Origin of the sequence: Candidatus Williamhamiltonella endosymbiont of Tuberolachnus salignus (assembly GCF_964019775.1) — a bacterium.
In the GTDB taxonomy this organism is placed as follows: domain Bacteria; phylum Pseudomonadota; class Gammaproteobacteria; order Enterobacterales; family Enterobacteriaceae; genus Hamiltonella; species Hamiltonella defendens.
In genome coordinates, this window is sequence record NZ_OZ026471.1 from 634,386 (window position 1) to 692,056 (window position 57,671).

Genomic DNA, 57,671 nt, shown 5'->3' on the forward strand with positions numbered 1-57,671 from the left:
GTATTGTCGATGCCACGATAATTCAGCACCCAGTTCAACTCAAAATCAGAAAAATAGCCGGGAGCCTGACATAAAAAAGCCACTCGTAAAGGCAATCAGTGTTATGTTGGTATGAAAGCGCCTATGGGTGGGGATGCCGAGAGTGGTCTCGTGCACATTCCCTGCTCGGGCTCGACCTCGGCTTATGTGTCGGATGTCACGCAGACTCATCGTATTTATTCTTCACGGCGAGGAAGAGTTTGTCCATGGGGATGCCGGTGATAAAGGGGTAGTGCACCGCAGTGAACACCAACACCGTCGGGTCACCTGGCATATCACTCGCCGCAGGGTACTGGCCCTCCCCCGGCTACAGCAGCAGGTAGATGAAAAACACCAGCACCATCAAAATATTATCGCGAAAATCCGGGCTAAGGTTGAACATCCTTTTCGGGTATTAAAATGGCTATAATTGGCCCTTGATACTAAAAAAGGAGGCGGGTTGATGCTATCGTAAAAAACGAATTGACCTCCTTTTTTATCAGATTATTTTTAGAAGTTACGCTGTTCGGGCCCAATATCAAATTTATTTCTCAGCTCTTCAGTGTTTCCATATGACACTGTTAACAAAGTCGTTTAATTCATTAAAATAAATAATTTGCAAAAAATTAATGAAAAAATTATAAAAATATTCGAATAGAGTAAGGAGTTATCAAAAATGCACAATATCGACCATCTTTTGAATACATTAACTGATTATGGCATTCATAATACCGGTAAGATTTTTTATAACCCCAGCTATTCCATATTATTTCAAGAGGAAACACGAGACACTTTGGTGGGTTTCGAACGTGGAACAGTGACTAAATTAGGCGCCGTGGCTGTGGATACGGGCATCTTCACCGGGCGTTCTCCTAAAGATAAATATATCGTCCGTGACGATATCACTCGAGATACTTTTTGGTGGGCAGATCAAGGCAAAAATAAAAGCGATAATCACCCCATCACTCAAGCCATTTGGAATGAACTCAAGACCTGTGTCACTCAGCAACTTTCAAACAAACCTTTATTTGTGGTAGATGCCTTTTGTGGCGCTCATTCAAACAGTCGTTTGCAAATACGATTTATTACTGAAGTCGCTTGGCAGGCGCATTTTGTTAAAAATATGTTTATTCGCCCTTCAGAAGAAGAACTCACTCGTTTTCATCCTGATTTTGTGGTCATGAATGGCGCCAAATGTACTAACCCAAATTGGAAAGAACAAGGTTTACACTCCAAAAATTTTGTGGCCTTTAATTTGACTGAACGGATTCAACTGATTGGGGGCACTTGGTACGGAGGTGAAATGAAAAAAGGATTGTTTTCAATGATGAATTATTTTTTGCCATTAAAAAGAATTGCTGCCATGCACTGCTCTGCAAATGTCGGAGTTAAAGGAGATGTTGCTGTTTTCTTTGGTTTATCCGGCACCGGAAAAACCACTTTATCTGCCGATCCTAAAAGACAACTTATCGGTGATGACGAACATGGTTGGGATGACGAAGGTGTTTTTAATTTTGAAGGAGGTTGTTATGCAAAAACAATTGAATTGTCCGAGTCAGATGAACCCGATATTTATCACGCAATCAAAAGAGATGCTTTACTGGAAAACGTGGTGGTTTTGCCAGATGCCACCGTCGATTTTAACGATAGTTCAAAAACCCAAAATACTAGGGTGTCTTATCCTATTTATCACATCCAAAATATTGTGAAACCGGTATCAAAAGCAGGCCATGCAAAAAAAATTATTTTTTTAACAGCGGATGCTTTTGGCGTTTTACCTCCTGTTGTTCATTTAACTCTAGAACAAACCCAGTATCATTTTTTATCGGGTTTCACATCAAAACTGGCAGGAACAGAGCTCGGGATCACCAGCCCAGTTCCCACTTTTTCAGCTTGCTTTGGAGAGGCGTTTCTTTCACTTCATCCTACTCAATATGCTGAAGTGCTTTTACAAAGGATGCAAGCAGCGCAGGCAAAAGCGTATTTGGTCAATACAGGCTGGAATGGTATGGGTCATCGTATTTCTATTAAAAATACTCGAGCGATTATTGAGGCAATTCTACATGAAAAGATTGATCACGTGCCCACCTTTAATTTGCCGATTTTTAACCTCAGTGTTCCTACTGAAATCGAAGGGGTAAACTCAGAAATTTTAGATCCTCGCGCCAGTTATTCTGAGGTAAACGAATGGCAACACAAAGCAGAAAACTTGGCACGGCAGTTTATCAAAAATTTTGAACAATACAGCGATACCGCTGTAGGGGCGTTGTTACTGAAATCAGGCCCAGAGTTATAGAAAATTTTCTGGCGCTGAAAAAATTTTTATTTCAATTTTTTATTTGTTTTTATGACTCTGACACATTTAAGAAAAATTGATGATATGTGGCTACGTCTTCTAGTACATATTGCAGCTCTGCAAGTAATGATGAGCTTTTTGCAGAGGTATTTATCTGCTCACTTAACAATGTAAAAAAGAGAAAAAATTTGAGAAGCAGCTGCGGGGTTCTAGCAAAAAATAGTTTGAAAGAGGCGATAAAATTAGATCAACTGATTTCGCAGGATCAAAAATTAGTATTGAATCACTCTGCCTTTGACGATTCCAGGAAAGAAAAACGTTTTTTGAATCGATCAACACGCCCACCTGTTGCCGCTTCACGCTTTTTGTTTGTATAGGCAGGGTGACAGTTAGAACAAACATCAAGATTTATATTACAACCCAAGGTTGAATTTACTTCAATCACGTTTCCACAAGAACAGGATGCTACTACTAACTTATAGTCTGGATGGATATTTTTTTTCATGAAACACCTCTTGTTTTTTCAAAATAGCATTACTGTCTCACCTCGTTACAAAGTACTGGTGATTTTATTTTTTAAATTGTTCGGCATCATACAGAAGCTATCTTATCAAGGCAATAGACGATTTTTTTTTACAAAACCCTTTAAAAACAAACAACGAGTTAAATTTGAATTTATAACGACAGCATCAAGATAATTCGCCTTTTATTCAATGAAATCGAAGCTTATCAGGAGGCTCCGCAGTGGAGTGAGAGATAAAGGTTTTGCAGAAAAATAACTGGGCCAAAAGATTGATTCATATGACAGAAAATATCGAAAAAATAGGGTAAAATAAATCAAAAATTATTTAATATTCACCAATCAAATGGTGACTGAATTTTGACTTGTTATGGCTACTATGTTTTAATTATTTGATTTTTATGAAAAATAAAACATTCATATTCTCATCTTATACTAAAAAATAAAAATCTATTTATCTTGTTTTTTCTGACAATGGAATATTCATGAGAACCATCTCTAATTTTAAATTTAATACAGCCACTTTAAGCGAAGGCGTGTTTAAAATCACCAGAAAAATTCGTCAAGATTTTTCTATCGCAAGAGTTCGCAAAAAATTAACAAATCTGGTGGACGATGCTCGAGTCGCCATTCCAGAACATCTCAATCAAGATCAAAAGTTAGAACTTCTCATAGATCTTTTTTATCATAAATGGAAATTTGAGGCTGCAGATGGGATTTACCGCACCTCTGATGTCATATGGCTGGATAATGTTTTAAAAATACGTCAAGGAACGGCGACTTCATTAGGAGTAATTTTTTTGCATATCGCACATCAGCTGGATATCCCTTTAATGCCGGTGTTATTCCCAATTCAACTCATTTTTCGGGCGGATTGGTTAGACGAAGAAATGTGGCTGATTAATCCGATCAATGGTGACACCTTGAACAAACATATCCTCGAATTATGGGTTAAAGCGCATTTTAATCAGAATATCACGCTGGAAGACAGCGATCTTTGTGAATCAGACAATACTTCATTGATTCGGCAAATGCTCGATGAATTAAAATCTGCGTTGATAGAAGAAAAACAGATGGAGCTGGCTCTACGTACAAGCGATATGTCGCTGTTTTTTGATCCTAAAGATCCTTATGAGATACGTGATAGAGGTCTGATTTATGCAGAACTCGGTTGTACTCAAGTGGCGATTTCTGATTTAAATTATTTTATTGAACAGTGCCCTGAAGACCCTATCTCTGAAGTAATAAAAATACAATTAAATGCCATCGAAAAACAGCCATTTATTCTGCATTGAGATAAAAAATGAACAATAAAGTGATTCATTTTCAACATATTAACATTGCCAATCATCTTCCATTTGTATTATTTGGTGGTATGAATGTGCTTGAATCACGTGATCTGGCAATGAGAATTTGTGAACATTATGTTCGAATCACCAATCAATTAAATATCCCTTACGTTTTTAAAGCGTCTTTTGATAAAGCAAATCGTTCTGCTGTTCATTCTTATCGTGGGCCCGGTTTAGAAGAAGGCATGAAAATATTTGAAGAATTAAAACACTCTTTTGGCGTAGCCATCATCACAGATGTACACGAAGTGAGCCAAGCCAAAATAGTTTCTGAAGTAGTTGATGTTATTCAATTACCCGCGTTTTTAGCGCGTCAAACCGATCTCGTGGTGGCCATGGCTGAAACAAAAGCGGTGATTAATGTCAAAAAACCTCAATTTATGAGCCCCATGCAAGTAGGCCACATTGTCGAAAAATTTAAACAGGCTGGAAACGAAAAAATTATTCTTTGTGAGCGAGGAAATATTTTTGGTTACGATAACTTAGTGGTGGATATGTTAGGGATCACACTCATGGCAAAATCTACAGGAGGGCATCCTGTCATACTCGATGTCACCCATGCCCTGCAATGCAGAGACCCTTTTGGATCTGTTTCTGGCGGGCGCAGGGCTCAGGTTTCAGAACTGGCAAGAGCAGGCATGGCCGTGGGATTAGCGGGCTTATTTTTAGAAGCACATCCCGACCCTCAGAATGCAAAATGCGATGGCCCTTGCGCTTTACCACTACATAAGCTGCTGCCTTTTTTAACACAGATGAAAGCGATTGATGATTTGATTAAAAATTTTTAAGTCCAAATTTTAAACAAAAAATGTCGCTAGAACACCTTCAAATGATTGATACTAAAAAGCCTCAGTGTGAGTCAATTTTTACTGTAGATTTGTAGAATTCATATCTCATTTTGCTTTCATGTAATTTGCTGGATGATATTTGCTCCGAACACTATGATCCCGGCGTTTTAAAGACGGTTGACTTGGACGTCTAGACGCCTTAATATTTTGATTATTGAATTTCCTGAACGCCTGATTTTTTAAATCTCTCTCCTGGTTTACTCTACAACAAGAATAATATGATTAGATTTTCTCACGTCAGCAAAATATTTGAACAAAAAAAACAAAAGGTCAGCGCACTTTTAGACATCAATTTAGATGTGCCGGCCGGCCAGATTTATGGGGTCATAGGGGCTTCAGGTGCGGGTAAAAGTACCCTAATTCGCTGTGCGAATTTATTAGAGCGCCCTACTGAGGGGCATATTTTTATAGATGGAGAAGAACTCACTCAATTACCAGAAAATAAACTCAGTCTTGCTCGCCGTCAGATAGGTATGATTTTTCAACATTTTAATTTACTTTCTTCTCGTACTGTTTTTGATAACGTCGCGCTTCCACTCGAATTGGCTTGCCTGCCCAAAACTGAAATAAAAAAAACAGTCCTTGAACTCCTTGAATTAGTGGGTTTAACAGATAAAAAAAAAGTGTATCCGGTACATTTATCCGGTGGACAAAAACAGCGTGTCGCCATAGCGCGTGCACTGGCAAATGGCCCTAAAGTTTTGCTGTGTGATGAGGCCACCAGCGCATTAGATCCTGGAACCACCCGCTCTATTTTAAAACTCCTTAAAGATATTAATCGACGATTGGGATTGACGATTTTATTGATTACGCATGAAATGGATGTCGTCAAGTATATTTGTGATCAGGTAGGGGTGATAAGCCATGGTCAATTGATCGAAAAAGACAGTGTGAGCGAAATGTTTTCACATCCCAAAACGCTTTTGGCACAGCAATTTATTCACTCTACTTTACATATCGATATTCCTGAAGATTACGCGCATAGGCTAAGCCAAAATCCGACAGATCTCGCCGTTTCCCCTTTGTTAAAACTCCAATTTACAGGGCAATCTGCCGATGCTCCTTTAATATCTCAGGCGATTCGCCGCTTTAATATCGATATTGGAATTCTCAGCGCTCAAATGGATTATGCCGGAGGAGTTAAATTTGGCACGATGCTCGCTGAATTAGAGGGTGAAAAACAGGATATCACTGCCGCCATGCAGTTTTTAAAAGATCATCATGTTAAAACGGAGGTACTAGGCTATGTCTGAAGCAATGATGGTTTTAATCCTCAACGGCGTTTGGGAAACTGTCATGATGACCTTTGTCTCTGGTTTTTTTGGTCTGATTTTTGGCTTACCGATAGGAATATTATTGTATCTGCATCGTCCAGGGCACATGTTTTCTTATCCTGTTCTATATCAATCACTTTCTGCCTTGGTGAATATTTTTCGGGCAATTCCTTTTATTATTTTATTAGTCTGGATTATCCCCTTTACCCGTTTTATCGTAGGAAGCTCTATTGGCTTAGAAGCGGCCATAGTGCCCTTAACCGTTTGTGCTATTCCCTTTATTGCTCGAATGATTGAAAATGCTTTACTCGAAATTCCTTTTGGTTTAATTGAGGCGGCTCGTGCTATGGGAGCAACTCCCTTGCAAATTATTTATAAAGTTTTACTGCCAGAGGCATTGCCTGCTTTAGTGAATTCAGTGACCATCACATTGATTACTTTAGTCGGATATTCTGCGATGGGAGGCGCAGTAGGAGCAGGAGGTTTAGGACAAATTGGTTATCAATATGGCTATATTGGCTATAACGCAACTGTGATGAATTTTGTGTTAGTTTTGTTGGTTTTTTTGGTGTGTTTTATCCAAATTCTGGGGAATTACGTGATGAAAATGGTGACCCATAAGTGATCATCTATTTTCATGAATCACCATGAGACTTTTCGAGTTTTTACTGATTATCAGTTAAGGATAAAAAATATGCTTTTAAAATTAAAGTCGATCAAAATAGCGGCCATATTGGCTGTGTTGGCAAGTTGCTTCATTGTGGCGGGCTGTGACAAAAAAGATGAAAAAGATTCAAATCACATTAAAGTGGGGGTCATCAGTGGGCCAGAGCAGACGCTTGCACAGGTGGCTCAAAAAGTAGCAAAAGACCAATATGGTTTAGATGTGGAGCTCATAACCTTTAATGATTATGTATTACCGAATGAGGCTTTAAATAAAGGAGATATCGATGTGAACGTATTTCAGCATCAACCTTATCTCGACCAACAAATACAGGATCGCGGCTACGAACTGGTGGCAATTGGAAATGCCTTCATTTATCCGATGGCAGGTTATTCAAAAGAAATCACCTCTCTTAATGAATTGACGCTGGGCTACCAAATAACAATGCCCAATGATCCCGCTAATTTAGGCCGTGCCTTGTTGTTACTACAAAAACAGGGGCTCATCAAATTGAAACCTGATGTTGGGTTAATGCCTACTGTCTTAGATGTGATTGAAAATCCAAAAGATTTAACACTTGTTCAATTAGACGCTCCTCAGTTACCGACGTCATTGGATGATAAAGAAAATGTAGCTATCATTAATACAACTTATGCAAGCCAAATCGGCTTAAGTCCCACAAAAGACGGATTATTTGTTGAAGATAAAAGTTCACCTTATGTGAATTTGATTGTGACCCGTAAAGATAGTAAAGATGACGAGAAAGTGAAAAATTTTGTGAAGGCATATCAATCTCCGCTGGTAGAAAAAGAAGCAGAAAAAATATTTCAGGGAGGCGCTGTGAAAGGCTGGTAATTTTTTCAGTCTGCATGGATGCTGTAAAACACAAAATGTATTAAATCGGTTTCAATAATAAAAAATGAAAGTGCTCCTGGCAAAATACCCACGAGCATTTTTTTATATCAGGAATAAAACGGAAAAAGCAAAAATTATATGCGTACCACTCAATATCTTCTGAGTACTTTAAAAGAACTGCCAGCGGATGCTGAAATCATCAGCCATCAACTGATGCTGAGAGCCGGTATGATCCGTAAACTGGCGTCTGGGCTTTATACCTGGCTCCCTACGGGGACCCGTGTTTTAAAAAAAATCGAAAATATTGTACGTGAAGAAATGAATAAGGCGGGCGCCATTGAAGTGGTGATGCCTATAGTGCAACCTGCCGATCTATGGCAGGAAAGCGAGCGATGGGAGCATTATGGTCCCGAATTGTTGCGTTTTGCCGATCGCAGTGAACGCCCTTTTGTGCTCGGCCCGACTCACGAAGAAGTGATCACCGATTTGGTTCGTAATGAAATTAGTTCATACAAGCAGTTACCGCTCAATTTTTTTCAGATTCAAACCAAATTTCGTGATGAAATTCGTCCTCGTTTTGGCATTATGCGCGCCCGTGAATTTTTAATGAAGGACGCCTATTCCTTTCATAATACATTGGAATCACTGCAAGAAACCTATCAAACGATGTATCAAGCCTACACAAAAATATTCGAGCGGATGCAGCTGAATTTTCGCGCTGTGCAGGCAGATACGGGATCAATAGGGGGAAGTCGCTCTCATGAATTTCAGGTATTGGCAGACAGTGGGGAGGATGAGATTGTTTTTTCAACAGTATCCGATTTTGCGGCGAACATTGAGTTGGCAGAAGCGCTAGCCCCTCACGAAAAACGCGCATCGCCTTGTGAAACGCTTCGTATTATTGATACCCCTAATGCAAAAACCATCGATCAACTGGTAGAGCAATTCTCAATCCCGATTGAAAAAACTCTCAAAACTCTGATCGTTTACGCTCATAAAGACAGCGGCCATAAGTTGCTGGCACTGTTGGTTCGGGGTGATCACCTTATCAATAAGGTGAAAGCAGAAAAATTACCTCAGGTGGCGAAACCCCTCACCTTTGCTTCTGAAGAAGATATTCGTGCTCATATAGGCGCAGGCCCGGGCTCTTTAGGCCCGCTTCACCTAAAGATGCCGATCATTGCCGATCGTGCGGTGGCGGTGATGAGTGATTTTAGCGCCGGCTCAAATAAAGAAGATCAACACTATTTTGGCATCAATTGGGAACGTGATTTACCTCTGCCCATCATAGAGGATCTGCGTAATGTAGTTGAAGGGGATCCCAGCCCTGATGGAAAGGGCACTTTGTTGATAAAGCGGGGTATTGAAGTCGGCCACATTTTTCAATTGGGGACAAAATATTCTCAAGCGATGGGGGCAAAAGTACAGGGCGAAAACGGGCGCCAACAGATGATGATAATGGGTTGCTATGGTATTGGGGTGTCTCGTTTGGTCGCTGCCGCGATTGAACAACACCATGATCAACATGGGATCCTCTGGCCTGAGGCGATTGCGCCTTTTCAAGTTGCTATTTTACCTATTCACCTCAAAAAATCTGACGCTGTTCGGCAAGAAGCGGAGAGACTCTACGCTGAATTATCCTCTTTGGGAATGGACGTCATTTTTGATGATCGCCAAGAGCGGCCGGGCGTCATGTTTGCTGATATGGAGCTGATTGGCATACCACATACGCTGATCATCGGTGATCGGGATTTAGAAAATAACGAATTAGAGTATCGATATCGTGGAATAGATGATCACAAAAAACAGCAGCTTAAAATAAGCGACGTGGTCTCTTTTCTTTTAGAAAAGATAAATTCACATTTTAATCCAAAATAAAAATCGATATGAATTCCATTGATTTGAGCGTGATTATTCCCGTTTTTAATGCTGAAAATGATTTAATGGAACTGTTTGAATCATTAAAAAATCAAAAAAATCTTTTTTATGAAGTCATTGCAATTAATGATGGCTCAACAGATCAAAGCCAAATCATATTAGAAAAAATCGCACAGATCGATAAAAGATGGGTGTTGATATCTCAGCCCCACCGGGGTGTTTCGGTTGCACGTAACCAAGGAATCGCCAGGGCTAGAGGCCGTTGGATTGCTTTTACGGATTCGGATGATTGGTTAGCGCCTCAAGCCTTCGAAACTTGGGTACAACAGGCCGAAAAAGGTGATCTAGATTGTTTGGTTGGAAATGGGTTTCGTTTTAAGCTCAATCCCCAAAAACCAACAGAAACGCTTTTATATCGTCAACCTTGGGGGAAAATTTTAACAGGCAGAGAATGGGTCATTCAAAGTGTTCATAAAAATGAGTGGCCTCATTATGTTTTTTTACAATTAGTTAAACGAGCATTTCTTATCAAAAATCAATTACGGTTTATTCCTAATATGCTCCATGAAGATATTTTATGGACAACCGAATTGGCAGAGGTAGCTCAAAGGATGGGTTTTTGCGCTGAGCCTCTTTATGGTTATCGGATTAACCCAGAGTCTATCACTCAGTCAACTTCTATCGAACGATTAGCTCACAGAGCTATAAGCTATCTGAATATCATTGAAAAATTATTAAATAAAGCGGAGGCCGTAAAGCAAGATAAAGCCTTTCATCAAGCCTTATTGAAGCAAGCTCATCGTGAAACTCGCCATTTTTTAGGATTAATGAGAAAAAAATTACCGCCTTCTCAATTACGAACTCAATTGGCAAAAAAATTTACATCATTGGGATTAAGAACAGCGGTATTTAAGGGGATCTGTCATCCTGATGAATTTTGGCATGCACTTAGAATCAACTTTTTTATGGCATATTATGCGCAGCGGCATAACCGCTTTTCTAGATAAACATCAAGCAAACAGTGTGCTTTTCACCAGACCAGATGCCTGAGGCGACACATCTTCCTCACAAACGCGCAGCGTGAATCACATCCGGTAACTGATTCAGTTTGGCTAAAATACGAGCCAACGTTTGCAAATTATAAATTTCAATATTCATCTCTATGGTCGCCTGTTGTTTTTTTGTGTCACTCCGGCTCTTGATGGCCAGCACATTCACTTTTTCATTCGCCAAAATAACCGTGATATCGCGTAATAAACCACTTCGGTCTTGCGCAAGGACCTTTAGCATTAAGGAATAACCGCTCGAATAACTTTCGTCCCACACCGCCTCCACAATACGTTCAGAAGAATGCAATCGTAAATCAACTAACTGGGCACAATCCAGTTTATGAATCGAAATCCCTCGCCCCCGCGTGATAAAACCCATAATCTCATCCCCTAAGATCGGCTGGCAGCAACGCGCAATGTGATGCATCAGATGTCCAACCCCTTCCACCATGATGCGTCCATTCTTTTTATGGCGCGTCGAAAGCGTATTTTGCTTAGTAAGATTTTTCAGCGCTTTTTGATCCGCTTCTTCGGCCGTGAGCTGATTAAAATGCCCTTGCAAAAAATGGATCATTTGATTGATGCGAATATCACCCGCGCCAATTCCAGTGAAGATTTCTTCAATAGAATTGAGGTTGTAACGTAGCAAAAGTGGTTTTTCTGCTTTTTTTAGGCTGATGTTCAAATGTCCTAATTCATTTTCAAGCATTTGGCGTCCTGCCAACCTATTTTTATCTTTTGCTTGTTGACGAAACCAGTTATGAATTTTCGAACGGCTGCGGCTACTGTGAATATATCCCAAATGAGGATTTAACCAGTCTCTACTGGGATTGGGCTGTTTTTGGGTGATCACCTCTACCTGATCACCCATTTGCAACTGATATGTAAATGGAACAATCCGCCCTCCGATTTTAGCCCCAATGCAACGGTGCCCGACATCGCTGTGAATATGATAGGCAAAATCAAGGGGAGTCGAGCCTGTAGGCAGATCCATGACATCCCCTTTAGGGGTAAAAACATACACACGGTCATCGAAAACCTGGCTACGTACTTCATCAAGCATCTCTCCTGAATGAGAGATCTCTTCTTGCCACGCGATCAACTTTCTCAGCCAAATGATTCGGTTTTCATATCCTGAACGTACCGAATGGGTAGCGCCTTCTTTATACTTCCAATGCGCTGCTACGCCCAGCTCTGAATCTTCATGCATCTGTTGTGTGCGAATTTGAATTTCCAGGGTTTTACCCTTGGGGCCTAATACAACAGTGTGAATAGACTGATATCCATTAGGTTTTGGATTGGCCACATAATCATCAAATTCATCCGGTAGGTGACGAAAATGCGTATGGATAACCCCCAAAGAGGCATAGCAATCCTGAATACGCTCAACCACAACACGCACAGCGCGAACATCAAAAAGCGCATCGAACTCCAAAAATTTCCTCTGCATTTTACGCCAAATGCTGTAAATATGTTTCGGTCGCCCATAAATTTCAGCTTTTATCCCTTCATCCTTCATGGCTTTTTTAAGAAATCTCACACAGTCGTCGATAAACTGCTTACGATCAACGCGGCGTTCATGAAGTAACTGAGCTATTTTTTGATATTGTTGAGGATGTAGATACCGAAAACAGAAATCTTCCAGCTCCCATTTTAGTTGGCCAATACCAAGCCGATTGGCTAAAGGCGCGTAAATATTCGAGCAGGCTTTCGCAGCCAATACTCTTTCATCTTCAGGGGCTTCTTTCATTTTTCCAAGATGAACCACTCTTTCTGTCAGCTTAATCACAACACAGCGAAAATCCTCTACCATTGCCAATAACATTTTACGAACGTTATCGATTTGAGCTGACTTGACCGAATTATCTTGAGGCGTTTTTAAATAACGAATGGCATCCATCTCACGCACACCGCGGATCAAAACGGTAATCGCGTCACCAAAATACGTACTCAGTTCGATTTCATTCATTATTTCAGCTTCTACAAACGGAAAAAGAAACGCCGCCTGCAAACTGTCATCATCCATATTCAAAGTCGACAGGATCTCGACCATTTCGATTCCATATTCCATTAAGCCTGAAGCATCAGAATGAAGGGGGATTTTTTGAAGGCAGTAATACCAGGTTTTTTTTAAACATACCAAAGAGGAAGGAAGCGTAAGCCCTAAATCTTTCATCCATTGATTAAAAGCGAATTCATCTGTGATATTTAAACCGGTATTTCTCACAGAGACCATAATTTTCCCTATTGTAGATTAAGCAGGCTGATTGAAGATTTTTAGTTTGGGGCAGCTGGATACCTTGATGAAATGTGATTGTAAAGCGCCATTTTTCACGCTAAAAAATACAAAAAAAGAGGAGAAAGCGCAATGTCATCATCGTTTTAAAAATGATGATATTGGTATTTGATGAGACAATTTTCACTCTAAAAAATAAGAGATAGCCTGAATAGTAAGGAATACGCAGGGCAACTTTCATTCATTTTTTTAAGACCTGAGCTTTTTGCTCCCTTCGCCTCTGTTGAAAAAAATCCACCAGCATTCTGGAACAGGTTTGAGACAATACATCCGTTTTAATATCAATCCGTTTGACTCGAATATTCATCATGCGTGTTAAAAATGCGACACCCCCTTTTTTAGGATCGGGGGCACCATAAACCAATCCTCGAATCCGGCTATGCATAATAGCCCCGACACACATCATACAGGGCTCTAAAGTGACATATAAAGTGGCATTGACCAAACGATAATTTTTTTGATGTCGTCCTGCTTGCCTCAGTGCTATGATTTCGGCATGAGCCGTCGGATCATGACACATCACCGATTGATTCCATCCTTCGCCTATCGATTGATTGTTCACTACTACCACCGCACCGATAGGCACTTCTCCTGAGGCTTGTGCTTGTTCTGCAAGTGAAAGTGCGTGGCGCATCCAATAGTGATGATCAAGCTCTGAATCAGGTGCAGGAAGGGTTTTGATATTCATAAGGCCATTTTTTTGAATTGTTACCTTGAATAAACTGTTTTAAAAGCATCCCAAAGAGCTGTCATTCTGAGCTGTCGTCATCCCATTTTTATCCTGTTTTTTCATGGCATTTCATAAAATCATTGATCTCTCCTTTAGAGACAGAATCTAGCAAATTTTTCATCTTCTGTAGACGTATTAAGTCTTCATCCTCATTTTCAGTAGAATCCCCCTTGTATAAAAACCATAAACACTTAATCGACGCCAATGCCCTATCAATGATCTCTGGATCCATTGCACCCGTAATTTTTAATTGCCCCAAACCGCAAGCAATAATAATATTACAGTGACTTACTAAATATGATGTACCGCCATATTTTTCATCTTTTTCTTTTCCCCATTTTTTCCAGAATTGAGGATCTTTTCGTACCAAGTCATCAGGCCCCAGACCCCAGCTCTCGAGGGTATTGCTCAAAAATTCACTAATACTCTCGTCTTTAAAGGTTTTATCTTTATACCAATCTTCCAAATATGACAGTGTATCTGCGCCCAAATCATTACCGAAAGGGCTTGAGTCATCACAGGCATCGTAATAAAAATCTTCTGAAGCCAAGCTCACAAAACGGGGGTGAGAAGTATCCCTATGTAATCCTTCCTCTGGATCATCATAATAGTAAAGTTGTGTTGACATATTTAATTTGTTTTCCTTTTGGGGTTTAATCATATTAATAACGATGAATGAATAAAAAATAAATTATCTGTTTTTAGTTAGTAACCCAAAAACAGGGTTCTTTTAGAGAAGAACCGTTTCTTTCGAAGAGATACTATCTTTATATGTATCAATCTCTTAAAAACAAATTAAGCAGTATTTTATTATAAAATTTATTTAATAAAAACACTGAGTAAGTATAAAAAAGAAGCGTCTTCTATCGTCTGGGTTTATCTACAAATAAAAAGGGAAACGATATGCATAGAGTTAATCATCTCTCGACACATCCATCATATGAGAATACAGCATCAACACAATCTACAGGCTCCTCCCTGCCCAGAGAATTATCATCAGTCAAAAATATAAATCATAGTAAATCGATGCACTATATATCTAGATTGCAAAATCTGCTTGATTTTTGTTCTAAAGAAAACGACAAAAAACGGATTCTTAGAGAAAGAGAGGGGAAATTCAGGGCGGCTCTTCTTACAAAGGACACCCCTACTGATACAGAAAAAAAAGCGAATGAAAGCGTTTTGAATTTCGTTAAGGGCTATCAGGTGGATTATAACTGTTTGAAAAGTAACATGAGTAAGGAGGATATAAAAAATCTTGTATTTCAAAAGACAGATGATAATAAAGTTCTCATTATTGATACCAAGTCCCAAAAAATATCCTGTGGGGCGGCTAGTGTTTTATTGGAATTGACTAATACAGCGGCGCTTAACATGCCGAATACTTCTATATCTCCATTGCAGGCCCAACCTAATACATTGTCTGAGGTGGATAAATTATGGGAACTCTTAAGTGATTTTAAGAGCAAAATTGAACAACTAGGAGAAGAGCAACCAGATATTTTTGTAAACAAAAGCGTTAACCGTTTTGTTAATGTGAATAGCATGTCAAGTACAAATGTTGCACCTAATCTAAGTGCTAACAGGGTCAAGATAGGTGAAGATGAGGTCGCTATTCTGACACAATACCCAAAAGATAATCAGATAGAAGACCAGTTAAGAATGTATCTGAAAGAGAAAATTGACCATGTAACAGTACTTAGTTCTAATAAAGATATCGAATGTCGAGGGCTGAAAAAATATTTTTCTCCTGATTGCCGTACCGAAGGAGCAGTTTCTGTTACATCAGAATTGACAGGAAAAAATGAACTTAAGGATGGTACTACATGTGATCATTATTCCCTAAATATCAGGCATGAAAATAACACTCATACGGTTAAGCTTTTACATGTGACAAATTGGCCCGATCACGGCGTGATTAGCTCTGAGGATACAATAATATTAGCAAACGAAGTGGAAAAACATAACAAAAGGGTGATTCATTGTACGGCTGGTGTGGGTCGCACTGGGGTTCTGGCAGCTACAGTGTCAATGATGAAGCAACAAAAAAATCATATCAGTCTTCAGGATGTCATCATTGGGCTTCGTAAACAACGTGCTGCCAATACAGTTCAAACCAAAGACCAGCTAAAACTTTTGGCTGAAATAGCCCATATTTTAAATATTTCTATTTTACATTAGCAGAGCCTGATCATTAATTGACTGGCTGCCGGTTTTTCCCCTGAAGGTTGAGGAAAATAAACTTACAGCCAGAACAATCGAGAAACCGTTTACATCAAAAACTTTGCAGACTCCATCATGGAGCGTTCGAGTCAATTTTTTGGTCATCGTTATGAATTAAACTGGAATTAACGAACGGGCAAGACAGATCGCCTTCAGGACAGATCAGAAAGTTTTTTAATTCTACCTCGCGCTGATGGTTTTTTTCTGCCAGACAACTTTCATAAATCATGGCATATGCTGACCCGCCTTGACTTCCAGAAGTGGAAAAACGACACGCCGAATCCCGGTACTTTTTCCAGGCATCCTGGGATTTTTTCAGTAATGTTTTTTGTTCACCTTTTACGGCTTTTGAAACTTTTTGATATGTTTCATTTAACGTTTTTTTGGCCGACTGATATTCCTTTGCTGAGTCTTGGGTCATATCCACTTGCGTTATAAGAGTACCCGAACGTTCGGCCATTGATGGGAATATTGTAGCAAGGCTAAATAAAATCAGCGTTTTTTTAAGCATTGACATTTCCTATTATTAAATACTGAAAAAGATTAAGTTTAAGTGAGTAAACCACACCCTTTGTTCTTCATGAAATTGAATCAAATAACGCATCAAGAAACCAGGTTTTCCAGAAAAAACGAGACCACTTACATGGGATAGTACCTGTTTTTCATCTTTTATCATCCTCAAAAAAACAAATCTTATTTTAACATTGACTTTGTTAATAGTTGATATGTCAGCATTTCTTGAAATTTAAGATTATTCCTATATTAAAAAATAGAGCGAAAAGTAACCTTGAGATCCTTATTTAAAAATATGACATTTAAATTTATTAAAGGAATAAAAATCATGATTACACGCGCTCGAAAATTGACTCATAAACAAATCAAATCTAAAAATTTAAATAAAATTTTAGAAAATGAAATCAAAAATACATTAACGGCTACGTACAATTGGAATGGAGAAAAAAAATATGGGCAAAGTGTCTTTTTAAATTTTTCATTTAATGTTAAAAAAAACCCTTTTTGGGGAAGAGATTCAAAAGTATTTGGACAACCCATACCCTTTACTCAAAATCAAATTCAAAAAATGAAATTAACTTTGCAATTTTATTCTGATGTTGCGAATGTTCATTTTAATGAATATAACGAAGGAGATATTAATAAAAGAATTAATCTGGTTTTTTCAAATTATATTAAAATCACTCCTGAAAGCAGATTTAAAAGAGGAGTCGCTTATTATCCCAATAAGAACGGTACAAGCCCTATTTGGATTAATGCAGAACTAGAAGATAACTTGAATCCAAATCCAAAAAATCTGGGATATTTTACCTTCAATCATGAAATAGGTCATGCTTTGGGGCTGAAACATTCACATATCAGTAAATCATATACTAATAAAATCAGTATGATGAGTTACCGTCATGAAGATGGATACAATGGCTATTATCCATCTGGCCCTCAAATGTATGACATCGCATCCGTTCAGTATCTTTATGGAGCTAATCTTGAAACACGTATCGGTAATACCATTTATGGTTTCAATTCTAATTCTGGCCGGCCTTATCTTAGTGCGGAAAATGCGGATGATCCCCTGATTTTTTGTGTTTGGGACGCGGGTGGCATCGATACTTTCGATTTTTCTGGTTATCGTCAAAATCAAAGAATCAATTTAAAATCGAGCCAATTTTCTGATGTCGGGGGATTAAAAAACAATGTCTCTATTGCATACAGGGTCATCATTGAAAATGCGATCAGCGGCTCTGGAGATGACGAAATTATAGGCAATGAAGTGGATAATGTTTTACGAGGAGGCAAAGGTGCCGACCTTATTTACGGTGAGCAAGGGTGTGATCGGCTTTTTGGAGAAGAAGGAAACGACCGTTTATACGGTGGGGAAGGGGCTGATAAATTAGTGGGGGGCAGGGGCTCCGATCAACTTTGGGGAGGAAAAGATAACGACTATCTTTTGGGTGGAGAAGACCAGGACTTTTTGTTTGGAGGCCAAGGAAACGATCGTCTGGTAGGAGGAAGAGGAAGAGATCAACTTTGGGGAGAAAAAGGAGATGATACTTTGCTGGGAGAGATGGGGGATGATTGGCTTTCAGGCGGAATAGGGTCAGATAAACTCACAGGAGGCCCAGGAAGGGATATATTTGTTTATCAAACTTGTGATGACTCTTCGACACTATCTACTGATACCATTTGTGATTTTGAAGTGGGCATTGACAAAATAGACCTGTCTCGTATCACGAATAATATCAAAAATATTCAATTTGTAGATCGATTTCACTTTAAAGGCCAAACAGAAATTCAACAACGTCATAATAGTATTCTTAATATTACTTATCTCATGATTGATTTTTCTGATTCTATTGAAAAAAATTCATTGAATAATAACGATATGATGATCAAATTCACTGGAAATAAAAAACTCACCGCCAACGATTTTATTTTTTCTCGCTTTATATAAATATCAAATAGTATTTATACGTTATACGTGACTTCACGCATGGTAAAATTTTAATGCGTGAAGATTTTATATTTTTGATTTTTTCTGATAAAAATTTTTTAAATAGTAACTCAATATTAATAATATTAACCAGACGCATCCCATAAAAAGGGAAATACGTGTGCTGGGAAAGCAGCCGATTAATACCATAATAAAAACAAGAAATACGATTCCAATAGCAGAGGTAATAACCCCTCCTAATAGTGGAAATTCTAATTTTTTCTTTTCTTCTTTCGTTAAAGAGCAACGAAAAGAAATTTGAGAAAACAAGATCATGATCCATACGAATACAGTCGCAAAAGTGGCAAGTGAGGCAATCACCAAAAATACTTTATCGGGCATGATGTAATTGAGATACACCGCAATCAACATCGCCATCATCATAAAGAGCACGCTCACCCAAGGAGCACCGCGTTGAGAAATTTTATTCAACATTTTGGGAGAATGCCCTTGCTCTGCCATGCCATTTAACATTCGGCCAACGCCAAAAACATCGCTATTAATCGCAGAGACAGAGGCAGTTATCACAACAAAATTCAAAATACCAGCAGCGACCGTGATGCCAATATGTTGAAAGGTCAATACGAAGGGGCTGCCTTGCGTGCCGATTTGATTCCAGGGAAAGATAGACATAATCACGAACAAGGTCCCCACGTAAAAAACAAGAATACGTAATGGCACTGAATTAATGGCTTTAGGAATAGATTTTTTAGGATCTTTCGCTTCACCAGCAGTGATCCCTATAATTTCAATGCCGCCATAAGCAAACATCACCACCTGGAGTGATAAAATCATCCCCCAAATACCATGGCTAAAAAAGCCCCCGTTAACCCATAAATTCTGGATACCCGTCGGTTTACCGCCGTTACCAATCCCCCAAACGATCACACCAACGCCGACCAGTATCATTAAAATGATGGTGGCCACTTTAAAAAATGAAAACCAGAATTCTAATTCGCCAAATACATGGACACTCATCAAATTAATACTACCGATAATCAGCACTATGCTTAATACCCAAATCCAATGAGGTACTTCTGGGAACCAGACTCCCATATAAACGCCAAAGGCCGTTACGTCGGCAATGGCCACAATCAAAATTTCAAAACAGTATGTCCAGCCTATAACATAACCGGCCATAGGGCCTAAATATTGCTCTGCATACAGAGAAAAAGAGCTTGATTTTGGGTTATTCACCGCCATTTCACCCAAGGCTCGCATAATGACGAAGGCAGCGAGGCCACCCATCATATAAGCCAGTAAAACACTAGGGCCTGCCATTTTGATCGCATCGGCTGAACCATAAAATAAACCCGTTCCAATCGCTGATCCCAATGCCATAAAACGGATATGGCGGGCATTTAAGCTGCGTTTTAGTGTATTTTTAGCCATGGTTTCCTAACAGATATGCAAAAATTCTTGCCTGGTATTTTGACTGGATTTAAATAATCCCCTTAAAGAGGTCGTTCTCGTCACGCTGCTTCTATCACAAATGCCACGGGCCTTGACACAATAATGAGTCGCATCAATTGACACCGCCACATTTTCTGTCGCTAACAACGTTTGTAATGCCAAAATAATTTGCTGGGTTAATCTTTCCTGAACCTGCGGCCGCTGAGAAAAAAATTGCACCACCCGATTTATCTTCGACAAACCAATAATATAATCTTTAGGAATGTAAGCTACAGTGGCTTTACCATCAATGCTCGCAAAATGATGTTCACAAGTACTACTCAGACTGATGTCATGTACTGTGATCATTTCATCTACCTGCATTTTATTTTGAATAAGAGTAATTTCAGGAAAATGAGCATAATCCAACCCTAAAAAAATTTCATCGACATACATTGATGCAATGCGAGAAGGCGTTTTAGAGAGACTGTCATCTTTTAAATCAAGATTTAATAGTTCCATGATCTGGGTGATATGCTTTTCAATATGAGATCTACGAGTTGCAGCATCTAATAACCCGTTTTCAGGATCCATATTGAAAGGATTCTCAAGCCCATGTTTGACAAGCGCTTCATGAACTTGACGAGCTTCTTTACTGAATGATGACATTTTTTCTCCAATCAACTGAGGGCGCTTTTAAAAAATCATTACATCGCCGCAAATATATGTGACATGTTGTTGCGCCGTCATTAAGGTTGAATCCCTTGGCTCAGTAAATATTCTTCATAATTTCCCCTGAAATTCTTCACTTTGTCAGGCATTATTTCAATAATTCGGGTGGCCAGTGAATTCACAAATTCACGATCATGAGAGACGAATATCAGCGTGCCTTCATATTTTTCCAAGGCAAGATTAAGCGATTCAATAGATTCCATATCCAAATGGTTGGTGGGTTCGTCCATAATGAGAATATTTGGGCACTGCATCATCAGCTTGCCGAAGAGCATTCTCCCTTTTTCTCCTCCAGATAACACTTTAACTGATTTTTTGATGTCGTCTTGATTAAACAATAAACGGCCTAATATGCTCCTTACAGCTTGTTCATCGTCTTTTTCCTGCTTCCATTGCGTCATCCAGTCTAATACCGTCATTTCAATTTCAAAGTCATGAGCATGATCCTGAGCGTAATAACCGATGTTGCTATTTTCTGACCATTTTACATGGCCTTCATCTGGGGGTAACTCACCAATTAAAGTTTTCAGTAATGTGGTTTTACCAATTCCATTAGCGCCTAATACGGCCACCTTTTCGCCGACTTCAATCATCAGGTTGAGCCCTTTAAAAAGAGTGCTATCAAACCCTTTCGCTAATTTATTCACTTCTAGTGCATTTCTGAATAATTTTTTCTCTTGCTCAAAACGAATAAATGGATTTTGACGACTCGTGGCCTTAACTTCATCAAATTGAATTTTTTCAATTTGTCGAGCGCGTGAAGTCGCTTGTTTAGACTTGGATGCATTCGCACTAAAACGATTGACAAAAGATTGTAATTCAGAAATTTGTGCCTTTTTCTTGGCATTTTCTGCGAGTAAATGCTCACGAGCCTGGGTCGCGGCGTACATATATTGGTCGTAATTTCCGGGATAAATGCGCAACTCGCCGTAATCCAGATCCGCCATATGGGTGCAAACCATGTTAAGAAAATGACGATCGTGGGAAATAATGATCATCGTACTGCTACGTTGGTTTAGTGTTTGCTCCAACCAGCGGATCGTATCAATATCTAAATTATTGGTGGGTTCATCCAGCAGCAGTATGTCAGGATCGGAAAACAACGCTTGTGCTAACAACACCCTCAACTTCCAGCCAGGCGCAATATCGCTCATGGGGCCATTATGTTTTTCAGTAGGTATACCAACACCCAATAACAACTCACCGGCACGAGATTCTGCACTATAACCATCCATCTCCCCATAAGCGACTTCCAGATCTGCGACTCTATATCCGTCTTCTTCTGTCATTTCAGGCAACGCATAAATGCGATCACGCTCTTCCTTTAATTTCCATAGTTCGTTATGTCCCATCACCACTGTATCTAAAACACTGTATTTTTCGAAAGCAAATTGATCTTGACGAAGTTTCCCAATCCGTTCGTTCACATCAAGTGAAACCTGCCCGTTTGTCGCAGTGAGATCTTTACCTAAAATCTTCATAAAAGTGGATTTACCACATCCATTAGCACCAATTAAACCGTAGCGATTTCCTTTGCCAAATTTTACGGAAATGTTTTCGAATAAAGGCTGACTGCCAAACTGCATGGTAATATTGTGAGTATTTAACACTGAATCGATCTCTATTTATGAAAAGGGGATATTGAATAATATGAAAGGAAGATTATAAGTAATGACACCCAAAATTGATAGCGGGCCTGAAAGGGTAGATTTTTTTTAAAAGAAGCGAAGCTGCTTTACCTTCCGCCTGACTCCCCTGATTTTAACCCGATAGAAATGGCATTTTCTCAGTTGAAATCTTGACTCAGGAAAGCGGCTACAAGAACCATTCAAATTTTTATGAATAGCTCACGCTATCGACCTCATTTCCTGCAACGACTATTACAGCTCCTTCGTTGCTGAGGATATAAACCAGAATAGACAGAAACCGCTCTGGTCTGGGCTCATACAATTTAATGTTCACCTTCTATTATCATTTTTATTTTTTTCAAAATAAATAAAATGCTATCAGCATTATTAAAAATAATATTCACTTTAAATTTTACTGTTTTTTGCAAATTCTCCATAAAACTATCGATATCAAATTTATCCATAACAGCAGTATTATTATGACTCAGTAGTAAATCCTCATATATTAGTAGCATCTTTGAAATTCCAATAAAATTCGCATCTGAGGGAGAATCTGATAATGATCCAATGATATTTCCGTGATGATCTCTTGAAAAAAGAAAAAAGTCATTCGCAAGATTTTTTTCTGTCAGCATGCCTGCTAATATAGTGTCGTGTAAATTTGCAGGGATGGCCTTTACTTTAGCCACTTCTAATCCAGTAGAATGATGAACACCTAAAGAATATTTACCCTCTGGGTTTTGTTTATAATATAAACCTTTTACATTCCTTGTATATAAATCATGTTTTACATGCATAGGGATCACATCCATAGGGATTTTTATCACCGTTTCGTTACTTGTTTTATTCGTAATACTGTAAATATCATTTTGTAATTTCATCAGTGACCGTAAAATGATTCTAGTATTATTGCAACAGGTGATTTCTGTAAAATATTTTATTACAGATATGATATTTTGAATTGTTTTTTTATGTATTGAAATTATGGCGTTAAATTTACGATTAATTTCGCTTACTGGTGCTTTGGGTTTCAGTTGGGCCAACTCGTTTTCTAATATTTTTTCCTCAATATTTTTTATTGTTTTAAGTATGTCATCACCTTGTTTGTAAAGGTAAATCAATAAAATGGTTAATAAGATTCTTCTTGAAATATGCAGGTTTTTCTGATCAACAAACATATTTGAATATTGCATGAAATCATAAAAACCAAAGTTAAGATTCAAGTTCTTGCTTTGAGAATAAAACTCTTCATCACACATTATTTTACTGATAATGAATATTCTCTCGTCAATCCTGTCCATATCGTTTTTATCAAAATAATCAACATTGATATTAAAAACCTGCAAAAAAAAATATTTTTCATTAAAATCATTACGATTGATATTGATAGTAAAATCATCTTGAACAGAATAACTTCTGTCTTTTAAATATTCATTAGCTAAATCTATATTTCTAAAATTCAATAATTCATCCTGGATAAAATTCAAAGAATCAAGCACTTTTTTATAATCATAATCATATTTTTCCGTTAACGGTTTATGTTTCATGACTCTATATTGATTTTGCTCAATCCACTTTTTTAAAAGTGGATTAGATTCATAATTTTCTTTATCTGATTTTTTCTTGATAAAATCAAGATAACGAATATATATATGTTCATTATCCACAACATGATCATTGATTTCAGTACTTCTCTTACGCCTCTTGAATCCATCATGTACATGTCCTGGAATTGGCACTGGATCTGGAAATCTTCCTGGTATGGTGTCTGCTCGTGTATTTTGAAATAGAGACGGATCAGATAAACCATTTTCATTGATTGAATTCATCGAAATTGTTCTGGTTATGGTTGTTCTTTGAGGTATCGGAGTAAGACTACCTATACCGAAAGCAATAACGCTTCCGTCCGCAGAATACAGATAAAAACTATCCTCATCTTTAAGTAAGAAATTAAATAAATAAGACATTATAAAAGAATCTAAAGAAGATACGATGCCCATAATAATACTGGCATTCATTCTTATTTCATCTGTAACTGAATTGCTACGTTGCGTAATAAAACCGATGAATTTTGCAAAAAATGTATTGAACACAATACCAACAGCAGGAATCGCAAATTTATACAAAATCTGTTTTAAAAGATTTTTTTGATTTTCTTTTCCTTTTTTATAAATTTGTAAATTATAAAAATAACTAAAATCAAAGCTATCTTCAAATTTTGTTAAACGCTCAGAAATTTTGAATGATATTTTAAAATATCCTTGTCGGTCAGTTCGATATAAAAAAGCCAACTCATCAATAATAACATCATAAATATAAAAAATTAATGCAATACCTATATTTGTAGTAACCTCAGAAAGGTTTTTATTATAATAATCTTTATCTGTAATAAATTGATAATAAAAATTTTCATTGACATATTCATCTTGAATTTGACTGATAATTAAAAAATTATTAGTCAAATTTGAATATTCAATTCCCTTCTCTTGAAGAAAATGATTGATAATATTAATGACGTGTTGATCGAAACCAGTTAATGCACTGTGATTGATAAACTTATGTCTTGATTCACTAAAATCATAATGCAAATTATAAGCTATTTTTAATAATCCTTTTAATGCCTTTTTTTCTTTTTCAGAAAAATCTACCTGAGTAAAAGTTCGATAACACACAGATTTAAGTTTAGTCAATATTTTATTTTTAAAGTCATTAAAATTAATATCTTTAATATTATCATTATTAATCACTTGGGTGACCAATTGATTAAATTCATTGGAATATTGATAATGTAAAAAATCGTTGTCCCAAGTGGATTTAAATGATTTTAAATCTATTTTAAGCGCCTCTTTGACTGCCATGCTTATCACACTGCAAAAATAAAAAATTCGATTAATAAAATTAAAAGATTTAATGTCTTTATCATTGTTTTCAATCACTTCATCATAATAATCGAGTGATATAAAAAGCGCATCACAGGTCAGCTTTAAAAAAAAGTCTTCTTTAAGAATATCATGGGGTCTAAAATGAGCATTTTGATATGCTGCGATCAATATTTTATGTAAAAAATTATTAAAAAATTCTTTATCTATATACCCCTCCAAAATATTTTGGATCTTTTTTTTATGGTTATTAATTAATTTTATTAAACGCGCATCTATATCTCCATTTTCAATAAGTAAATTTGATTTTGCATATTCTTCTATATATTCATAATTAATCATTTTATAGATATTGTCGCTCATTTTTTAAATCCTTTTTTTAAAAATCTGGTTTTTGTTGGAAGTCAAACTGACCGTGATCTGTTTTGATGATGCGTCGGCATCATTTCTGAATTTGGTTCAAACACACTTTCTGAACGTACGCTTGCAAGCCTGTTATTTGCTGCCCTGCGAGTAGGATTTATTCCAAAAACTAGAACCATCATAAACATTATTACCAACAGGGATATGCATTGCTATTAATACCGAGGTATTTTCTTTTTTTGCTTGATTTAGCTGTTTTTTCAGATATTCCATTTGTAACTGAATATGTTCCAATGGAGCGACATGCTTTGGCGAGAACATGACTGAGTTTAAACCAATCAGAATTAATGTATCCGCGAGTTTTATAGTAAAGAATCCATGTTTATCATTTTGGCTTTGTATGCACGGAAAGTCGGATTTGCCTTTAAGATGACATTTTATCCCTGTTGAAAGAAAACCATTTTTAAAACCAGATTGTAATGCAACCTTATAAGGCGATAACCCGTCAGAGAAAAAAGCCCCATAATTTTTTTCAAAGCTATCATTATTACCAAAAACATTAATGATAGGTGTATCAGGAAACATGCTCTGTAAACCTGTCAGTGCTTTTTTTGTATTATCTTGCACAAATCTTGCTGGATTAGAAGTTCTTTTATGGCCTACAATATCACCCAAATAAAGTATAAATTCTGGTTTAGAAATCAATTTTTGAGAACCCACGTTCCGACGAATAAGTGATGATAGCTGTCCAAATGTTTTATTATCCATATCATTAGTGGCATTGTATCCAGAGGGGGCCATTTCCATCTTGTGAGTTTGTTGATGATTAAGATGGATGTCATTGATCGTCAAAAAATTAATTTTTTTAGAAAAAGCCTGTGGTATCAGAAAAGAAAATATGACTAAAACTATAGATGCCAGTATTTGAAGTTTCATTTTAAAAAAAATCCTTATATAACATATATATATTGTAATTATGATGCAATGAAAAATAAGTAAAGTTATTTATCAAATTCAAATGCAAACACAACGTCATTTGACTTTATTAGGGTAGTAGAGAATCACAAAAAGTAAGTCAATATATATGAAGTTGAATGAAATGTATTTTTTGTAAAGTAAAGATGGAGAAAGATGGTCAATCAAAAGAAAACGCCCCATAGATGTGATACCCCAGTGTCTCTGTTCGACTCTGGCGCACGCCCTGAGTCTTCGAAACCTAAAAGAAATCAGGGGCCCCCGTATTTCGGTTGAGCATTCGACTGAGCACCGTTGGGTGCTGTTCATTGGACAAGGTCTTTCGACAACATGTCTTATTTTACACACTCCAGGTTTTGCAATAAATTGGTTCTTTTTTAATTCAAAGTTTTATTTAATTTTAAAAATAATCTATCTATGCAACGGTAACTTAGCGCTTCAGCAAGGTGATCCTTCTTAATATTTTCTTGTTCAGCTAAATCCGCAAGTGTTCGAGCTACTTTCAAAATGCGATGCCAAGCACGTACGGAAAGACCTAATTTTAACAACACTTGTTCTAAAAATTGAGCATCCTTAGTGCTTATATGACAAAATTTAGCCACTTCTTTATTATTGAGATGAGCGTTGATTTTTTTTGTTCTATTTAATTGGCGTTCACGAGCTTTCAGAACACGCGTTCTAATAGTACTGCTGCTTTCACCCTGATTTTCTTGCATTTGTAATAAACCAGGAGGTAATAAAGGAACTTCAATAGATAGATCAAACCTATCAAGGAAAGGACCAGAAAGTTTTGAAAGATATCGTAAAATTTGTTGTGGGGTTGTTCGATGATGAATACCTTTATAATGCCCACTTGGGCTTGGGTTCATGGCCGCAATCAACTGTACCCTTGCAGGAAAACGAATCTTGGCCATGGCGCGAGAAATGATAATCTCCCCAGATTCTAGTGGTTCTCTTAATGAATCTAGTACCCTGCGTTCAAATTCTGGTAATTCATCTAAAAATAATACGCCATTATGAGCTAAAGATATTTCGCCTGGACGAGGTAAAGATCCCCCGCCCACTAAAGCAGCAATCGAGGCACTATGGTGAGGGGATCGAAAAGGACGCTTACGCCATTGAGTCGGATATTTTTCAATATTTAATAAACTGTTTACAGCAGCGGTTTCCAATGCTTCCTCGTTTGTTAATGCAGGTAGTATGCCAATCAATCTGCTAGCCAGCATCGTTTTGCCAGTACCAGGTGGGCCAATTAGTAATAAATTATGCCCCCCAGCTGCAGCCACTTCGAGAGCTCGTTTTGACTGCTGTTGACCAATCACATCTTGAAGATCAGCATACGTATCTGTTAGATCAGTTTCATTATTTACAACAGAAAGTAAATTTTCTTCTCCACTTAAAAACCCACACACCTCTAGCAAGTGTTTGGCAATCATAACCTCCCCTTCAGGGATTAACGTCATTTCTAGAGAATTAGCTGAAGGTAATATCAGCTTCCGATTTGCTTTAGAGCATGCAAGAGCCGCTGGAATTGTGCTATTAATAGGTCGTAATGCACCAGATAAAGCTAATTCACCTAAAAATTCATAATGAACTGATTTGTGACCACTCACTTGTTCTGAGGCTATTAATATGGCTAAAGCTATAGGTAAATCGTAACGCCCACCTTCTTTTGGTAGATCTGCAGGTCCTAGACTCACCGTAATACGCTTGGCTGGAAACATAAAACCACTGTTCAAAATCGCACTCCGTACGCGATCTCTCGCTTCTTTTACCGCGGTTTCAGGTAAGCCCACCAGGGTAAAACAAGGCAATCCATTACTGATATGCGCTTCAACCGCAACTGCAGGAGACTGTACCCCCAGACTCGCTCGAGTGTTGATTACTGCCAGTGCCATATGTCTCTTCCTCTATTTGTGTGCACTATATGATATGAATTTTTTTTAACTACTCATAAATTCAAAATTTGAGATAAAGATCACAAAATATTGATTTTTTCAGTAAACGAGTTCAATTAGTTAATGAATTACATTTTCTAGTAAAACAAAATCAGGGTGTTGATTTAGGAGTGATCAAGATGAAATGATAAATTAAAGAGTATCTATTAAGAGATAAACATTTATGCAAAACCATATAACACTGTTAATAAAGTTATTTTATTTAACTCATTAAAATAAAAGTTATTCTTAATGAAACGATGAGGGCATTTTATATTGCCATAGATCAGATAATCGAACGATGCCGTTAATAATCAGGAAGAATTTTTCGAATTTTTTCTAAATCTTCTGGGCTGTCTATACCTTGAGGGGGAATCTTTTTGACTATATCGACGTGGATCTTTTCACCATGCCATAAAACACGTAATTGCTCCAATTTCTCTATTTCCTCTAATGGACTTTTCCCCCAATTAATATAACGGCGAACAAAATCAACTCGATAAGCATATATACCAATATGGCGCAGCGCCGTCCTGTTTTCTTCCTCAGTCATAAGCCCATCACGTTTCCATGGAATGGGTGCTCGAGAAAAATATAAAGCATGACCCAAGGCATTCACCACTACTTTCACAACATTAGGATTCATTAAATCTACTTTATTCGTAATAGGCGCAGCCAAAGTGGCCATACCCAAGCAGGTGTTGGCAAGGTTTTTTGCAACCTGATCAATAATAATAGGGGGAATCATAGGCTCATCGCCCTGTACATTAACGATAATATCAGTATCACTGAATCTATATTTTTCAATGACTTCAGCTAAACGTTCTGTTCCTGATGAATGCTCAGAGCTTGTGAAGCAAGCTTCCCCACCTGCTGATTTAATGACTTGTAAAATTTCTATATGATCAGTCGCCACAATCACACGATCAGCTCCTGCCTCTCTTGCTCGCTCCATCACATGGAGCACCATGGGTTTACCCTGAATATCAATTAAAGGTTTCCCAGGCAAACGAGTTGATCCATAGCGCGCAGGAATAACAATCACAAAAGACATTATTTTTTCTCAAGTGACGATAAATCTCGAGCATGGCTTTCTAATAAAACGGGGATCCCATTACTTATGGGGTAAGCAAGTTCATCGGTCTGACAGATCAGTTCGAGATTTTTTTTATCAAAATGCAATTTACCATTGCAAATGGGGCAAGCAATAATTTCGAGTAAATGATGATCCATCTATATATCCTCAAAAATTTTAATATTTATTTGATCTAAAATTGAGCATAAAATAGCACAACTCATTCAATGAAACTGTCATTTTTTATCGTAAAAATAAAAAAATGAGCGACTAGATTTATATAGACGCTCATTTCTTAAATCACTTAATAAAGTTTTAAAAGGTGTTTAAAACTATTTTTAATGTTTACTGATATTGTAGAAATTTTTCTAAAAAATATCGTGTTGTAGTTTTATTTGCTTATTTTTTCGAGTGTATCCCTCATAAAAATTTTAAAAAGCAATAACATCTTCTGCAGAAGGTCCATGAAAACTAACACGATAAGAGAACTCTACATCTTGTCCCGCAATCAATGATTTATCTTTGATGTTAGCAATGGCCGCTTTATGAACATAAATATCCAATCCACCATCTTCCGGTGAAATAAAACCATAACCTGCTATTTTATCAAACCATTTCACCTTACCTTTTTTTAAAGTCATAATAAAAACTTCCTTTTTACTGGGCATCTCACAAATCATTTTTATTCATTGCTTCGATGCAAAATCGATCAAAATGTTCCGATTAAATTTATTTAAGCCTATCAAATCGGACATAAAAGTAGGCTCTGAAATATTCATTTTTTATTTACAGAATAACACTCTGCTAGTTATGTTTTGTTACTCTCTTTTTTATATTTATTTTTTAATACCGAATTTAAAATATAAAGTTATTAAACAAGTTTCAAAAAAATACGATGTGAAAAATGCATTAATAAAAATCAGCAGAAATAGAAAAGAAAGAGGTTATTGAATATTTATCTTTATAGCGGCATGTAATGATAACTGCTCTGAAAAACTGCTCTACTCTTTACTTTGTTTTACTTTGCTTAAAAGAAAAAATGAATAAAATAACTTACGCAACAGAGTAATCGACATTTACTCATAAAACCCAATTTTTTTCAACTGATTTTTATTATCTTTACTAACAAATTCGATGACATAACGCCTCAATCGAAGCCAGTAACTTTTGAGATTGCACGAATGGAAAATCTGCACTGACAGGAAGATACCACCAATTGGGCTGAGCAAAAGCCTTACACTTGACGGCATCCTTCTCTGTCATGCATAAAGATTGTGTTTTTTTGGCTAAAGGCAAAAGTGTTGATAGGGTGTAATGTTGATGATCGGAAAATATTTGTGTTTTTATGATATTGACACCTAATTGAGCCAGCATCATAAAAAAGCGGTCTGGATGTCCAATCCCGGCCATAGCAATCACTGAAATCAGTTCTTCAACAGGTTTTTTTTCTCCAGTCACGAGGTTAACCGCTTGGCTTGGTCTTAATTGCATTAAGATCTCTTCTTTTTGAGCCTCTCCCCCATTGATAATGATGGCATCCACTGAATGTAATCTGGTTATATTTTCTCTCATAGGACCCGCCGGCAACAAACAAGCATTCCCAAAACGGCGAATTCCATCGATAACCACTAACTCAAAATCACGTTTGAGCGCATAGTGCTGCAAACCATCGTCTGCTATCAATAAATCTAATGGATGTTTTTTGAGTAAAGCTCTGATAGCCTCTTTACGTTTAGGGGCAACTGCAACAGGCACCCCTGTACGTTGAAAAATGACTACTGGTTCGTCACCTGCTTCCTCAGGTTGAGTATGATGAGAAAGTATTAATGGATACTTACCTGATTTTCCAGAATATCCTCGCGAAACAACACCGACCTGAAGCCCTCTCTTTTTGAGTTGTTCGACCAGCCAAATGACAATAGGTGTTTTGCCGTTTCCACCTACAGTTAAATTTCCTACCACCACGATAGGAATAGGTGAACGCCAAGCTACACGTAAACCAGAACGATAGCTGAGGCGAATTAACCAAGTGATCAAACCATATAACCAAGAGAAAGGGAGTAACAATAAATAAAGCCGAGAATGCCCAAACCAAATGCGGTCAATCACGATCTCTCTCCAAACTGAAAACGACTAAGTTTAATATAACCGGGTTATTGAACCAATAGATCTTACTATGCTTTATCATAAAACCAGATTGAATTAAGATAATGCCCAAAGGTTAAGTTTGAGCTACTAAAAATCAATAAATTTAAAATCCTGAAACAGAATACCGCCCTGATTTTAATTTTTTGACAAAATTTAAAAATTCACCCCAGTGGATGATTGTGTTAAAAATAACGGAGATGATATTCGTATCAGGACTTAATCAAGCCTCATATATTTTAAATAAATACAACATGTAATAGTCGATACAGGATTGATACTCAGTTTTTAGCAAGTTCTTGGTATGTTATAAAAAAATTCATCTATTCATGCGATTTTTTGAAAACAGGTCCATTATGTTCAACAGCCTATTAATCATAATATTTTTGATTGCTATCAGTGCTTTTTTTTCTTTATCCGAAATTTCTCTCGCCGCTTCCCGTAAAATAAAATTAAAAGTCATGGCCGATGAAGGCGATAAAAGAGCTTTACGCGTTTTAAAATTACAGGAAACACCCGGAGTTTTTTTTACTGTGGTCCAAATCGGCCTAAATGCTGTGGCCATTCTCGGGGGTATTTTAGGGGACGCTGCTTTTTCTCCCTTCATAAAAAGCATCTTCATGCTTTTTATGAGATCAGAATGGGCTGATACATTAAGTTTTATTTGCTCCTTTTCATTAATCACCAGTCTTTTTATTTTATTCGCTGATCTTGCGCCAAAACGTATTGCGATGGTCTCCCCTGAAAAAGTGGCCGTGCGCATTGTACCTCTGATGTGCTTCTTTTTAATCCTATTCCGGCCGTTAATTTGGTTTTTTAATGGTATGGCTAATATTATTTTTAAGTTTTTAAAATTACCTACGGTGCGTAATGATGACATCACATCTGACGACATTTACGCGGTGGTCGAAGCCGGTGCTTTAGCAGGTCTATTGCGTAAAGAAGAACATGAATTGATTGAAAATGTCTTTGAACTGGAATCGCGCACCGTGCCTTCTTCTATGACCACCCGTGAAAATATCATTTATTTTGATTTGCAGGAAAGTGAGCAGAGCATCAAAGAAAAAATTTCGGTTCATCCCCACTCCAAGTTTTTGGTCTGTGATGGCAATATCGATCAGGTCGTAGGATATGTGTCTTCCAAAGATTTACTTAATCGTGTACTAGGGAATCAAACGTTGTTACTGAATGGAGGTATACAAATTCGGTCCGTGCTTATGTTGCCTGATACACAGACGCTTTCTGAAGCTCTTGATCGCTTTAAATCGGCCGGTGAAGATTTTGCGATCATTTTGAATGAGTATGCGCTGGTGGTCGGCATGATTACCCTCAACGACGTGATGACCACTTTAATGGGCGGATTAGTAGGTCATGGTCAAGAAGAACAAATTGTAGAACGCGATGAAAATTCCTGGTTAATTGAAGGAAGCACGCCGATTGAAGATGTCATGCGGGTTCTTGATATCGAAGAATTTCCTGAATCTGTCAACTACGAAACCGTGGCGGGATTTATGATGTATATGTTGCGAAAAATTCCCAAACGAACCGATTTTATTCAATACAAAGGCTATAAATTTGAGGTGGTAGATATTGATAATTACAAGATTGATCAATTATTGGTCACAAAAACATAAATCATAAAAAAATGGAAATCTGTGCTGATTAAAGCAGCGGAAACGTAGTATCTTGAATTTTCGCGTAAACTTTTCTGTTCTTTTTTTATACTGAGGTTTTATTTATCCCGGATCTGAAGGTAAATCTTTTATATCGACTGTTTTTTGATTCCATAACATCACCGATGTTTGATTTTTACACACTGTATTAGATAAAAAATGACAATTTTCAGGAATTTTTTCTGTTTTTATACCCGTCCATTCTGAAAATAAACTTAAAAAACTAAAAGCAGATCGGTGAGCAGTGATTTCTGTTCTTTGAGTCGCATCGGAAGAAATAATAAACATCGGTACTTCAAAGTTTTGTTTATATTTATTGCTATGGTGAAGTTGAGAATCCAGATTATTTTGCATTTTCAATGCTAATCCATGATCAGAAAAATACATCATGGACCATTTATCTTTTTTTTCATTTGCAATTTTTGTTATTTTTTTAAGTACCGTATCAGTGTCTTTAATGGTTTGAATATAACAGGATAAATCTTTAGAACGGAAATAAACATCAAATTGGTCCTGTGTTCTTTTACAAACAGGGGGATGAGATCCCATAAGATGCACGATGATTAATTTAGGCTTAGAATCTTCATTATTTAAAGCAGACTCAATGAATGGCAATAACTTTTCATCACTACCAGAATAATTAACAGACCAGCTCCCTGGCTTTAAAAATTGCCGAACCTGTGCTTTTCTCGCAAAATTAGCCATCGCCGTATCATCTGTTCCACGGGAACCTTGATTAGAAAACCAATAAGTTTTAAAACCGGCTTTATTTGCTAAAGAGATAATATTATTTTGAAGCTGTAATTCATCATTTTCACGCAACGCCAGTGTATTCATTAAAGACATTTGTGTACTGGATGCCGCAGAAAGATAATTTTTAAAAAAAATCCCCTGAGCTTGATCAGAAAAAGGCGTATTTTTAATTTGAAAGCCATAAGTATGCATAAAATCTTTTCTAACACTTTCACCAATCACAAGAATATAATTTGAATAATCGGGGTTTGAAGACACATTGCCCCAGGTATCGTTATTAAGAGCAGAAATGGTTTTTCTATGGTCTTTCTTGAATTTTTCAATACTTCGATAAAAGTCTATCATAAATTTTATTGGCGGCAATCCTGTTTTATATAAATGAAAACCTTCACCCGAAAACATGCTTTTAATTGGCCCATGCAAGCAAGTTGCCATAGCAAAAATAAAAAGCCATTTTTTCCCTTTTAAAGGCAATATAATGTCTTTTTTTATTAATAAAATACCAGCTAAAATTAATATCAATAAACTTGATAAATAATAAAAAACAGGAATAGAGAATAAAAATTCTTTTGCTTCTAAGTAATTCGTAGAAAAAACAGATAAAACTGTATTATAAGAAGGAGATCCAAAAATTTGACCAATAGGAAAATAAAGTGAACCTAATACAGAAAGAAAAACGATAAAGAGACTATAAATATATTTCAGAGTATCTTTTAATAAAATAAGAATAATAAACAAGGCTAAAGCATAAATTATTTTTAATATGTAATCGAAAGAGTAATTGACCATAATACAAAACAAAAACAAAAATAAACAATATAAAAATTTTTCATTTAAAACATGATATTTTATTTTTTTTAACATTTTTCATTTTTACCAAATTAAAAAAGAATAATAAACCAAATAAAAAATGCAAGTAATATAGAAACAAAAACTGCAGAAGCAGAAATATCTTTTGCCTCACCAGATAATATATTTTTCTCAGTCCCTATACGATTAACCACCTTTTCGATAGCAGTGTTAATAATTTCAATAATTAAAATAAAAACTATCGATCCTATCATTAATATTTTTTCTACTTTACTGACATTAATAAAAAAAGTGATTAAAATAGAAAAAAATAAAATAAAACACTCCTGACGGAAAGCAACTTCGTTTTTATAAACAATTTTCAAACCATTCAGAGCAAATTGAGTTGACTTAAAAAGTTTTTTTATACTAAATATTTTTTTCAAAGTTTTTTCCAAAATTGATTTGATTTTAAATACCATTAAAAAAATAACCTTTTTTAAAAATAAAAACAACGATAAAAACACAAATTTTAAAAAATAAGTTTTTGATTTTTTTAAATTAAAATTTTTTTTATTTTTTAGTGATATCATTGTTTGCATTAAGTGAGACTGACATATGGTTTCGTAAGCAGTCAATTAACTTTTAATCAGATGCAGGTAGGCTTTTTATGTCAAAAAAAGTAATGAGTGTCGTGATCCTGGCAGCAGGCAAGGGCACACGTATGTGTTCGAACCTTCCTAAAGTATTACATCTTTTGGCAGGAAAACCCATGGTCCAGCATGTGATCAATACAGCGAATCAATTAGATTGCACCCGAATTCACCTTGTTTATGGGCATGGGGGCGCATTACTCAAAGAAAAACTTAATAATGAAAAATTAAACTGGATCTTACAGGAAGAACAGTGGGGTACAGGGCATGCCTTACAAAAAGCGATCCCCTATTTTTCCGAGGATGAAAATATCCTCGTGCTTTATGGTGATGTGCCTTTGATAGAAGTTGACACCTTAAACCGATTGTTGTTGGCAAAACCTCATGGAGGAATCAGTTTATTGACCGCCAGGGTGGATAATCCCAGAGGTTATGGTCGAATTATCAGAAAAAACGATGATATCTCTGGGATCGTTGAATGCAAAGAGGCCACTGAAATTCAAAAAAAAATTAATGAAATCAATACAGGCATTATGGCGATTAACTCGTCTGATCTCAAAAAATGGCTGAAGCAATTAAAAAATGATAACCACCAAAACGAATTTTATCTGACCGATATCATCAAGATGGCCTATCAAGAAAATAGAAAAATCATTGGCATTCAGCCTGCCCATTTAAATGAAATTGAAGGCATTAATGACGGCCTTCAACTTGCCAGGCTTGAACGACTGTTTCAAAAACAACAGGCAGAAAAACTGCTTTTATCAGGCGTGAGGATATTAGATCCTGCCCGTTTTGATTTGAGAGGCCAATTAATTTGTGGCAGTGATGTGGTGATTGATACTAATGTCATTATCGAAGGCGAAGTCACACTCGGTGATCGAGTACAAATTAGAACAGGCTGTTTATTAAAAAATTGCCGGATTGGCGATGATTCTCAGATCAACGCTTATACAGTGATAGAAGGGTCTTTTTTAGATAAAAATTGCGTGGTGGGGCCATTTGCCCGCTTGCGTCCAGGGAGTGAATTAGCCGAGAAAGTCCATGTGGGCAATTTTGTAGAAATAAAAAAATCGTCTTTAGGTCAAGGTTCAAAAGCGGGTCATTTGTCTTATTTAGGAGATGCTGAAATTGGATCTGGGGTTAACATTGGGGCTGGCACTATCACCTGCAATTATGATGGTGTGAATAAGCATAAAACTCAGATTGGTGATTATGTTTTTGTAGGATCACATACGCAATTTATCGCGCCTGTGACCGTGGGTGATCATGCCACCATTGGGGCGGGTACAACGGTCACCCTGAATGTGCCTGAAAATGAACTGGGGCTCAGTCGGGTCAAACAAAAAAATATTCAGGGTTGGAAACGCCCTAAAAAAACTTAAACAGGAATTTTAGAATGTGTGGAATTGTAGGTGCAGTCGCACAGCGTAATATAGCGAAAATACTCATAGAAGGTTTAAGGCGCCTGGAATACCGCGGCTATGACTCAGCAGGTTTGGTGGTGCTAGATGCTGATGGGCAAATGACCTGTTTGCGTGAGGTAGGCAAAGTTAAAGCGCTATCTGATGCAGCTGAAAAAAAAATATTACAGGGGCAAACAGGCATTGCTCATACACGTTGGGCGACTCATGGTGAACCTTCAAAAGTCAATGCCCATCCTCAAATTTCTCAAAACATCTGTGTTGTTCATAACGGTATTATCGAAAATTATCATCCGTTGCGTGAGTTATTGATCCGACAAGGGTATTTATTTGCGTCTGAAACCGACACAGAAGTGATCGCGCATTTGGTTCATTCGGAACAGCAACAGGGCGGATCTTTACTACAGGTCGTTCAACGAGTCATTCCCCACCTGATGGGATCCTATGGCGCGGTGATTATGGACAGTCATGATTTGAATCTTTTGATAGCGGTTCGTTCAGGTAGCCCTATGGTGATTGGTTTAGGTGAAAATGAAAATTTTGTGGCTTCTGACCAATTGGCGCTTTTGCCTGTGACTCGTCGTTTTATTTTTTTAGAAGAAGGGGATATTGCTCAAATAAGGCGTTCTGATGTAGAGATTTTTAATCAAAAGGGAGAAAAAATTCAACGCCCGATCTGGGTGTCTGAATCAAAATATGATGCAGGGGATAAAGGCATTTATCGCCATTATATGCAAAAAGAAATTTATGAGCAGCCGATGGTGATCAAAAATACCTTACAAGGGCGCTTACTTCATGGAAGGATCGATTTATCTGAATTAGGTACCAGAGCCAAAGGCATTTTGGCTCAAGTAGAACACATTCAAATTATTGGCTGTGGCACTTCTTATCATTCAGGTCTGGTGGCTCGTTATTGGTTTGAATCCTTGGCAGGGATCGCTTGTGATGTCGAAATTGCCTCAGAGTTTCGTTATCGTAGATCGGTGGTTCGTTCAAATAGTTTATTGATTAGCCTCTCTCAGTCAGGTGAAACGGCAGACACCCTGGCGGCATTACGTTTATCTCAATCGTTGGGTTACTTAGGTTCTTTAGCGATCTGCAATGTAGAAGGATCATCTTTAGTCAGAGAATCTGATTTTGCGTTAATGACAAAGGCGGGGACTGAAATCGGGGTGGCTTCAACCAAAGCCTTCACGACTCAACTTACGGTATTATTGGTGTTACTCGCTTACATTAGACGTTTAAAAAACCAGCCTGAAGCATTAGAACATCAGATTGTAAAAGCACTACAGATTTTACCGGCTCGAATTGAGCAAATATTTTCATTGACTAAAGATATTGAAACTTTAGCGGGCGATTTTTCTGATAAAAATCATGCTTTATATCTTGGGCGGGGAGATTTGTATCCTATTTCTATGGAAGGCGCATTAAAGCTCAAAGAAATCTCATATATTCATGCCGAAGCCCATGCGGCAGGGGAATTAAAACATGGTCCACTGGCACTGATTGATTCAGAGATACCCATTGTTATCCTGGGGCCTAGTAATGGATTGTTAGAAAAATTAAAATCAAACATTGAAGAAGTGCGAGCCAGAGGCGGAAGACTGTATGTCTTTTGTGATAAACAGGGAGAGTTTGTTGCAAATCAAAGAATGAAATTGATTGTTTTGCCTAAAATAGAAGAGATCATAGCACCTATTGTTTACAGCGTACCTCTACAAATATTGTCGTATTATGTGGCTTTAATAAAAGGAAGAAATATTGATCAACCTAGAAATTTAGCAAAATCAGTGACGGTAGAGTAAATTCAGGCGGATTATTTCATTTGATATAACCTGTGATTTGCAGTTTTTTAGTACTTTTCAACATGTTCGGAAATAGTAGATCATGAAAATAAATGGCATGTAGAATTAAGTTGAGTCAAAAAAAACCCTACAAATGTCTTGTAGGGTTTCTCTTTTAATAACACGTATTTATTTCAATAATTGAAAACGCTTTCGGCTGGTTGTGTAATAACGACCTTATTGCCTGTTACTTTTACATCTACACGGCGATCAGGAGCTAAACAGTTGACTAACTCTAGACGTTTTTTAACCTCATTGCATTTAGAACCCGTTACAGGGTTAGATTTTCCTAAACCTTTTATGACAAAAGGTGTATCTGAAGAAATACCCTTGGAGATAAGATAATCAGCGACCGATTGCGCGCGTTTTTGAGACAGTAGTTGATTATATTTATCCCCACCAATTCGATCACTAAAGCCTAATACAGTCACCGAACCTTCTTGAGGATTGACATTGGCCAATTTAGAATAAAGTTTATTTAACTCTTCCTCCCCTTCTTTTTTTAAGGTCCATTGATTAAAACCGAATAACACGTCAGACTTCAATTCAAAATGTTGGGTTTGAGCAACGGGCTCCAGATCGATTTTTGTTACTGGCTCCGGAAGTATTTCTGGGGGCTTTTCTTGATTGAAACGATAAGAAACGCCTATGCTGAGCATTCCATTATTGGGGGCAGCACCAATACTATCAAAATTCCCAATTTTTCTTGTCCATTGATAATCAAAACGGGTTGCCCAGTTTTCAGTGAGTGCATATTCAAGGCCCACGGCCGCAAATGGGGAAACGCCTGTATCATTTTCACTCAAACGTTTCGCTTCCGGAGAAGTATACCCTTTAGTTTTTGCTTTCCATACCACGCCTCCGAGACGTGTGTATATATCTAAATCTTCAGCAATGGGATAGTTCAATTTCGCCCCAATTTGTACACCATAAGCCTTGAATGCGCCATTTTTAGTGTCTCCTTTGTAAGGCATACGACCAAACCAGTCTGAGCCTAATTCAAATCCTAAATATTGATTAGCTTGGTAGCCTAGAAAAGCACCTGCTCCTATCTGGTTTTTATGAGTAGGGCCATCACCGATACCGATGTAATCATTTTTCATACCTGTACTCGCATAACGAGACCAACCTAATTTGCTCCCTAAATACCAAGTATCATCTTTAGGAGCCGCTTGTACTAATGTAGTCAAGCCTGAGAATGCTACTGCCACTGCTATAGTTGTTTTTTTCATTTTTTACGCCTCATTATCAGAAACAAACCAAATAAACTTTAAAAGCTATTGAAGCTTTTGGTCAACTTCTCTTATTTTCTTTTCAAGGTGTGACTTTTTACCCTCGGTTAAGTTTTCACTTAATGTAACATTTGAAGTTCAAAAAAAACCTTAGTGTATTTAAGTTTACAACTTAAGAAGAAACTTACAAGCCTGATCTGTTTGTTGTTTAGTCACTTTGAAAGTAAAAATTAAAACGGCGGTAGTTCGATCACCTTTGGGGATTAAAATGAAAGAGGGTTATATTCGGTTTTAAGAGTAAATACAGGCTGATAGAGAAGAAAAGAACACTCGGTAACGCGGCACCCAGTATCGGGGAAAATTGATAGAGAAGACTCAGAGGCCCAAAAATTTTATCCAAAAGATAAAAAACAAAACCAAAACAAATACCTGTCACGATGCGCAGACCAGTTGCTGTGCTACGCAGCGGGCCAAAAATAAAAGATAAAGACAGTAGAATCATAACAGTGATAGAAAAAGGTGAAAAAATTTTCTGCCACATTTTTAATTCGTAACGATCTGAGTCCTGGCCTACCTGTTTTAAATATTTGACATAATCATATAGCCCCATGATCGACAATGAATCGGGATCCATGGCAACGATCCCCAATTTATAAGGTGTTAAGCTCGTTTCCCATTTTTCGCTCAATGTTTGTGATCCTTGAATTTTTTTTGTATCACTGAGATTGGATTCATCTATCTGAGAAAGTTGCCACGCGCCTTTTTCAAAAATTGCCGTCGCCGCATAGCGTATTGATATAAGACGATCATGTGCATCAAAATGATAAATATGCACCCCTGATAATTCATGATGGTTGATGACTTGATTAATATAAATAAAATCTGATTTATCTTTGGCCCATATCCCCGATTGAGTGGAAATAACAGATCCACCATAGATCATTTTTGTTCGGTAATGACTCGCTGTTTGATCAGCTAAAGGAGCAAGCCATTCACCGATGATGATACTGAGTAAAAAGAGAATAATCGCTGTTTTCATGACAGATAAAACAATTTGCATATGACTAAAACCAGAGGCCTGTACCACCACTAATTCGCTGCGGGTTGCTAAAGCGCCCAATCCTAAAATGCCTCCTATTAGAGCTGCCATCGGAAAAAATATCATTATATCGTTGGGAACAGACAGTAACGTGTAAATCGCTGCGGCAAATACAGAATAATTCCCTTCGCCCACTTTTCTGAGCTGTTCAATAAATTTGATGATACCTGACAAAGATACCAGCATAAATAAAGTCATTATGATCGTATTTAAAATACTTCGCCCAATATAACGATCCAATATACCGAAAAACATCAGAGAGTCTCCCTTGATTTTGTATACAGCCTACGTAAAGTTGAGCTGTCCCATATGTTCAATATGATGGCCAATATTGTGTAAAGACCATTGACAAGCCATAACCAAATTAAAGGATCCAACCTGTTATTACCGGCATTAGAGCGTAACGTGCTTTGTAATAAGAAAAAGATCAAATACAGCAACATGGCTGGTAACATACTCAATACCCGGCCTTGACGAGGATTCACTTGACTAAGAGGAACCGCCATAAAAGCCATTATCACAACGGAAACAATTAATGTGAGCCGCCAGTGAAGCTCTGCTCGGGTATCGGGATCGTTGGCTTCCCAAAGTGAGCTGATTGACATTTGTTGAGCAGTATTGCTGTTTTTTGTGACTGATTTACGGCTTATAACCGCCTGATAATGATTAAAATAAGTAATTCGAAAATCACCTAAAGGCGGAATCCCCTCGTAGTTCATTCCATGATTGAGTGTCAGTAATTGAATACCTGGTGCCGGCGCCGATATATAACCACTATTGGCAACGACAACAGTGGGTCTTTGAGTGTGATTGGATTCGCGTTGTGCGAGAAATATTTTATGAAATTTTTTATTCTGAATATCCTGGATAAATAAAACGATTTTTCCATCCGGTGATGATTGGAATTGTCCCTTCACTAAGGCGGATAAACCTGGATTGACACGTTCTTCATTGATAATTTTTTTTTCATGTTTTACAGACCAGGGAGAAAAGTAAAAAACGTTGATGGTAGCAAACAAGGACGTTAGAGCAGCCAAAACCAGAGCCACTTTAATTAATCGTGTTTTACCCACGCCACAGGCATACATAGCGATAATTTCGCTTTCGTTGTAAAGCTTGCCGTAAGTCATCAATAAGGCAAAAAACAGACTTAATGGCAATATCAATTCGGCCATTTTAGCGAAGCCTAGCCCTAACAAAGAGAAAATCAAATGGGCTGGAATATCATGATTTATTATATCGTCTAATATGGTGACCAATTTTTGGCTAAAAAAAATGAAGGATAAAATGAATAAAATCGCCACTTGGGTTTTGAGAATTTCTTTGATGAGATATTTAGTGATGACCACGCTTCTGCACCTGTGAAAATTTGTTTTTTACAAAGAAAGTCGTTAGTTTCTTTATAAATCTGCGTTTTTGTTTTAATTTACCCCCTATGGTAACGCTATTTAGAAACTAAAATGAGCTTTTTTTTCAAAAAAAGCACAGAAGCGAATGAATAAAATTTTAATCATTAAGGATAATATATGGAGTTCAAAGTCAACAGTGAATGTTCAGAAAAACAATCATCTGATTGTATCGTCATCGGCATTTTTGAATCCGGGGGGTTTTCTCCCTCTGCAGAAAAGGTGAATAAAATCAGCCATGGCTATCTTAAAGGTTTGCCACAAAATGCAGATTTACAGGGGAAAGCAGAACAAGCGTTATTATTGCATCATGTTCCTCATGTCGCAGCAGAGCGTGTTCTTTTAATCGGTTGTGGTAAAGAAGAAGAAGAACTCGACGAACGCCGTTATAAAAAGTTGATAAAAAAAATGGTCAATACGTTAAAAGAGACAGGGGCTAAAAATGTGTTCTGTTATCTGCCAGAATTAAAAGTAAAAGGGAAAGACATTGATTGGAAAATTCGCTCTGCCATAGAAGTCATTCAAGATGTCCTTTACTGTTTCGATCATTATAAAAGTACAAAAACACTTCATGCGTTAAATCAAATCACATTCATTGTCACACCCACTCAAACCAAAGCCGCTCAAACGGCCATTCAAGAAGGTATTGCGTTGGCCGTCGGTATCAACGAGGCCAAAAATCTGGCCAATACGCCGCCTAATATTTGCAATCCAGCCTATTTAAATGCCTCGGCGAAGAAATGGGCGGAAAAATTTAAAAACGTCCGTGTTTCTGTGGTGAATGAAGATGAAATGAAAAAGCTGGGGATGAATGCTTATCTTGCCGTGGGCCAAGGTTCAAAAAACGAGTCTTTGATGTCCATCATTGAATATAAAAGCGACAAAATTCCTGCTGGCACGAAACCTATCGTGCTGGTGGGGAAAGGCATGACGTTTGATTCAGGCGGAATTTCAATCAAGCCCTCCCAGAACATGGATGAAATGAAATACGACATGTGTGGCGCAGCCACTGTGTTCGGGGTGATGAATGTCGTGGCTGAACTGAATTTGCCTCTTTATGTGATAGGTGTTTTGGCAGGAGCTGAAAACATGCCAGGGGGAAATGCCTATCGCCCAGGAGATATATTAACCACCCTGTCAGGCCAAACCGTTGAAGTGCTCAATACTGATGCAGAAGGCCGCCTGGTGTTGTGTGATGCCTTAACCTATGTGGAACGTTTTGATCCAGAACTGGTGATTGACATTGCGACCTTAACCGGAGCCTGTGTGGTGGCCTTAGGGCATCATATGAGCGGTTTGATGTCTAACCATGCGCCCTTGGCTGAGGATCTGCTGCACGCGTCTGAACAATCCGGCGATCTGGCTTGGCGCTTACCTTTAGGTGAAGAATATCAAGAGCAGCTCGATTCCAACTTTGCAGATATGGCTAATATCGGGGGTCGAACTGCCGGCGCCATTACTGCCGGTTGCTTCTTGTCTCGTTTTACTCATCAATACCATTGGGCCCATCTTGATATCGCAGGCACCGCCTGGCGTACAGGTAAAGAAAAGGGGGCAACGGGTCGCCCTGTGGCTTTATTGTCTCAATTTTTATTAAATAAAGCTTTGGCTCAAAAACAAGGAGCTTAAAACGGGCTTAAAGATGACGTCATTCACATGAAACGAGCCACTTTTTACCTGATGGAGCACGGTGATCCAATCCATGGATTGTCTCCAGAAGAAACCTTAACCTGTGAATTGTCTGCCCAACATTGGAGGGCAGGCAAAAAAATACAGATCCTCTGTGAAGAAAAAGCCCAAGCGTCACGATTAGATGACGCCTTGTGGCTTTATCCCCCTGATGCTTTTATTCCCCATCATCTTTCAGGAGAAGGCCCGAAGCAGGGCGCCCCTGTGGAAATAATCTGGCCTGACTGCCTATCTCATCATTCCGCTGATCTGTTGATCAATCTGCTATCCGAATGTATCGATTTTGTGGGCCGCTTTACTGAAATCATTGATTTTGTACCCTATGACACGACCTTAAAACAGTTGGCAAGAGCGCGATACGCTTATTATCGCCAACTCGGTTTTCATTTAATCACCACCCGCTCTCCATTGAGTAAATAAAAATATCATGAAAAATCGCACCCGCTCTCTTGATAAAACCTATGACCCTGAATCGATTGAACAGCCGCTTTATGAGTACTGGGAAAAACAGGGCTATTTTAAACCCAGCAATAGAACCGATCAGGAGCAATTTTGCATCATGATCCCCCCTCCCAATGTGACAGGCAGCCTGCATATGGGGCATGCTTTTCAACAAACCATCATGGATATTTTAATTCGTTATCAACGGATGCAGGGCAAAAATACCCTATGGCAGGTCGGCACAGATCACGCGGGCATCGCAACTCAAATGGTGGTGGAGCGTAAAATAGCCTCGGAAGAAGGAAAAACCCGTCACGATTATGGCAGAGAAGCTTTCATTCAAAAAATTTGGGATTGGAAAGCCGAATCAGGGGGCAAGATCACCCGTCAAATGCGCCGTTTAGGTAACTCTGTTGATTGGGAAAAAGAGCGTTTCACCATGGACGAAGATCTCTCGCTCGCAGTCAAAGAAGCCTTTGTGCGTTTATATCAGGAAGATCTGATTTATCGGGGGAAACGCCTGGTGAATTGGGACCCAAAACTTCGCACGGCCATTTCTGATTTAGAGGTAGAAAACCGTGAATCTCAGGGATCGATGTGGTATTTGCGCTATCCCTTAGCGGATGGCATGACCACAAAAGAAGGGAAAAATTATCTGGTGGTGGCCACTACCCGTCCGGAAACCATGCTGGGGGATACAGGCGTTGCCGTTAACCCTGAAGATCCCCGTTACAAAGACCTGATTGGAAAAAAAGTGATGTTACCTCTGGTGGATCGCGCTGTTCCGATTGTCGGCGATGCCCATGCAGATCAAGAGAAAGGCACAGGCTGTGTCAAAATCACCCCGGCACATGATTTTAATGATTACAAGGTGGGTAAACGCCATGGATTACCCATGATCAACATTTTGACCTTTGAAGGCCATATTCGTCATCAACCTGACATTTTTGACAGTCAGGGGGAACCCATGGCTATGGATTCAGCCGTCATTCCTGAGTCTTTTCAAGGGCTAGAGCGTTTTGCCGCACGTAAAGCGGTGGTCGCTGATTTTAAAAAATCAGGGTTACTCGAAGACATCAAACCACATGATCTCACCGTGCCTTACGGAGATCGCAGTCAGGTGGTGATCGAGCCCATGCTGACCGATCAATGGTATGTGCGAGCGGCCCCTTTGGCCAGGAAGGCGATTGAAGCCGTCGAAAAAGGCGAGATTGAATTTGTACCAAAACAGTACGAAAACATGTATTACTCCTGGATGCGAGACATTCAGGATTGGTGTATTTCTCGTCAGCTTTGGTGGGGGCATCGTATCCCAGCCTGGTATGACGAACAGGGGCAACTGTACGTCGGGCGTGATGAAGCAGAAGTCAGGCGTGACCATCATTTGCCTGATGAGCTGCCGCTACGCCAGGATGAAGATGTGCTAGACACCTGGTTTTCTTCTGGATTATGGACTTTTTCAACCCTGGGTTGGCCAAACAATACGCAGGCACTTCACACTTTTCATCCAACCAGCGTCATCGTCAGTGGGTTTGATATTATTTTTTTCTGGATTGCGCGCATGATCATGCTGACGCTGCATTTTGTGAAAGATAAAAACCATCAGCCCCAAATACCTTTCAAAACGGTTTATATGACGGGTCTCATCCGGGATGAAGAAGGGCAAAAAATGTCGAAGTCAAAAGGGAATGTGATCGATCCCTTGGATATGATCGACGGAATTTCTTTGACGGAACTGATAAAAAAACGAACAGATAACATGATGCAGCCCCAGCTTGCAGAAAAAATTCGTCAACGGACTGAAAAACAGTTTCCCAACGGGATCCCACCCCACGGAACAGATGCATTACGTTTTACCTTAACGGCTTTAGCCTCGACGGGTCGTGATATTAATTGGGATATGAAGCGTTTAACGGGTTATCGAAACTTTTGCAATAAACTCTGGAATGCCAGCCGTTTTGTCTTGATGAATACACAGGGTCAAGATAGTGGTCAAAATGGGGGCGCTCAGAGTCTGTCATTGCCTGACAGATGGATCCTGTCCACCTTTCAGAACAGCATTCAATCTTATCGTGATGCTTTAGATCAATATCGTTTTGATTTGGCCGCGCATATTTTGTATGAATTTACCTGGAACCAATTTTGCGATTGGTACCTGGAGCTCAGTAAACCGATTCTCAATCAAACGCCCGACAACCCAGAGAAAGAAGCGCAATCAAGGGGTACGCGCCACACTCTCATCACCGTGCTGGAAGCGTTGTTGCGCTTAGCGCATCCCATCATCCCCTATATCACTGAGACACTTTGGCAAGAAATTAAAATGGTTCAAACGCCATCTGAAGCGGATCAGGCTAAAACCATTATGCTTCAGCGCTTTCCGGAATATGACGACTCTCAAATCGATGAACACGCTTTCTCTGAGTTAGAGTGGATCAAAAAAATGACGATCGCGATCCGAAATGTGCGAGCAGAAATCAACCTGCCTTTGAATCAAAAAATCGATCTGGAGCTATTCACAACATCTGACACTGTTAGAAACACCCTGTTTGAAAACCTGGATCTGATTCAATCGATTGCTCGTCTTTCTTCAATCAGGGTTTTGGATAAATCAGAAAAAGCCCCTTCTTTTGTGATCACCAGGCTGATAGAAGACGCTGAGATCAGAATCACTCTTCCAGAATCGTTTGACAAAGCAGCAGAACAAATGCGTTTAAAAAATGACCTGATCAAAATTGAAAAACAAATTGATGCACTTCAAGAAAAACTGGCCAACGTTCATTTTACAGAGCGGGCGCCGCAATGGATTGTGAGTAAAGAAAGGGAAAAGTTGGCTCAATTAATGGCAGAAAGGCAAAAACTGTTGGAAAGGTCTCAGTTTGATGAGATTAAAACTGAGTCAAACTGACTTTTTAAGTATTTTTTAAACGATTAGAGTATATTCCTCCTACCAATTTATCTTTTATTTATCATCAGGAAATACCTATGTTGATTTTAATTCCCATTCTTATTGTTCTTGCGTTAGTGATTGTTTCCTCCTCGGTCAAAATTGTCCCCCAAGGCTTTCAATGGACGGTAGAACGTTTTGGGCGCTATACCCGCACGCTGATGCCTGGCTTGAATATCATCATTCCCTTTGTGGATCAAATAGGCCGAAAAATTAATATGATGGAGCAGGTGATTGATATCCCTTCGCAAGAAGTCATTTCAAGGGATAACGCGAATGTGGCGATCGATGCCGTATGCTTTATTCAAGTGGTGGATCCGGTCAAAGCCGCGTATGAAGTGAGCAACCTCGAACTGGCGATCGTGAATTTAACCATGACCAATTTTCGTACTGTCCTGGGCTCTATGGAGCTCGATGAAATTCTTTCTCAACGCGATAATATCAACAGCAGTTTATTGCACATCGTCGATGAGGCAACGAATCCTTGGGGTGTCAAGATCACGCGTATTGAAATTCGGGATGTGCGTCCTCCTGCTGAACTGGTCTCCGCGATGAATGCCCAGATGAAAGCAGAACGAACCAAGCGGGCGGATATTCTTGAAGCTGAAGGGGTAAGACAGGCCGCGATTTTACGTGCAGAGGGTGAAAAACAATCCCAAATTTTGAAAGCAGAAGGGGAGCGGCAATCGGCTTTTTTACAAGCAGAAGCGCGAGAAAGAGCGGCAGAAGCGGAAGCACAGGCCACTAAAATGGTGTCTGAAGCCATCGCTGCCGGAGACATCCAGGCGATTAATTATTTTGTCGCACAAAAGTATACGGATGCACTACAAAATATCGGCGCCGCCAATAACAGCAAGGTGATTATGATGCCTTTAGAAGCCAGTAATCTGATGGGCGCAATTGGGGGAATCAGCGAACTGATTGCCCAAAGCAAACAGGATAGGGAGAAAAAACCACAGTAATAGAAAAAATAGCAACGAATCCCCCCAAAGTTCTGGTGATCACTCGGTGGGCTTCTTTTAGTCGCCGAGAATAAAACGTGTTTTTTATCTCTCTTCTCTAAAATGAGCGTTTTTTGAAAGTTTTTTCTTTTTTAATTCTTTATATTCCTGCCATAACCTTTTAACTCATTATTGAATAAGTTTGATTGAAAGGTTGACAGTTGAGTTGTTTAAATCAAATTAAAGAAGAGAAGAGAAGAGAAGAGAAAAAATATCATGAGTATAATAAGCAATATACATAATAAATTTAAATCAGTCAGTACGACATATTTCCAAAAAAAAGCCGAAAAGTTTGAAAAAAAAATTGATGGGTTTTCAGCAAAGCTAGACGAAAATAAAAGAAAACTAGTGGAGAGTTTTACAAATTTAAAAAATAATCATATAAAAAACCCAACAACAACAGACGTATTATGTAAGTTAGCTGATTCACATAAACAATTGAAATTACAGTTTGAATCGGCATTAGCAGAAACATCTAAATTATCAACAGAACTAGAAAGGGAAACTTCTGCATTAAATGAAGCAAAAGATGATGTATCGCAGAAGAAGACTAAAATTAAAGAACTTACAGATGAAAAAGAATCACTCGATCTTAGAAAAGATGAAATAGAAAAGCAAATCTCTGAATTGGGTCAGAAAATAAAAGACTTGGATTATTTTGATGCAGAAGATAATAACTTTGAAACTAACTCAGATACAATTGAAGATATAGAGGAAATTTTCAATTCTGGAAGGTTAGATGAACTAAAATCAGAAAAAAAACTATTGAAGAAATCTTTGAAAGAAATATCAAATTCTATACAAGAGAAAGAAAAGGATATTAAATCTGAAAAATACGCTTTAGATGCAAAGCAAATTTTCTTAAAGACAGCACAATCATCCTTCGATTCTGTAAATGAAAAACTCAATAGAGCAAAACAAAAGTCGCATTCTTTACAGCTTCAGCTTAAGGCAAAAGAAATTGAATTAAATACGACAAAACAATTGAAAAATGAAAACGATTTAGAAATAGAGTTGCTTCACAAAGACATTGACACTGAACGTTGTAAAGCTCAAAAATCTTTTTTAAAGAAACAACTAAACAATGTAGAAACTGAAATTAAAAAGTTAAAAGATGTCATACGTAAATTAGAGTCTAAAGAAAAACGAATCTCTAAAAAAAGCGCTCACAAGTTAATCAAAAAATCAAAACAAAAAGAAGATGATGTAGTTAAAAAAACGGATCTTAGTAAAAAGATTACAAAACGCGCAACAAACAAAAATTCTCTTAACACATTCAAAAAAGCTCTGGATCATTTCCAGAAATTTGAATCTTCTTTAAAAAAAGATTTGGTAAAAGTGCAAGAGGCACTTGAACTAAATCAGAATTTTAAAAATTCAGATTCAGTTTCTAAAAACAATGATCAAGCAAATCCTGACATGAATCATGAAAAACCAGGCCGCAGACATAGTGTGCACTTCTAAGTCATCTGAAACACAGGATACGCCATGAAAGTTGCCAGAGCAATCTGGCTCCCGGTGGCTTATGGATCGGTTTTTAAAACAGGTTTAATGGGCTGATGGATAAGCCCTGCAAAATCAAACATCGCACTCAGACACCCCCCATCATTCCTCCTGATGACCCGAATCATCTTCCACGAAAGTCAATCCACCTCAAAATAAATCTTAATGCCTTCTTCTTACCAGATGACAAACATACCGTTGAACACATGACCCGAAACACCATGAAACGAAGTCACTGAAATCGGGTTCATTGTAGTGAAAGGAAATACACTTCATATCAAAACAGCGGCAAAAAAATCATCAAAAATGGCAGGATATCATTTTTTGACTATCATTATTTTTGATAAAACGCCGCCGTTACTTAAATTTTATTCATACATTTTTCAAAAAATCCGGCGAGAATCAAATAGCAGTCGCTGTTTATGTTTTTACATTTCACTATTCATTCATCACTAACGTATTGGGTATATTAATGAAAAAATTTAAAAAACTCTCTGAACTGCTTCTTGTTTCAACAAGCTCTTTTTTGTCTCAGACCGCATTTGCGGAGGGCATTTTTACCTCTATGGATGATCCTTCAACCGCAACAAAACCTTTTGAAGCGACCGCTTCAGCGGGTTTCCTGGCTCAAACGGGTAATTCCAAAAGTTCTTCTCTCTCAGTGGCAGCCAATATGACCTGGTTCAAACAGTCTATGGCATACAGCTTTTGGGGCAACGCGGCCAATAATTCTTCTCAGGATCAACGCTCCTCAGAAACTTATCTGCTGGGGGCACGTGCTCGTTACAATTTAACGCCTGAACATTATTTATTTAGTCAGGCGAGCTGGTTAAGTGATCGATTTAATGGGTATAAAGGTCGCTCAATTTTCACCTTGGGTTATGGTCATCAGATTTTGAGTGGCCCTATTCATACGTTGCGAGCAGAAGTCGGTCCTACGGTTCGTTATGATCAATATTCTGCAGGAGGGAGTAAAAAGAATTTGATGCTCTATGGTGGTTTAGGCTATCAATGGCAAATGACACAAACGACTCAATTCATTCAATCTCTGTCTATCCTGGCGGGTGAGAATACGACGATCACCTCCGAAACGGGTTTGCAATTGGCGATCAACGAACAATTATCATTAAAACTGGTTTACAACGTCAATTGGAATAAAACCCCCCCTGCCTCTGCTCCCAAAAAAATAGATACCAAAACCTCTATTTTGCTTTCGTATAGCCTATAGTCGCGCGCGGGGCTCCAGGGCGGTTAACTTCTCTTATCTGCTGGTTTAACTTTTATCGTGTCTACAGATGATGATCAAACGTAGTGTCATCGCAGCACCCTCTCTTCCCATTTTTTTAGAAGCCTGCGTTGTGTATAATCATACTTTCACCTGTGAGGTTAAATAGACGAATTCTCACAGGTTTCATCAATATATTTTTTGCCCAGAGTGAGTACAAAAAGTGCTAGACTATGACACCAGATTTTCAAATGTATGAAAAAAATGGCTTCTTTTTCTTTAACTACCCTTCTGAAAAATCTTGGAAAACACCATAAATTTTTAGTGGCTTTTAGTGGCGGACTCGATTCCACCGTCTTGTTGCATGGCCTGCTGAGTTTGCGTGATCAAAATCATCTTAAATTGAATATCAGAGCCATTCATACCCACGAAAAATTAATCCATCGCCCAGAAAACTGGTCTAAAGATGCCGATCAGCGATTAACTCATTGCCAGAGTCAATGCGAGCAATGGAAGGTGCCCCTGGAAGTAGTCAAAATGGAGGTAGATCCGAGAGGAAAAGGGATTGAAGCCGCTGCCAGAACAGTACGTTATCAGATTTTTTCGAACGCATTAAAGAAAGATGAAGTCTTGTTGACCGGACATCATCAAAATGATCAGTGTGAGACTGTCCTGCTCGCCTTAAAACGAGGCAGCGGCCCCGCTGGTTTGTCTGGGATGCCCCTCGCCATGCCTTTGGGTCAAAGCCAGTTATTACGCCCCCAGCTTTCGTTTTCTCGACACAGTTTACAACTTTACGCCCTGGAAAAAGGCATTTTATGGATGGAAGACGAGGACAATCAAAATGATCGCTTTGATCGTAATTTTTTGCGTCGGCACATTTTGCCTTTATTAACCGCGCGTTGGCCTCATTTTCTTGAATCCACCTCCCGAAGCGCGGCCCTATTTGCAGAGCAGGAAACATTACTCGACGAATTACTTTCTGAACAACTTTGCCAATTACAATCCCAGGAAGGAACGCTTTCCATCCAGGGATTAGCTGCCTGTTCTGAAGTGAAACGCAACGCTTTGTTGCGCCGTTGGTTAGATAGTAAAAAGGTTCCTATGCCTTCACGAGATCAATTAGCGCGGCTCTGGAAAGAAGTGGCTTTGGCAAAATCGGATGCTCAGCCTTATTTGCAATGCGGGGAATATCAGATTCGACGATTCCGCGAGCATCTTTATCTATTCAAATCAAGCAAAAAATCTCAACCATGCCCCGCGCTTTTTTCGATAAAATGGCCTTTCACGCCTGAGAGCGAGAACAAACTCGTATTACCGGATCATTTAGGAGAACTAAAATGCACTCCTTACAGAAGCGAAGGTCAAGTGATACGAGCACCCCAAAAAAATGAAGTGATCAGCATTCGTTTTGGATTAACAGGAAACATCAAAATACTGGGTCGAGACAGATCACGACATAGCAAAAAATTATGGCAAGAACTTGGGATCCCACCATGGGAAAGAAAACGGATCCCTTTGCTGTACTTCAACGAAACACTGATCGCCGCCGCAGAAGTTTTTGTAACCCAAAAAGGAGAAGCAAAACAAGGAGAACCCCACTGTTATTTAGAATGGGTCAAATCATGAGGGCGCTTGACTATCTTTATTCTCATGCGCCCCGAATTTTATAAACCATGATCGTGCTATCCACTCAACACGAACAATTTTAAAGAGCCACCCAACTGATATGAGTAGATCACTTTCCATCGCTTTAGCACAACTGAATTTTTGCGTGGGCGACATCAAAGGCAACACGGAGCTCATATTAAATGTCTTGCAAGAACAAAAAAATCAAGCAGATTTAGTGCTATTTAGCGAGCTCGCCTTGTCAGGCTATCCCCCTGAAGATTGGTTATTCCGTGATGATTTTTACCATTCCTGTGAAACTCAATTATTACGTTTGCAAAAAGCATCACACGAGGTGTCATTTTTGTTAGGGCATCCTTTTCGAGAAAAAGATCGGCTGTATAATGCGTTGTCTGTTTTTTCCGAGGGGAAACTCCTGGCGCGCTATTATAAACAATGCCTTCCAAATCACGGTGTATTTGATGAAGCACGCTATTTCAGCTCAGGCAAAACCACTCAGATCCTGGCATTTAAAGGCTACCGTCTGGGCTTGCTGATTTGTGAAGATCTTTGGCATGAAGGCCCTGTGGATTCTGCTAAAGCGGCTGGGGCGGAAATATTGTTATCTATTAATGCCTCACCCTATGATCAAAAAAAATATCAAAGACGTCAAAATATGCTCTCACAACATTGTCTTCGCACTGATTTGCCATTGATCTATCTCAATCAGGTGGGGGGGCAAGACGAACTGATTTTTGATGGGCGTTCTCAAGTATTGAATAAAACAGGCGAAACAGTGCTTGAATTGCCCGCTTTTTCTGAAAAAACTCTTTTATGTGAATGGACAGAGACGCGGATCAAAACAAAATCGCTAAAGGTCAATCCGCCTGAGCCTTTTGCTGAAGAATATCAAGCATTGGTGATGGCGCTGCGCGATTATGTACAAAAAAATGGTTTTCAAGGTGTTTTGATGGGTTTATCTGGGGGCATAGACTCCGCACTGACATTGGCTATCGCTGTAGACGCCTTAGGGAAAAGCAAAGTACGGGCCTATATGATGCCGTCACGTTATACTCCAAGCGACAGCGTGATGTATGCCCAAACTCAAGCCAAACATTTAGGCGTCACATTTGAAATGTTGTCTATCGAACCGATGTTTGAGGCGTTTTTATCAAGCCTCAAAGGACTCCTTAAAGAAGATCTCAAAGACATCACGAAAGAAAACTTACAGGCCCGTTGCAGGGGTATGTTGCTGATGGGTTTATCCAATCAGCTCGGCGACCTTGTGCTCACCACCAGCAATAAAAGTGAAACGGCAGTCGGTTATTCGACGCTTTATGGAGATATGGCAGGGGGCTTTAATGTGCTGAAAGACGTCCCGAAAACCTGGGTATTTTCTTTAGCAAAATACCGCAATACCCTGTCTGAGGTGATTCCGAAAAAAGTGATCTCAAGACCTCCTTCTGCGGAGCTTAAACCCAATCAGCTTGATACGGACAGCTTACCGCCTTATGCCATACTTGATGCGATTCTTGAAGGCTATGTTGAGCGCGATCGATCCGTCGTATCTCTGATAGAAGAAGGATTTGAAGAAGAGGTAGTTCGGCACGTGATTTCATTAGTGGATCGAAACGAATATAAAAGACGCCAATCTCCTGTGGGCCCACGAATCACCGCTCGAAATTTCTCCAAAGACAGGCGTTATCCTATTACCTCTGGTTTTTCATATAATAAATAAGCGCGTTCTTTAAAATCGACTCACTACTGGCTGTGAATACGAACACAGATCGTCACCTTCATGCTCATGCAGCACGAAGATGGCGAATATGCCGACTGGTAAAAACAGGCTTTTTAAAAAAACTTCATAGGCAAACAGGTTTTATTGAGACACAAGAAGTCTTGTCATATTTGGTAAAACATTGATATTTGATTCAAGCCTTAATTCGCAGTCGATGCTTGCCAGCATTTCATTGAGGCGTTCATAAAAATCAATAAATGTAGTTTCAAGTTTTTGCTGAATATCAGCGGCCTTAATCTTTTTAACCATCCATTGTTCGTCTTGCGTATATAAACCAAATTGATAAGTATAAATAAAACATTTGTCTTCAGGACGAAGCTCCAACCACCATCCCCAAAATTGACGTTTTTCTGGGGCAAGTTTGATATCGACACAGATAGCGAGACAATCGAAAAAAAAATAATCTTTTTGACACTGACTCTCACGTAAATAAGGCCCTAAAGCCGCAAAACATTTCATTAATTTACATTTTGGATGAGCGTTAATTAAGGGCATTATTTAATCTCCTTATTGATTAAGCTCCCTTTTTAACAAATCATTATAATTTATCAACTCATTCATGAAATATATTTCATTGATGAAAGCTTTTTCAAAATACGATCTATTCACTGATAGGTGCTACAAAATTCAGTTTAATATCCATATCCCATGGTTGCTCTATCCAGGTATCTTGTTCAATCTTCATGATATATTGATAGACTTGAGGTTGACCCATAGGTTTAGTAAAAACAGCGACGAAATATTCTTTAGGATACAGTTGACGAATGATGGCCGCTGTTTTTCCGGTATCGACCAAATCATCAACGATGAGAAAGCCTTCCCCCCTGGTTTTGTTCCTGTGCTTTTTTGATGACAGTTAAATTGCCTTGACGATCATGCTCATAGCTCGCAATACACAGAGTCTCTACATAACGGATATTTAATTCTCGAGCCAATATTGTAGCAGGCACGAGCCCTCCTCTGCTGACAGCAATAATGCCTTTCCATTGCGTTGAGGGCAGAAAACTTTGTGCCAGTTTGCGTGTTGTATGTCCCTGGAGTTTCTCCTGGGTCACAATATATTTTTTAGTCATAAAATTTGAACCCTTATTGTGCATGATCAACTTTTAAGGCGAGATACATCGAATTTAAAAAAAAGAATACAATATTCCGGTTTCGTGAAACAAACGACTGATCGATAAATTATTGAACGACACTCGCTGAAAACTCTAAAAGACTCAGAGAGGAGTCGTGATGAAGAGAGAAATTGATGCTTTACCCTATTAATCAAATATTTCAGACGTTACAAGGAGAAGGCTATTTCAATGGCATCCCAGCCATTTTTATTCGTTTGCAAGGTTGCCCTGTGGGTTGTAGCTGGTGCGACACTAAACACACTTGGGAGAAAAAAAACGAGCAGAAAGTGGATTTATTCTCCATATTACAAAAAAAAACAGCGAATGATTTTTGGAGTCATAGCGGCGAACAGGAGCTATTGGCCGTCATTCGTGCACAAGGATATCAAGCTTCTCACGTTGTGATCACAGGGGGTGAACCCTGTCTCTATGATTTGACACCTTTAACACAACTGTTAGAACAAGAAGGCTATTTTTGCCAAATTGAAACCAGTGGCACTCATCTCGTACACTGCACCCCTTCTTGCTGGGTGACGGTTTCCCCGAAAATCAATATGCGAGGTGGGTTCAAAATACAGCATCAGGCTTTGGAGAGAGCGGATGAATTAAAGCATGTGGTTGCTCGAAAGCGTGACATTGAGACGTTGGATGCTTTAATCGGCAATTTAAAAGATTGTAAAAAAAGAATCATCAGTTTACAGCCGGTCAGCCAAAAAAAATCAGCGACTCAACTTTGTATTGACACCTGTATCGAGCGTAACTGGCGCTTATCCGTACAAATGCATAAATATTTAGGTATTGAATAGACCTTTTCAATTTTATTGAGATCAAGTTGAGATGACCGATCCTCGTTTTATACATTTGAGTGTGCACAGCGATTACTCCATGATAGATGGATTAACCAAGATTAAGCCTTTGGTGCAAAAAGCAGCAGCGTTAGGTATGCCTGCACTTGCCCTCACCGATTTTAGTAATTTTTGTGGTTTGGTTAAATTTTATGGGGCTGCCCATAAAGTAGGTATTAAACCTATTATTGGCGCGGATTTTTATGTTCAAAGCCCTGCCCTGGAGAATACTTTTGCTCATCTCACCCTATTGGCTCGCAATCAAGAGGGCTATCACAATATCACGCTGTTAATATCTGCGGCCTATCAACGAGGATATGGCTCTCTCGGGCCGGTGATTGATCGCCATTGGCTTATCAAACACAAAGAAGGGCTCATTCTGCTTTCAGGAGCAAAAATGGGCGATCTCGGGCAATTCATTCTCAGAGAAAATCAAAGTCAGATAGATCAATGCCTCCATTTTTATCAAACACATTTCCCTGATAACTATTATATTGAGCTGACCCGTACCGGGCGCGCAGACGAAGAATCTTATCTCCATTCTGCGATCAACATTGCAGAAAAACATGGCATACCTGTTGTCGCTACGAATCATGTTCGTTTTATGGATCCCTCTGATTTCGATGCACATGAAATTCGAGTGGCTATTAATGCGGGTTTTACTTTAGCTGATCCCAAACGCCCGCAAAATTATAGCCCACAACAATTTATGCGTTCTGAACAAGACATGTGTGAACTGTTTTCAGATATCCCCGAAGCTTTAACAAACAGTGTTGAAATCGCAAAACGCTGTAATCTGAATCTTCGTTTAGGGGAATATTTTTTCCCAAAATACCCGACAGGAAAGATGAGCACAGAGGATTTTTTGATCGCGCGATCTCAAGAAGGGCTGGAAAAACGCCTGGATTTTCTTTTCTCTGATCCTGAAATACGCAAACAAAAACGCGGGGCCTACGATCAGCGTTTAGCGTTGGAACTTCAAGTGATCAATGAAATGGGC

46 protein-coding genes and 2 pseudogenes (1 of these 48 only partly in view) are annotated in these 57,671 nt (G+C 38.4%); 26 read left to right on the top strand and 22 right to left on the bottom strand.

The features are described 5' to 3' along the window. Window positions 1-193 precede the first annotated feature (193 nt). Window positions 194-448, top strand: a complete 255-nt coding sequence (locus tag AACL23_RS03030; protein WP_100096096.1) for a hypothetical protein — start codon at window positions 194-196, stop codon at window positions 446-448. 246 nt (window positions 449-694) lie between these two features. After that, window positions 695-2,314 carry a phosphoenolpyruvate carboxykinase (ATP) gene (pckA, locus tag AACL23_RS03035; protein ID WP_339050047.1) on the top strand — a complete coding sequence of 540 codons (1,620 nt, stop codon included), beginning with the start codon at window positions 695-697 and terminating at the stop codon, window positions 2,312-2,314. A gap of 283 nt (window positions 2,315-2,597) precedes the next feature. Here the strand turns inward: pckA and rpmE are convergent, their stop codons facing one another. Further along, window positions 2,598-2,819 (bottom strand): 50S ribosomal protein L31, encoded by a 222-nt coding sequence (gene rpmE / locus AACL23_RS03040; RefSeq protein ID WP_100096094.1) that lies wholly within the window; start codon window positions 2,817-2,819, stop codon window positions 2,598-2,600. A gap of 500 nt (window positions 2,820-3,319) precedes the next feature. On the opposite strand from rpmE, the gene sirB1 reads away from it, so the two are divergent. From sirB1 to AACL23_RS03075, 7 genes are all read left to right on the top strand, one after another. Next, window positions 3,320-4,129: an invasion regulator SirB1 gene (sirB1, locus tag AACL23_RS03045; protein WP_012738101.1), complete on the top strand. Its 810-nt coding sequence runs from the start codon at window positions 3,320-3,322 to the stop codon at window positions 4,127-4,129. An 8-nt stretch (window positions 4,130-4,137) separates the two neighbouring features. Then, window positions 4,138-4,971 (top strand): 3-deoxy-8-phosphooctulonate synthase, encoded by an 834-nt coding sequence (kdsA, locus tag AACL23_RS03050; RefSeq protein WP_012738102.1) that lies wholly within the window; start codon window positions 4,138-4,140, stop codon window positions 4,969-4,971. Window positions 4,972-5,249: 278 nt separating this feature from the next. Beyond that, a complete protein-coding gene (metN, locus tag AACL23_RS03055; protein WP_012738103.1) occupies window positions 5,250-6,284 on the top strand; it encodes a methionine ABC transporter ATP-binding protein MetN in 1,035 nt (344 codons plus the stop codon). After that, window positions 6,277-6,930 (top strand): methionine ABC transporter permease MetI, encoded by a 654-nt coding sequence (locus tag AACL23_RS03060; protein WP_100096092.1) that lies wholly within the window; start codon window positions 6,277-6,279, stop codon window positions 6,928-6,930. Before metN ends, AACL23_RS03060 begins: the two co-directional genes overlap by 8 nt. 69 nt (window positions 6,931-6,999) lie before the next feature. Then, entirely contained in the window at window positions 7,000-7,824 is an 825-nt protein-coding gene (metQ, locus tag AACL23_RS03065) for a methionine ABC transporter substrate-binding lipoprotein MetQ (protein WP_100096091.1), read from the top strand. 138 nt (window positions 7,825-7,962) lie between these two features. Beyond that, window positions 7,963-9,702, top strand: coding sequence for a proline--tRNA ligase (proS, locus tag AACL23_RS03070; protein ID WP_100096090.1), 1,740 nt, complete (start codon window positions 7,963-7,965; stop codon window positions 9,700-9,702). A gap of 8 nt (window positions 9,703-9,710) precedes the next feature. Next, window positions 9,711-10,709, top strand: a complete 999-nt coding sequence (locus AACL23_RS03075) for a glycosyltransferase (protein ID WP_095034454.1) — start codon at window positions 9,711-9,713, stop codon at window positions 10,707-10,709. Window positions 10,710-10,767: 58 nt separating this feature from the next. Here the strand turns inward: AACL23_RS03075 and relA are convergent, their stop codons facing one another. After that, window positions 10,768-12,987: a GTP diphosphokinase gene (gene relA / locus AACL23_RS03080; RefSeq protein WP_339050054.1), complete on the bottom strand. Its 2,220-nt coding sequence runs from the start codon at window positions 12,985-12,987 to the stop codon at window positions 10,768-10,770. 31 nt (window positions 12,988-13,018) lie between these two features. On the opposite strand from relA, the gene AACL23_RS03085 reads away from it, so the two are divergent. Next, entirely contained in the window at window positions 13,019-13,159 is a 141-nt protein-coding gene (locus AACL23_RS03085) for a hypothetical protein (protein ID WP_158530911.1), read from the top strand. Between the two features lie 69 nt (window positions 13,160-13,228). Here AACL23_RS03085 and tadA read toward each other — a convergent pair whose 3' ends face one another. Together tadA and AACL23_RS03095 are read right to left on the bottom strand one after the other, a co-directional pair. Continuing rightward, window positions 13,229-13,735: a tRNA adenosine(34) deaminase TadA gene (gene tadA, locus AACL23_RS03090; protein WP_100096089.1), complete on the bottom strand. Its 507-nt coding sequence runs from the start codon at window positions 13,733-13,735 to the stop codon at window positions 13,229-13,231. Window positions 13,736-13,823: 88 nt separating this feature from the next. Next, the gene (locus AACL23_RS03095) at window positions 13,824-14,405 is read right to left on the bottom strand and encodes a hypothetical protein (RefSeq protein ID WP_339050057.1); all 582 of its coding nucleotides are present in this window, start codon (window positions 14,403-14,405) and stop codon (window positions 13,824-13,826) included. Window positions 14,406-14,680: 275 nt separating this feature from the next. Here AACL23_RS03095 and AACL23_RS03100 point away from each other — a divergent pair, with 275 nt between their 5' ends. Further along, window positions 14,681-15,958, top strand: coding sequence for a protein-tyrosine phosphatase family protein (locus AACL23_RS03100; RefSeq protein ID WP_339050060.1), 1,278 nt, complete (start codon window positions 14,681-14,683; stop codon window positions 15,956-15,958). A 115-nt stretch (window positions 15,959-16,073) separates the two neighbouring features. On the opposite strand, the gene AACL23_RS03105 is transcribed toward AACL23_RS03100, so the two are convergent. Beyond that, the gene (locus tag AACL23_RS03105; protein WP_171967614.1) at window positions 16,074-16,511 is read right to left on the bottom strand and encodes a lysozyme inhibitor LprI family protein; all 438 of its coding nucleotides are present in this window, start codon (window positions 16,509-16,511) and stop codon (window positions 16,074-16,076) included. A gap of 330 nt (window positions 16,512-16,841) precedes the next feature. Here AACL23_RS03105 and AACL23_RS03110 point away from each other — a divergent pair, with 330 nt between their 5' ends. After that, a complete protein-coding gene (locus AACL23_RS03110; RefSeq protein ID WP_339050064.1) occupies window positions 16,842-18,464 on the top strand; it encodes a M10 family metallopeptidase C-terminal domain-containing protein in 1,623 nt (540 codons plus the stop codon). Window positions 18,465-18,530: 66 nt separating this feature from the next. On the opposite strand, the gene proY is transcribed toward AACL23_RS03110, so the two are convergent. The 3 genes from proY to AACL23_RS03125 form a co-directional block, all read right to left on the bottom strand. Further along, a complete protein-coding gene (gene proY / locus AACL23_RS03115; protein ID WP_339050066.1) occupies window positions 18,531-19,895 on the bottom strand; it encodes a proline-specific permease ProY in 1,365 nt (454 codons plus the stop codon). Between the two features lie 6 nt (window positions 19,896-19,901). Continuing rightward, window positions 19,902-20,564 carry a GTP cyclohydrolase I FolE gene (gene folE / locus AACL23_RS03120; RefSeq protein ID WP_171967612.1) on the bottom strand — a complete coding sequence of 221 codons (663 nt, stop codon included), beginning with the start codon at window positions 20,562-20,564 and terminating at the stop codon, window positions 19,902-19,904. Window positions 20,565-20,644: 80 nt separating this feature from the next. Continuing rightward, window positions 20,645-22,237: an ABC-F family ATPase gene (locus AACL23_RS03125; protein ID WP_012738118.1), complete on the bottom strand. Its 1,593-nt coding sequence runs from the start codon at window positions 22,235-22,237 to the stop codon at window positions 20,645-20,647. A 114-nt stretch (window positions 22,238-22,351) separates the two neighbouring features. On the opposite strand from AACL23_RS03125, the pseudogene AACL23_RS10195 reads away from it, so the two are divergent. After that, a pseudogene (locus AACL23_RS10195) lies at window positions 22,352-22,528 on the top strand (transposase); the annotation flags it as partial. 50 nt (window positions 22,529-22,578) lie between these two features. Here the strand turns inward: AACL23_RS10195 and AACL23_RS03135 are convergent. The 7 genes from AACL23_RS03135 to lpxK all read right to left on the bottom strand — a co-directional run bounded on the left by AACL23_RS03135 (window position 22,579) and on the right by lpxK (window position 31,593). Then, entirely contained in the window at window positions 22,579-25,497 is a 2,919-nt protein-coding gene (locus AACL23_RS03135; RefSeq protein ID WP_174888361.1) for a hypothetical protein, read from the bottom strand. 132 nt (window positions 25,498-25,629) lie between these two features. Beyond that, window positions 25,630-26,433 (bottom strand): metallophosphoesterase, encoded by an 804-nt coding sequence (locus AACL23_RS03140; RefSeq protein WP_339050072.1) that lies wholly within the window; start codon window positions 26,431-26,433, stop codon window positions 25,630-25,632. Window positions 26,434-26,849: 416 nt separating this feature from the next. Next, window positions 26,850-28,370: a YifB family Mg chelatase-like AAA ATPase gene (locus AACL23_RS03145; protein WP_100102925.1), complete on the bottom strand. Its 1,521-nt coding sequence runs from the start codon at window positions 28,368-28,370 to the stop codon at window positions 26,850-26,852. Window positions 28,371-28,716: 346 nt separating this feature from the next. Continuing rightward, window positions 28,717-29,463, bottom strand: coding sequence for a 3-deoxy-manno-octulosonate cytidylyltransferase (gene kdsB, locus AACL23_RS03150; protein WP_100096033.1), 747 nt, complete (start codon window positions 29,461-29,463; stop codon window positions 28,717-28,719). Next, on the bottom strand, window positions 29,463-29,642 hold the full coding sequence (locus tag AACL23_RS03155) for a Trm112 family protein (protein ID WP_012737967.1): 180 nt from the start codon (window positions 29,640-29,642) through the stop codon (window positions 29,463-29,465). The genes kdsB and AACL23_RS03155 overlap by 1 nt, the downstream gene beginning before the upstream one ends. Before the next feature lie 273 nt (window positions 29,643-29,915). Continuing rightward, the gene (locus AACL23_RS03160) at window positions 29,916-30,125 is read right to left on the bottom strand and encodes a cold shock domain-containing protein (RefSeq protein WP_012737966.1); all 210 of its coding nucleotides are present in this window, start codon (window positions 30,123-30,125) and stop codon (window positions 29,916-29,918) included. Window positions 30,126-30,606: 481 nt separating this feature from the next. Next, on the bottom strand, window positions 30,607-31,593 hold the full coding sequence (gene lpxK / locus AACL23_RS03165; protein WP_012737964.1) for a tetraacyldisaccharide 4'-kinase: 987 nt from the start codon (window positions 31,591-31,593) through the stop codon (window positions 30,607-30,609). 392 nt (window positions 31,594-31,985) lie between these two features. Here lpxK and AACL23_RS03170 point away from each other — a divergent pair, with 392 nt between their 5' ends. After that, the gene (locus AACL23_RS03170) at window positions 31,986-33,263 is read left to right on the top strand and encodes a hemolysin family protein (RefSeq protein WP_012737963.1); all 1,278 of its coding nucleotides are present in this window, start codon (window positions 31,986-31,988) and stop codon (window positions 33,261-33,263) included. 102 nt (window positions 33,264-33,365) lie between these two features. Here AACL23_RS03170 and AACL23_RS03175 read toward each other — a convergent pair whose 3' ends face one another. Beyond that, the gene (locus AACL23_RS03175; protein WP_339050082.1) at window positions 33,366-34,919 is read right to left on the bottom strand and encodes a phosphoethanolamine transferase; all 1,554 of its coding nucleotides are present in this window, start codon (window positions 34,917-34,919) and stop codon (window positions 33,366-33,368) included. A 17-nt stretch (window positions 34,920-34,936) separates the two neighbouring features. Beyond that, window positions 34,937-35,437, bottom strand: coding sequence for a diacylglycerol kinase (locus AACL23_RS03180; RefSeq protein ID WP_339050084.1), 501 nt, complete (start codon window positions 35,435-35,437; stop codon window positions 34,937-34,939). A 77-nt stretch (window positions 35,438-35,514) separates the two neighbouring features. Between AACL23_RS03180 and glmU the strand changes: the two genes are divergently transcribed. Both glmU and glmS read left to right on the top strand, forming a co-directional pair. Next, window positions 35,515-36,882 (top strand): bifunctional UDP-N-acetylglucosamine diphosphorylase/glucosamine-1-phosphate N-acetyltransferase GlmU, encoded by a 1,368-nt coding sequence (glmU, locus tag AACL23_RS03185; protein ID WP_100096030.1) that lies wholly within the window; start codon window positions 35,515-35,517, stop codon window positions 36,880-36,882. Window positions 36,883-36,896: 14 nt separating this feature from the next. Then, a complete protein-coding gene (gene glmS, locus AACL23_RS03190) occupies window positions 36,897-38,726 on the top strand; it encodes a glutamine--fructose-6-phosphate transaminase (isomerizing) (protein WP_339050088.1) in 1,830 nt (609 codons plus the stop codon). 173 nt (window positions 38,727-38,899) lie between these two features. Here the strand turns inward: glmS and ompA are convergent, their stop codons facing one another. The 3 genes from ompA to lptF form a co-directional block, all read right to left on the bottom strand. Then, entirely contained in the window at window positions 38,900-39,997 is a 1,098-nt protein-coding gene (gene ompA, locus AACL23_RS03195; RefSeq protein ID WP_100096028.1) for a porin OmpA, read from the bottom strand. A gap of 250 nt (window positions 39,998-40,247) precedes the next feature. Further along, complete coding sequence (gene lptG, locus AACL23_RS03200; RefSeq protein WP_012737956.1) at window positions 40,248-41,351, bottom strand: LPS export ABC transporter permease LptG; 1,104 nt, start codon at window positions 41,349-41,351, stop codon at window positions 40,248-40,250. Next, window positions 41,351-42,445: an LPS export ABC transporter permease LptF gene (gene lptF, locus AACL23_RS03205; RefSeq protein WP_100096027.1), complete on the bottom strand. Its 1,095-nt coding sequence runs from the start codon at window positions 42,443-42,445 to the stop codon at window positions 41,351-41,353. The genes lptG and lptF overlap by 1 nt, the downstream gene beginning before the upstream one ends. Window positions 42,446-42,622: 177 nt before the next feature. On the opposite strand from lptF, the gene AACL23_RS03210 reads away from it, so the two are divergent. The 8 genes from AACL23_RS03210 (at window position 42,623) to AACL23_RS03245 (ending at window position 54,651) form a co-directional block, all read left to right on the top strand. After that, a complete protein-coding gene (locus tag AACL23_RS03210; RefSeq protein WP_339050093.1) occupies window positions 42,623-44,131 on the top strand; it encodes a leucyl aminopeptidase in 1,509 nt (502 codons plus the stop codon). Between the two features lie 27 nt (window positions 44,132-44,158). After that, window positions 44,159-44,611 (top strand): DNA polymerase III subunit chi, encoded by a 453-nt coding sequence (locus AACL23_RS03215; protein ID WP_339050095.1) that lies wholly within the window; start codon window positions 44,159-44,161, stop codon window positions 44,609-44,611. A gap of 7 nt (window positions 44,612-44,618) precedes the next feature. After that, window positions 44,619-47,537, top strand: coding sequence for a valine--tRNA ligase (locus tag AACL23_RS03220; protein WP_100096024.1), 2,919 nt, complete (start codon window positions 44,619-44,621; stop codon window positions 47,535-47,537). Window positions 47,538-47,614: 77 nt separating this feature from the next. Beyond that, a complete protein-coding gene (locus tag AACL23_RS03225; RefSeq protein WP_100096023.1) occupies window positions 47,615-48,538 on the top strand; it encodes an SPFH domain-containing protein in 924 nt (307 codons plus the stop codon). Between the two features lie 255 nt (window positions 48,539-48,793). Next, window positions 48,794-50,041: a hypothetical protein gene (locus AACL23_RS03230; protein ID WP_158530902.1), complete on the top strand. Its 1,248-nt coding sequence runs from the start codon at window positions 48,794-48,796 to the stop codon at window positions 50,039-50,041. Between the two features lie 511 nt (window positions 50,042-50,552). After that, entirely contained in the window at window positions 50,553-51,308 is a 756-nt protein-coding gene (locus tag AACL23_RS03235; RefSeq protein ID WP_339050102.1) for a DUF481 domain-containing protein, read from the top strand. 252 nt (window positions 51,309-51,560) lie between these two features. Next, complete coding sequence (gene tilS / locus AACL23_RS03240) at window positions 51,561-52,934, top strand: tRNA lysidine(34) synthetase TilS (RefSeq protein WP_100096019.1); 1,374 nt, start codon at window positions 51,561-51,563, stop codon at window positions 52,932-52,934. Between the two features lie 100 nt (window positions 52,935-53,034). Next, window positions 53,035-54,651, top strand: coding sequence for an NAD+ synthase (locus AACL23_RS03245; protein WP_339050106.1), 1,617 nt, complete (start codon window positions 53,035-53,037; stop codon window positions 54,649-54,651). Window positions 54,652-54,792: 141 nt separating this feature from the next. Here AACL23_RS03245 and crl read toward each other — a convergent pair whose 3' ends face one another. Both crl and gpt read right to left on the bottom strand, forming a co-directional pair. After that, on the bottom strand, window positions 54,793-55,206 hold the full coding sequence (gene crl / locus AACL23_RS03250) for a sigma factor-binding protein Crl (RefSeq protein WP_012737944.1): 414 nt from the start codon (window positions 55,204-55,206) through the stop codon (window positions 54,793-54,795). Window positions 55,207-55,312: 106 nt separating this feature from the next. Further along, window positions 55,313-55,784 (bottom strand): annotated as a pseudogene (gene gpt / locus AACL23_RS03255) (xanthine phosphoribosyltransferase). Window positions 55,785-55,960: 176 nt separating this feature from the next. On the opposite strand from gpt, the gene queE reads away from it, so the two are divergent. Both queE and dnaE read left to right on the top strand, forming a co-directional pair. Beyond that, complete coding sequence (gene queE / locus AACL23_RS03260; protein ID WP_100096016.1) at window positions 55,961-56,632, top strand: 7-carboxy-7-deazaguanine synthase QueE; 672 nt, start codon at window positions 55,961-55,963, stop codon at window positions 56,630-56,632. Between the two features lie 31 nt (window positions 56,633-56,663). Then, window positions 56,664-57,671, top strand: the 5' portion of a protein-coding gene (dnaE, locus tag AACL23_RS03265) for a DNA polymerase III subunit alpha (RefSeq protein WP_339050112.1). It continues 2,475 nt past the right edge of the window; 1,008 of the gene's 3,483 nt are visible here — the first part of the coding sequence; it begins with the start codon at window positions 56,664-56,666; the stop codon falls past the right edge of the window.

Bases quoted from the DNA above. Each gene is read 5' to 3' on its own strand.
- ompA (WP_100096028.1), bottom strand. From the start codon at position 39,997: ATGAAAAAAACAACTATAGCAGTGGCAGTAGCATTCTCAGGCTTGACT.
- metN (WP_012738103.1), top strand. From the start codon at position 5,250: ATGATTAGATTTTCTCACGTCAGCAAAATATTTGAACAAAAAAAACAA.
- AACL23_RS03110 (WP_339050064.1), top strand. From the start codon at position 16,842: ATGATTACACGCGCTCGAAAATTGACTCATAAACAAATCAAATCTAAA.
- tilS (WP_100096019.1), top strand. From the start codon at position 51,561: ATGAAAAAAATGGCTTCTTTTTCTTTAACTACCCTTCTGAAAAATCTT.
- AACL23_RS03105 (WP_171967614.1), bottom strand. From the start codon at position 16,511: ATGCTTAAAAAAACGCTGATTTTATTTAGCCTTGCTACAATATTCCCA.
- AACL23_RS03225 (WP_100096023.1), top strand. From the start codon at position 47,615: ATGTTGATTTTAATTCCCATTCTTATTGTTCTTGCGTTAGTGATTGTT.
- AACL23_RS03155 (WP_012737967.1), bottom strand. From the start codon at position 29,642: ATGGATCATCATTTACTCGAAATTATTGCTTGCCCCATTTGCAATGGT.
- AACL23_RS03170 (WP_012737963.1), top strand. From the start codon at position 31,986: ATGTTCAACAGCCTATTAATCATAATATTTTTGATTGCTATCAGTGCT.
- AACL23_RS03075 (WP_095034454.1), top strand. From the start codon at position 9,711: ATGAATTCCATTGATTTGAGCGTGATTATTCCCGTTTTTAATGCTGAA.
- metQ (WP_100096091.1), top strand. From the start codon at position 7,000: ATGCTTTTAAAATTAAAGTCGATCAAAATAGCGGCCATATTGGCTGTG.
- AACL23_RS03145 (WP_100102925.1), bottom strand. From the start codon at position 28,370: ATGGCACTGGCAGTAATCAACACTCGAGCGAGTCTGGGGGTACAGTCT.
- AACL23_RS03245 (WP_339050106.1), top strand. From the start codon at position 53,035: ATGAGTAGATCACTTTCCATCGCTTTAGCACAACTGAATTTTTGCGTG.
- queE (WP_100096016.1), top strand. From the start codon at position 55,961: ATGCTTTACCCTATTAATCAAATATTTCAGACGTTACAAGGAGAAGGC.
- pckA (WP_339050047.1), top strand. From the start codon at position 695: ATGCACAATATCGACCATCTTTTGAATACATTAACTGATTATGGCATT.
- crl (WP_012737944.1), bottom strand. From the start codon at position 55,206: ATGCCCTTAATTAACGCTCATCCAAAATGTAAATTAATGAAATGTTTT.
- AACL23_RS03160 (WP_012737966.1), bottom strand. From the start codon at position 30,125: ATGACTTTAAAAAAAGGTAAGGTGAAATGGTTTGATAAAATAGCAGGT.
- AACL23_RS03210 (WP_339050093.1), top strand. From the start codon at position 42,623: ATGGAGTTCAAAGTCAACAGTGAATGTTCAGAAAAACAATCATCTGAT.
- kdsB (WP_100096033.1), bottom strand. From the start codon at position 29,463: ATGTCTTTTGTGATTGTTATTCCTGCGCGCTATGGATCAACTCGTTTG.
- relA (WP_339050054.1), bottom strand. From the start codon at position 12,987: ATGGTCTCTGTGAGAAATACCGGTTTAAATATCACAGATGAATTCGCT.
- sirB1 (WP_012738101.1), top strand. From the start codon at position 3,320: ATGAGAACCATCTCTAATTTTAAATTTAATACAGCCACTTTAAGCGAA.
- AACL23_RS03215 (WP_339050095.1), top strand. From the start codon at position 44,159: ATGAAACGAGCCACTTTTTACCTGATGGAGCACGGTGATCCAATCCAT.
- rpmE (WP_100096094.1), bottom strand. From the start codon at position 2,819: ATGAAAAAAAATATCCATCCAGACTATAAGTTAGTAGTAGCATCCTGT.
- AACL23_RS03235 (WP_339050102.1), top strand. From the start codon at position 50,553: ATGAAAAAATTTAAAAAACTCTCTGAACTGCTTCTTGTTTCAACAAGC.
- AACL23_RS03135 (WP_174888361.1), bottom strand. From the start codon at position 25,497: ATGAGCGACAATATCTATAAAATGATTAATTATGAATATATAGAAGAA.
- AACL23_RS03030 (WP_100096096.1), top strand. From the start codon at position 194: ATGTCACGCAGACTCATCGTATTTATTCTTCACGGCGAGGAAGAGTTT.
- AACL23_RS03140 (WP_339050072.1), bottom strand. From the start codon at position 26,433: ATGAAACTTCAAATACTGGCATCTATAGTTTTAGTCATATTTTCTTTT.
- kdsA (WP_012738102.1), top strand. From the start codon at position 4,138: ATGAACAATAAAGTGATTCATTTTCAACATATTAACATTGCCAATCAT.
- proS (WP_100096090.1), top strand. From the start codon at position 7,963: ATGCGTACCACTCAATATCTTCTGAGTACTTTAAAAGAACTGCCAGCG.
- proY (WP_339050066.1), bottom strand. From the start codon at position 19,895: ATGGCTAAAAATACACTAAAACGCAGCTTAAATGCCCGCCATATCCGT.
- AACL23_RS03230 (WP_158530902.1), top strand. From the start codon at position 48,794: ATGAGTATAATAAGCAATATACATAATAAATTTAAATCAGTCAGTACG.
- AACL23_RS03220 (WP_100096024.1), top strand. From the start codon at position 44,619: ATGAAAAATCGCACCCGCTCTCTTGATAAAACCTATGACCCTGAATCG.
- tadA (WP_100096089.1), bottom strand. From the start codon at position 13,735: ATGAATATCAAAACCCTTCCTGCACCTGATTCAGAGCTTGATCATCAC.
- folE (WP_171967612.1), bottom strand. From the start codon at position 20,564: ATGTCATCATTCAGTAAAGAAGCTCGTCAAGTTCATGAAGCGCTTGTC.
- glmS (WP_339050088.1), top strand. From the start codon at position 36,897: ATGTGTGGAATTGTAGGTGCAGTCGCACAGCGTAATATAGCGAAAATA.
- lptG (WP_012737956.1), bottom strand. From the start codon at position 41,351: ATGTTTTTCGGTATATTGGATCGTTATATTGGGCGAAGTATTTTAAAT.
- AACL23_RS03100 (WP_339050060.1), top strand. From the start codon at position 14,681: ATGCATAGAGTTAATCATCTCTCGACACATCCATCATATGAGAATACA.
- AACL23_RS03175 (WP_339050082.1), bottom strand. From the start codon at position 34,919: ATGTTAAAAAAAATAAAATATCATGTTTTAAATGAAAAATTTTTATAT.
- glmU (WP_100096030.1), top strand. From the start codon at position 35,515: ATGTCAAAAAAAGTAATGAGTGTCGTGATCCTGGCAGCAGGCAAGGGC.
- AACL23_RS03180 (WP_339050084.1), bottom strand. From the start codon at position 35,437: ATGATATCACTAAAAAATAAAAAAAATTTTAATTTAAAAAAATCAAAA.
- AACL23_RS03060 (WP_100096092.1), top strand. From the start codon at position 6,277: ATGTCTGAAGCAATGATGGTTTTAATCCTCAACGGCGTTTGGGAAACT.
- AACL23_RS03095 (WP_339050057.1), bottom strand. From the start codon at position 14,405: ATGTCAACACAACTTTACTATTATGATGATCCAGAGGAAGGATTACAT.